The 57,671-nt window shown below is 46.8% G+C and carries 54 protein-coding genes, 1 riboswitch and 2 other annotated features (2 of these 57 cut by a window edge); of the genes, 48 read left to right on the top strand and 6 right to left on the bottom strand.

What is annotated here, in order from left to right:
* Positions 1 to 958: the 3' portion of a pyruvate kinase gene (pyk, locus tag ABU165_RS00870; RefSeq protein WP_009791352.1), read on the top strand. The gene continues 803 nt to the left of window position 1, outside the view; 958 of the gene's 1,761 nt are visible here — the last part of the coding sequence; its start codon lies beyond the left edge, outside the window; its stop codon occupies positions 956 to 958.
* Here the strand turns inward: pyk and ABU165_RS00875 are convergent.
* A complete protein-coding gene (locus ABU165_RS00875) occupies positions 931 to 1,107 on the bottom strand; it encodes a hypothetical protein (RefSeq protein ID WP_318059601.1) in 177 nt (58 codons plus the stop codon). The genes pyk and ABU165_RS00875 overlap by 28 nt on opposite strands.
* A gap of 36 nt (positions 1,108 to 1,143) precedes the next feature.
* Between ABU165_RS00875 and ABU165_RS00880 the strand changes: the two genes are divergently transcribed.
* A complete protein-coding gene (locus ABU165_RS00880) occupies positions 1,144 to 1,530 on the top strand; it encodes an FxsA family protein (RefSeq protein ID WP_022544267.1) in 387 nt (128 codons plus the stop codon).
* A gap of 80 nt (positions 1,531 to 1,610) precedes the next feature.
* Here the strand turns inward: ABU165_RS00880 and ytvI are convergent, their stop codons facing one another.
* Complete coding sequence (ytvI, locus tag ABU165_RS00885; protein ID WP_009791355.1) at positions 1,611 to 2,738, bottom strand: sporulation integral membrane protein YtvI; 1,128 nt, start codon at positions 2,736 to 2,738, stop codon at positions 1,611 to 1,613.
* A 384-nt stretch (positions 2,739 to 3,122) separates the two neighbouring features.
* Between ytvI and ABU165_RS00890 the strand changes: the two genes are divergently transcribed.
* The 26 genes from ABU165_RS00890 (at position 3,123) to ABU165_RS01015 (ending at position 30,385) form a co-directional block, all read left to right on the top strand.
* Positions 3,123 to 3,581 (top strand): DUF441 domain-containing protein, encoded by a 459-nt coding sequence (locus ABU165_RS00890; protein WP_009791357.1) that lies wholly within the window; start codon positions 3,123 to 3,125, stop codon positions 3,579 to 3,581.
* A 369-nt stretch (positions 3,582 to 3,950) separates the two neighbouring features.
* Positions 3,951 to 5,069: a citrate synthase gene (citZ, locus tag ABU165_RS00895; RefSeq protein WP_009791359.1), complete on the top strand. Its 1,119-nt coding sequence runs from the start codon at positions 3,951 to 3,953 to the stop codon at positions 5,067 to 5,069.
* A 240-nt stretch (positions 5,070 to 5,309) separates the two neighbouring features.
* Positions 5,310 to 6,578 (top strand): NADP-dependent isocitrate dehydrogenase, encoded by a 1,269-nt coding sequence (icd, locus tag ABU165_RS00900; RefSeq protein ID WP_224951650.1) that lies wholly within the window; start codon positions 5,310 to 5,312, stop codon positions 6,576 to 6,578.
* Between the two features lie 129 nt (positions 6,579 to 6,707).
* Positions 6,708 to 7,646 (top strand): malate dehydrogenase, encoded by a 939-nt coding sequence (mdh, locus tag ABU165_RS00905; protein ID WP_318059600.1) that lies wholly within the window; start codon positions 6,708 to 6,710, stop codon positions 7,644 to 7,646.
* Positions 7,647 to 7,752: 106 nt separating this feature from the next.
* Entirely contained in the window at positions 7,753 to 8,229 is a 477-nt protein-coding gene (locus ABU165_RS00910; protein WP_094766914.1) for a MaoC family dehydratase, read from the top strand.
* A gap of 221 nt (positions 8,230 to 8,450) precedes the next feature.
* Positions 8,451 to 9,164 carry a response regulator transcription factor gene (locus ABU165_RS00915; protein ID WP_009791363.1) on the top strand — a complete coding sequence of 238 codons (714 nt, stop codon included), beginning with the start codon at positions 8,451 to 8,453 and terminating at the stop codon, positions 9,162 to 9,164.
* On the top strand, positions 9,164 to 10,927 hold the full coding sequence (gene pnpS, locus ABU165_RS00920; RefSeq protein ID WP_009791364.1) for a two-component system histidine kinase PnpS: 1,764 nt from the start codon (positions 9,164 to 9,166) through the stop codon (positions 10,925 to 10,927). Before ABU165_RS00915 ends, pnpS begins: the two co-directional genes overlap by 1 nt.
* Before the next feature lie 242 nt (positions 10,928 to 11,169).
* Positions 11,170 to 12,138 (top strand): FtsH protease activity modulator HflK, encoded by a 969-nt coding sequence (gene hflK / locus ABU165_RS00925; protein ID WP_022544265.1) that lies wholly within the window; start codon positions 11,170 to 11,172, stop codon positions 12,136 to 12,138.
* Entirely contained in the window at positions 12,131 to 13,066 is a 936-nt protein-coding gene (hflC, locus tag ABU165_RS00930; RefSeq protein ID WP_009791366.1) for a protease modulator HflC, read from the top strand. The genes hflK and hflC overlap by 8 nt, the downstream gene beginning before the upstream one ends.
* Before the next feature lie 197 nt (positions 13,067 to 13,263).
* Positions 13,264 to 15,897: a DNA polymerase I gene (polA, locus tag ABU165_RS00935; protein WP_129613941.1), complete on the top strand. Its 2,634-nt coding sequence runs from the start codon at positions 13,264 to 13,266 to the stop codon at positions 15,895 to 15,897.
* Positions 15,898 to 15,984: 87 nt separating this feature from the next.
* Positions 15,985 to 16,812, top strand: a complete 828-nt coding sequence (gene mutM, locus ABU165_RS00940) for a DNA-formamidopyrimidine glycosylase (RefSeq protein WP_101550504.1) — start codon at positions 15,985 to 15,987, stop codon at positions 16,810 to 16,812.
* 336 nt (positions 16,813 to 17,148) lie between these two features.
* Positions 17,149 to 17,784 carry a sporulation membrane protein YtaF gene (ytaF, locus tag ABU165_RS00945; RefSeq protein WP_022544264.1) on the top strand — a complete coding sequence of 212 codons (636 nt, stop codon included), beginning with the start codon at positions 17,149 to 17,151 and terminating at the stop codon, positions 17,782 to 17,784.
* A 21-nt stretch (positions 17,785 to 17,805) separates the two neighbouring features.
* Positions 17,806 to 18,420: a dephospho-CoA kinase gene (gene coaE / locus ABU165_RS00950; protein ID WP_094766917.1), complete on the top strand. Its 615-nt coding sequence runs from the start codon at positions 17,806 to 17,808 to the stop codon at positions 18,418 to 18,420.
* Positions 18,421 to 18,655: 235 nt separating this feature from the next.
* Positions 18,656 to 19,687, top strand: coding sequence for a glyceraldehyde-3-phosphate dehydrogenase (locus ABU165_RS00955; RefSeq protein ID WP_009791373.1), 1,032 nt, complete (start codon positions 18,656 to 18,658; stop codon positions 19,685 to 19,687).
* Positions 19,688 to 20,256: 569 nt separating this feature from the next.
* Positions 20,257 to 20,637, top strand: a complete 381-nt coding sequence (speD, locus tag ABU165_RS00960; protein WP_009791374.1) for an adenosylmethionine decarboxylase — start codon at positions 20,257 to 20,259, stop codon at positions 20,635 to 20,637.
* 259 nt (positions 20,638 to 20,896) lie between these two features.
* Complete coding sequence (locus tag ABU165_RS00965; RefSeq protein WP_009791375.1) at positions 20,897 to 21,298, top strand: hypothetical protein; 402 nt, start codon at positions 20,897 to 20,899, stop codon at positions 21,296 to 21,298.
* A gap of 105 nt (positions 21,299 to 21,403) precedes the next feature.
* Entirely contained in the window at positions 21,404 to 21,862 is a 459-nt protein-coding gene (gene nrdR / locus ABU165_RS00970; RefSeq protein WP_009791377.1) for a transcriptional regulator NrdR, read from the top strand.
* Between the two features lie 107 nt (positions 21,863 to 21,969).
* Positions 21,970 to 23,367 carry a replication initiation and membrane attachment family protein gene (locus ABU165_RS00975; RefSeq protein WP_035401185.1) on the top strand — a complete coding sequence of 466 codons (1,398 nt, stop codon included), beginning with the start codon at positions 21,970 to 21,972 and terminating at the stop codon, positions 23,365 to 23,367.
* Positions 23,368 to 23,379: 12 nt separating this feature from the next.
* Positions 23,380 to 24,306, top strand: coding sequence for a primosomal protein DnaI (gene dnaI / locus ABU165_RS00980; RefSeq protein ID WP_009791379.1), 927 nt, complete (start codon positions 23,380 to 23,382; stop codon positions 24,304 to 24,306).
* Between the two features lie 240 nt (positions 24,307 to 24,546).
* Positions 24,547 to 25,413 carry a putative sporulation protein YtxC gene (gene ytxC, locus ABU165_RS00985; RefSeq protein WP_009791381.1) on the top strand — a complete coding sequence of 289 codons (867 nt, stop codon included), beginning with the start codon at positions 24,547 to 24,549 and terminating at the stop codon, positions 25,411 to 25,413.
* Between the two features lie 410 nt (positions 25,414 to 25,823).
* Entirely contained in the window at positions 25,824 to 27,755 is a 1,932-nt protein-coding gene (gene thrS, locus ABU165_RS00990) for a threonine--tRNA ligase (protein ID WP_148948946.1), read from the top strand.
* A gap of 258 nt (positions 27,756 to 28,013) precedes the next feature.
* Positions 28,014 to 28,140 (top strand) — a sequence feature (ribosomal protein L20 leader region).
* Positions 28,141 to 28,287: 147 nt separating this feature from the next.
* Positions 28,288 to 28,791, top strand: coding sequence for a translation initiation factor IF-3 (gene infC, locus ABU165_RS00995; protein WP_022544261.1), 504 nt, complete (start codon positions 28,288 to 28,290; stop codon positions 28,789 to 28,791).
* Positions 28,792 to 28,807: 16 nt separating this feature from the next.
* Positions 28,808 to 29,008, top strand: coding sequence for a 50S ribosomal protein L35 (gene rpmI / locus ABU165_RS01000; RefSeq protein ID WP_009796129.1), 201 nt, complete (start codon positions 28,808 to 28,810; stop codon positions 29,006 to 29,008).
* Positions 29,009 to 29,033: 25 nt separating this feature from the next.
* A complete protein-coding gene (gene rplT, locus ABU165_RS01005; protein WP_009796130.1) occupies positions 29,034 to 29,393 on the top strand; it encodes a 50S ribosomal protein L20 in 360 nt (119 codons plus the stop codon).
* An 86-nt stretch (positions 29,394 to 29,479) separates the two neighbouring features.
* Entirely contained in the window at positions 29,480 to 29,749 is a 270-nt protein-coding gene (locus tag ABU165_RS01010; protein ID WP_009796131.1) for a DUF1294 domain-containing protein, read from the top strand.
* Between the two features lie 63 nt (positions 29,750 to 29,812).
* Positions 29,813 to 30,385: a TVP38/TMEM64 family protein gene (locus ABU165_RS01015; RefSeq protein ID WP_009796132.1), complete on the top strand. Its 573-nt coding sequence runs from the start codon at positions 29,813 to 29,815 to the stop codon at positions 30,383 to 30,385.
* A 113-nt stretch (positions 30,386 to 30,498) separates the two neighbouring features.
* Here the strand turns inward: ABU165_RS01015 and ABU165_RS01020 are convergent, their stop codons facing one another.
* Positions 30,499 to 30,894: a hypothetical protein gene (locus ABU165_RS01020; RefSeq protein WP_009796133.1), complete on the bottom strand. Its 396-nt coding sequence runs from the start codon at positions 30,892 to 30,894 to the stop codon at positions 30,499 to 30,501.
* Between the two features lie 172 nt (positions 30,895 to 31,066).
* Between ABU165_RS01020 and ABU165_RS01025 the strand changes: the two genes are divergently transcribed.
* Together ABU165_RS01025 and ABU165_RS01030 are read left to right on the top strand one after the other, a co-directional pair.
* Positions 31,067 to 31,555 (top strand): dUTP diphosphatase, encoded by a 489-nt coding sequence (locus ABU165_RS01025; RefSeq protein WP_022544260.1) that lies wholly within the window; start codon positions 31,067 to 31,069, stop codon positions 31,553 to 31,555.
* Positions 31,556 to 31,669: 114 nt separating this feature from the next.
* Positions 31,670 to 32,755: a M42 family metallopeptidase gene (locus ABU165_RS01030; protein WP_009796003.1), complete on the top strand. Its 1,086-nt coding sequence runs from the start codon at positions 31,670 to 31,672 to the stop codon at positions 32,753 to 32,755.
* 114 nt (positions 32,756 to 32,869) lie between these two features.
* Here the strand turns inward: ABU165_RS01030 and sspI are convergent, their stop codons facing one another.
* Entirely contained in the window at positions 32,870 to 33,076 is a 207-nt protein-coding gene (gene sspI, locus ABU165_RS01035; protein ID WP_009796004.1) for a small acid-soluble spore protein SspI, read from the bottom strand.
* A 119-nt stretch (positions 33,077 to 33,195) separates the two neighbouring features.
* Between sspI and ABU165_RS01040 the strand changes: the two genes are divergently transcribed.
* The 3 genes from ABU165_RS01040 to pheT all read left to right on the top strand — a co-directional run bounded on the left by ABU165_RS01040 (position 33,196) and on the right by pheT (position 37,798).
* Positions 33,196 to 33,945, top strand: a complete 750-nt coding sequence (locus tag ABU165_RS01040; protein ID WP_318059599.1) for a TrmH family RNA methyltransferase — start codon at positions 33,196 to 33,198, stop codon at positions 33,943 to 33,945.
* Between the two features lie 79 nt (positions 33,946 to 34,024).
* Positions 34,025 to 34,272: a binding site (T-box leader), on the top strand.
* Between the two features lie 61 nt (positions 34,273 to 34,333).
* Positions 34,334 to 35,371 carry a phenylalanine--tRNA ligase subunit alpha gene (gene pheS / locus ABU165_RS01045; protein WP_009796006.1) on the top strand — a complete coding sequence of 346 codons (1,038 nt, stop codon included), beginning with the start codon at positions 34,334 to 34,336 and terminating at the stop codon, positions 35,369 to 35,371.
* A 12-nt stretch (positions 35,372 to 35,383) separates the two neighbouring features.
* Positions 35,384 to 37,798 (top strand): phenylalanine--tRNA ligase subunit beta, encoded by a 2,415-nt coding sequence (gene pheT / locus ABU165_RS01050; protein ID WP_253618105.1) that lies wholly within the window; start codon positions 35,384 to 35,386, stop codon positions 37,796 to 37,798.
* Positions 37,799 to 38,533: 735 nt separating this feature from the next.
* Here pheT and rnhC read toward each other — a convergent pair.
* Complete coding sequence (gene rnhC / locus ABU165_RS01055) at positions 38,534 to 39,460, bottom strand: ribonuclease HIII (protein WP_022544259.1); 927 nt, start codon at positions 39,458 to 39,460, stop codon at positions 38,534 to 38,536.
* A gap of 220 nt (positions 39,461 to 39,680) precedes the next feature.
* Between rnhC and zapA the strand changes: the two genes are divergently transcribed.
* The 13 genes from zapA (at position 39,681) to ABU165_RS01120 (ending at position 55,232) form a co-directional block, all read left to right on the top strand.
* Complete coding sequence (zapA, locus tag ABU165_RS01060) at positions 39,681 to 39,941, top strand: cell division protein ZapA (protein ID WP_101550488.1); 261 nt, start codon at positions 39,681 to 39,683, stop codon at positions 39,939 to 39,941.
* Between the two features lie 8 nt (positions 39,942 to 39,949).
* Positions 39,950 to 40,492, top strand: a complete 543-nt coding sequence (locus ABU165_RS01065) for a CvpA family protein (RefSeq protein WP_009796010.1) — start codon at positions 39,950 to 39,952, stop codon at positions 40,490 to 40,492.
* A 275-nt stretch (positions 40,493 to 40,767) separates the two neighbouring features.
* A complete protein-coding gene (polX, locus tag ABU165_RS01070) occupies positions 40,768 to 42,486 on the top strand; it encodes a DNA polymerase/3'-5' exonuclease PolX (protein WP_094766924.1) in 1,719 nt (572 codons plus the stop codon).
* A gap of 88 nt (positions 42,487 to 42,574) precedes the next feature.
* Entirely contained in the window at positions 42,575 to 44,929 is a 2,355-nt protein-coding gene (locus ABU165_RS01075; protein ID WP_009796013.1) for an endonuclease MutS2, read from the top strand.
* Between the two features lie 14 nt (positions 44,930 to 44,943).
* Entirely contained in the window at positions 44,944 to 45,348 is a 405-nt protein-coding gene (locus ABU165_RS01080) for a DUF350 domain-containing protein (protein WP_009796014.1), read from the top strand.
* A gap of 299 nt (positions 45,349 to 45,647) precedes the next feature.
* On the top strand, positions 45,648 to 47,351 hold the full coding sequence (locus ABU165_RS01085; RefSeq protein WP_318059598.1) for a long-chain-fatty-acid--CoA ligase: 1,704 nt from the start codon (positions 45,648 to 45,650) through the stop codon (positions 47,349 to 47,351).
* Positions 47,352 to 47,634: 283 nt separating this feature from the next.
* Entirely contained in the window at positions 47,635 to 48,219 is a 585-nt protein-coding gene (locus ABU165_RS01090; protein WP_009796016.1) for a fatty acid metabolism transcriptional regulator FadR, read from the top strand.
* A 52-nt stretch (positions 48,220 to 48,271) separates the two neighbouring features.
* Positions 48,272 to 49,045, top strand: coding sequence for an enoyl-CoA hydratase (locus tag ABU165_RS01095; protein ID WP_022544255.1), 774 nt, complete (start codon positions 48,272 to 48,274; stop codon positions 49,043 to 49,045).
* 151 nt (positions 49,046 to 49,196) lie between these two features.
* Entirely contained in the window at positions 49,197 to 49,970 is a 774-nt protein-coding gene (locus tag ABU165_RS01100; protein WP_009796018.1) for an electron transfer flavoprotein subunit beta/FixA family protein, read from the top strand.
* 38 nt (positions 49,971 to 50,008) lie between these two features.
* Complete coding sequence (locus tag ABU165_RS01105) at positions 50,009 to 50,986, top strand: electron transfer flavoprotein subunit alpha/FixB family protein (protein WP_306009005.1); 978 nt, start codon at positions 50,009 to 50,011, stop codon at positions 50,984 to 50,986.
* 271 nt (positions 50,987 to 51,257) lie between these two features.
* A complete protein-coding gene (trxA, locus tag ABU165_RS01110) occupies positions 51,258 to 51,572 on the top strand; it encodes a thioredoxin (RefSeq protein WP_009796020.1) in 315 nt (104 codons plus the stop codon).
* Positions 51,573 to 51,831: 259 nt separating this feature from the next.
* Positions 51,832 to 53,604, top strand: coding sequence for an excinuclease ABC subunit UvrC (uvrC, locus tag ABU165_RS01115; RefSeq protein ID WP_101550484.1), 1,773 nt, complete (start codon positions 51,832 to 51,834; stop codon positions 53,602 to 53,604).
* A 69-nt stretch (positions 53,605 to 53,673) separates the two neighbouring features.
* A riboswitch (Lysine riboswitch) is annotated at positions 53,674 to 53,853 on the top strand.
* 146 nt (positions 53,854 to 53,999) lie between these two features.
* A complete protein-coding gene (locus ABU165_RS01120; RefSeq protein WP_101550609.1) occupies positions 54,000 to 55,232 on the top strand; it encodes an aspartate kinase in 1,233 nt (410 codons plus the stop codon).
* 112 nt (positions 55,233 to 55,344) lie between these two features.
* Here ABU165_RS01120 and ABU165_RS01125 read toward each other — a convergent pair whose 3' ends face one another.
* The gene (locus ABU165_RS01125; RefSeq protein ID WP_009796026.1) at positions 55,345 to 55,794 is read right to left on the bottom strand and encodes a YslB family protein; all 450 of its coding nucleotides are present in this window, start codon (positions 55,792 to 55,794) and stop codon (positions 55,345 to 55,347) included.
* 393 nt (positions 55,795 to 56,187) lie between these two features.
* On the opposite strand from ABU165_RS01125, the gene ABU165_RS01130 reads away from it, so the two are divergent.
* Positions 56,188 to 56,796 (top strand): succinate dehydrogenase cytochrome b558 subunit, encoded by a 609-nt coding sequence (locus ABU165_RS01130; RefSeq protein ID WP_009796028.1) that lies wholly within the window; start codon positions 56,188 to 56,190, stop codon positions 56,794 to 56,796.
* 107 nt (positions 56,797 to 56,903) lie between these two features.
* Positions 56,904 to 57,671: the start of a succinate dehydrogenase flavoprotein subunit gene (gene sdhA / locus ABU165_RS01135; RefSeq protein WP_009796029.1), read on the top strand. 993 nt of this gene lie beyond the right edge of the window; the window shows 768 of its 1,761 coding nt (coding positions 1–768); the start codon lies at positions 56,904 to 56,906; its stop codon lies beyond the right edge, outside the window.

Consider the following 57,671-nt stretch of genomic DNA (forward strand, 5'->3'; position numbering starts at 1 on the left):
TATTCAAGGCAAGCCTGTTATTACCGCTACACAGATGCTTGATTCCATGCAGCGCAATCCGCGCCCGACGCGTGCAGAAGCAAGCGATGTGGCCAATGCGATCTTTGACGGCACAGATGCCATCATGCTATCCGGCGAAACAGCAGCAGGCACATACCCGGTAGAAGCAGTGCAGACGATGCATAACATCGCTTCCCGTGCAGAATCAGCGCTTGATCATAAAGAAATCCTTTCTAACCGCAGCAAGGATAACGAACATAATATCACAGATGCGATCGGCCAGTCTGTGGCACATACTGCTTTGAATCTCGATGTTAATGCAATCATCACTCCAACGGAAAGCGGCCATACAGCAAGGATGATTTCAAAATATCGTCCAAAGGCACCGATTGTTGCGGTAACTTCCCAAGAATCTGTTACACGCCGCCTTTCATTGGTTTGGGGTGTATATCCTCAGGTCGGACAGGAAGCTTCAACGACGGATGATATGCTCGATTCAGCTGTACAGGAAAGCATGAACAGCGGACTAGTCGGTTCAGGCGACCTGGTTGTCATCACTGCAGGCGTCCCTGTTGGCGAGGCAGGAACAACGAATCTGATGAAGATTCACGTGATTGGCGATGCAGCACTGAGAGCACAGGGCATCGGCCGCAAATCAGCGTTCGGGAAAGTGGTTGTCGCAAAGGATGCAAAGGAAGCGATTGAAAAGGTCACGCAAGGTTCCATTCTTGTCACAGTCGGCTCTGACCGTGATATGGTTCCTGCCATTGAAAAATGCAGTGCCTTGATCACGGAAGAGGGCGGATTAACAAGCCATGCAGCTGTTGTCGGCCTTAATCTTGGAATTCCTGTTATCGTGGGTGCGGAAAACGCTACTTCCATTTTCAAGGATGGCCAGGAAATCACAGTCGATTCGCGCAGAGGCATCATCTATAATGGACATGCAAGCGTCCTGTAATTAAGAAAAGAAGAAGGGTTTTTTCTCCCTTCTTCTTTTTTGTCAAAAATTAATTTTATGATGTGCTGTTCCTGCATAATTGGTCTTTTAAGCCATACAGTTTTATAATAGGGACAGGCAGGTATTTTAGAAAAAATGTCTTCTGGCATGTAATCCATCACCTGTTCAAGACTGGAGGAAAAGAAATGCGCTATATTCTTCTGCTGTTGATCGTCATCCCGGCAGCTGAAATAGGAGTTCTTCTGCTGTCAGGAAAGGTCATCGGTGTATGGCTGACCATCCTGCTCATCATTTGTACAGGCCTGCTGGGTGCTTACCTGGCAAAGAAGCAGGGGCTTGAGACAATCCGCAGGGTACAGGAACAGCTCGGCCGCGGCCAGCTTCCGGGAGATGCTGTCCTGGATGGCATCTGCATCCTAGTCGGCGGCACGCTGCTCTTGACGCCCGGGTTTATTACAGATATAACTGGATTCCTTCTGCTGCTGCCCCCTTCAAGGATATTCTTCAAAAATATCCTGATGAAAATTTTCAGGAGCAGGATTCAAAGAGGAAACATTAAGATTATCAGATAGAAAGAAAGTCTGCCCTGGAGCAGCGGGTTCCTTATTCCCCCGCTTCCTGCATGGCAGACTTTCTTCTTTTCATTGCCTGTTCATACAGGCTTTCTTCTGTCATTACCTTTAATGTAAAGCCATAAATCCCTGAACACGCCTGCCTTATGGAGGGTCGTGATAATGACAAGGACTACAGGGCCGGCAATGAGGCCAAGAAAACCGATTGTCTTAAAGCCGACAAACAAAGCAACCAGGGTAGCGAGCGGATCCATGCCTATGCTGGAGGAAAGCACCTTCGGCTCCATGATCTGCCTTTGTACAAGGACGATGACATATAGGACTCCCAGTCCGACTGCGGTGCTCATTTCTCCTGCAATGGCCTCGTAAATAATCCAAGGGACAAAGATCAGGCCTGTGCCCAGGTAAGGGATGATGTCAACGATCCCTGTAACGAGGGCAATCGTGATGGCATAATCTACACGAAGGATGAGCAGCCCGATTAATATGATGATAGCAGTGATAGAGACCAGGGTAGCCTGTGCTTTGACAAACCCGAATAAGGCCTTTTTCAGATCGGTGAAAACTGTTGCGCTGCTGGCTTTTGCTTTTTCAGGGAGCAGCCTGTTCCCCAGGATGGAAAGCCTGTACCAGTCTTTGCTGATGAAAAAAGTGGCCAGAAGGGAAAAAATCACGACGGTTGCAGCATTAGGGAACCAGGAAAGGATATTTGGGATTTTTTCAAAAAACGATTGTATAAAAGATCCTGCGGTCGCTCCGAATCTGGAGCCTACATTTTGGATATTGGCGAGGATGGTATCCTTTTGTCCCGTATCCAGGCTGTTGAACATACTGGTGAGCTGATTGTAAAGCGGGATCAGCTGTCCTGCAAAAAAGTCTTCGGCATATGTAATCAGCGTTTCAAGATGATTCGGGACCACCTGTGCCAGGTAGTCTGCACCAGAGACGATCTCGGCAATCAGCAGAGTAATAAGACCGGCAAAAAAGGCAAAAATAAGAATCAGGCTGATAAGAACGGCGAGAGCCCTTGGCATCCTCCCTTTCCTGACGAGGAAATTGACAAGCGGATTCATCAGAAACGCAATGGCGAATCCGATTATAAACGGATAGGTTACCTTTGAAACATAAAATAAACCAGCCAGGAGCAGGAGGACTGCTCCAATAACTACAATAAATCTCAGGGATCGATTCAGATAAACAGTATTCAAAACCGTTTTTCCTCCTTGGGATATTCAAATTTGCGCCGGGTGCTGCCCTCTGCCGTACTGCACTGCTCAGCAGGCATCACTTCATATTTACGTTCCCCGCTGGAATAAGATTCGGCACTGCCGGAAAAAAGATGATTTTTTGGTGCAGGCGCTAAAGCAGCCAGGACCAGCATATAGTGACATATTCGTTGAAGACGGTCCATTGTCCTGCTGCATATGTTTCAAAAGAAAAAAGCGATTAAGCAGCTCCAATAGCATCAGAATCAGGAGGAAGACCAGACTGAAAAGCAATGTGGCAGCATGTGCGCATTGTCAGGCAAATCAATAAAAAACCTTAATTATATTATGTTAAAATAATGAAAGTATGAAGGAAGGAAGAATAATATGTCTCAGTCGCTTATTTTTTTGATCCTGCTGCTGGCCATCGGGCTGGCTGCGAAAAATAACTCTCTTGTCCTCGCTGTCATGGTGCTGGTGGCTATAAAAGCCATTGGTGCTGATTCAAAGATATTTTCCGTGCTGCAGTCAAAAGGAGTCAATTGGGGAGTCACGGTCATTACCATCGCAGTGCTGGCCCCGATTGCAAGCGGAGATATCGGTTTCAAGGAACTGACAGCAGCTTTTAAATCGCCGTACGCCTGGATCGCCCTGATTTCGGGAATGGCAGTCGCGCTGATTGCAAAAGGCGGATTGACACTGCTGACCGAGGATCCGCATATTACGGCAGCGCTTGTTCTTGGGACCATTCTGGCCGTATCCCTGTTTAAGGGGGTTGCAGTCGGGCCATTGATCGGAGCTGGAATCGCTTACATGGCAATGAGACTATTTGAATTTCTAAAATAGTTTTCTCCAAAAATAATAATTTTTTCACATTTCGAGTGCCTTTTCATTCACAAATATCAGATAATTGTTTATAATAGGACTTGTAAGCGTAACCTTTTTACAATTTCCTGCCGCCAGAATCAGTAAAAGGCGGCAACGAAAAAATGAAAGCATTTTCTTTTTTTTAATACTGGTTCCGAGCAAGCGCTCGATATATCAGGCTTGCGGAGCTTTGTTCAAAAACCTGCAGCATCAGCTCTGCAGTCTATTACACAACAGGCTCGGTCGGGCTGAACAGAATGATCTTTTACCGGTGCTATTTTTGGACATGCCGGCATGTTTACAGGCATACCGGCAAGGGGAAAATCAATTTGTAAAGGAGAGGTTCATATGACAGCAACACGAGGACTTGAAGGGGTAGTGGCGACTACTTCCTCTATCAGCTCGATCATCGATGATACGCTCACTTATGTGGGATATAATATCGATGATCTGGCGGAAAATGCAAGTTTTGAAGAGGTAATCTATTTATTGTGGCACAGGAAGCTTCCGACTGCCAAACAATTGGAAGAGCTTAAGAACCAGCTGGCAGAAGATATGGAACTTCCTCAGGAAGTGCTTGAACATTTCAAAATGTATCCGATTGATAAGGTGCATCCTATGGCTGCGCTGAGGTCAGCTGTGTCCCTGCTTGGCTTATATGATGAGGAAGCAGATGAAATGAATGAAGAGGCCAATTACCGCAAAGCAGTCCGCCTGCAGGCCAAAATGCCTGCGATCGTTACGGCATTTGCACGTGTGCGCAAAGGGCTTGATCCGATCGCCCCTAGAAAGGATCTCACTTTTGCTGCCAACTTCCTTTATATGCTTACTGGCAACGAGCCGGAAGATATCGCAGTTGAAGCTTTCAACAAGGCGCTTGTCCTGCATGCCGACCATGAGCTGAATGCATCCACTTTCACTGCCCGTGTCTGTGTAGCGACATTATCTGACGTTTATTCCGGTGTCACTGCAGCCATCGGCGCTCTTAAAGGGCCTCTCCATGGAGGAGCAAACGAAGCCGTCATGAAGATGCTTACAGAAATCGGCGAATTGAATAATGTAGATTCATATATTCGCGAGAAGCTGGACAATAAAGAAAAAATCATGGGCTTTGGCCACCGCGTATACCGTAAAGGCGATCCGCGCGCCAAACACCTGAGGGAAATGTCTGAAAAGCTGACTCATCTGACTGGTGAGCCGCACTGGTATCAGATGTCAACACAGATTGAGGACATTGTGACAGGAGAGAAAGACCTCCCGCCGAATGTTGATTTTTATTCTGCATCTGTTTATCACAGCCTGGGAATCGACCATGACCTGTTTACGCCGATCTTTGCCGTAAGCCGCGTATCCGGATGGCTTGCCCATATTCTGGAGCAATACGAAAACAACCGCCTCATCCGTCCGCGCGCCGACTATACAGGACCGGGTATGCAGACATATGTTCCGGTTGCTGAACGCGGATAATATAGTAAACAATTTTACTTTTCAGTAAAAAATTGATGTAATAGAAGAAGGGAATTCGGATGCCTCTTTTTAAAGAGGATAGGATGGCAGCATGATAGAATGATAGGCTGCACTTTTAAACTTCCGTTTCCTGGAGAAAACCGCGCACCGATCGGCATTTCCGGCCAGCTTTTTCCCGCTGGTCTCTGCTGCCGGGGTGATGTGTGCCGGCCTATGCTTAAGAATTTGGAGGGAGAAACCATGCAAGGTGAAAAAATTACTGTAACGAACGGCGCTTTAAACGTGCCTAACAATCCTATCGTCCCATTTATCGAGGGAGATGGAACTGGACCGGATATTTGGGCTTCAGCATCAAGAGTATTGGATGCTGCAGTTGAGAAAGCTTATAATGGCGAGCGCAAAATCGTCTGGAAAGAGGTTCTTGCAGGTGAAAAGGCATTCAACCAGACGGGCGAATGGCTTCCATCTGAAACGCTTGAACAGATCAACGAATACCTGATTGCGATTAAAGGTCCGCTGACAACTCCAATCGGAGGCGGGATCCGTTCATTGAACGTTGCCCTTCGCCAGGAGCTTGACCTGTATGTCTGCCTGCGCCCTGTACGCTGGTTCGAAGGTGTCCCATCTCCAGTCAAGCGTCCTCAGGATACTGATATGGTTATTTTCCGCGAAAATACGGAAGATATCTATGCAGGGATTGAATATGCAAAAGGCTCTGATGAAGTGAAGAAGCTGATCACTTTCCTTCAAAACGAAATGGGCGTCAATAAAATCCGTTTCCCTGAGACATCAGGAATCGGCATCAAGCCAGTGTCTGAAGAAGGCACAAGCCGTTTAGTCCGTGCAGCTATTGATTATGCCATCAAGGAAGGCCGCAAATCAGTAACGCTTGTACATAAAGGCAATATCATGAAGTTCACAGAAGGCGCATTCAAAAACTGGGGCTATGAGTTGGCTGAGAAGGAATACGGCGACAAAGTATTCACTTGGGCCCAGTATGACCGCATCAAAGAAGAGCAGGGGACAGAAGCTGCCAATAATGCACAGGCTGATGCAGAAGCTGCAGGCAAAATCATCGTCAAGGATGCCATTGCCGATATCTTCCTTCAGCAGATCCTTACACGTCCGCGCGAGTTTGATGTAGTGGCTACAATGAACCTGAACGGAGATTATATCTCTGATGCACTGGCTGCACAGGTAGGCGGCATCGGAATCGCTCCTGGAGCAAACATCAACTATGTAACAGGACATGCAATCTTTGAAGCAACCCACGGCACTGCACCTAAGTATGCCGGTCTTGATAAAGTTAATCCATCTTCAGTTATCCTGTCAGGCGTATTGCTGCTTGAGCATCTTGGCTGGACTGAAGCTGCGAACTTAATCGTCAAATCCATGGAAAATACAATTGCATCAAAAGTTGTGACTTATGACTTTGCGCGTCTGATGGACGGTGCGACAGAAGTGAAATGTTCTGAGTTCGGCGATGAGCTGATCAAGAACATGAAGTAAAACCAGCAGGAACTTTTCAGGAGGCCGGTTCTCATCCGAGGACGGCCTCTTACATAATCGGAGATATCCGGCCGCTGCCCTGCCAGCTGCAGGCTGCGTACCAAACCATTCCTTAAGGGGGAACATGTCATGACATTGAAACGCAAAAAGATTTCTGTAATCGGCGGAGGATTTACCGGAGCAACGACAGCTTTCCTGCTTGCCCAAAAGGAGCTTGGGGATGTAGTCCTTGTGGATATTCCTCAAATGGAAAACCCTACAAAAGGAAAAGCGCTTGATATGCTTGAAGCAAGTCCTGTACAGGGGTTTGATGCCAATATAACAGGCACATCCAGCTATGAAGATACGAAGGATTCCGATATCGTGGTGATTACAGCCGGAATTGCACGCAAGCCTGGCATGAGTCGCGACGACCTTGTTCAGACCAACCAAAAAATCATGAAAAGCGTCGCGCAGGAAATTGTAAAAAATTCTCCTGAAAGCTATATCATTGTCCTGACAAACCCGGTTGATGCCATGACCTATACGGTCTTCACAGAGTCAGGCTTCCCGAAAAACCGGGTAATAGGCCAGTCAGGCATCCTTGATACGGCGCGTTTCCGCACCTTTGTCGCCCAGGAGCTTAACCTTTCTGTTAAGGATATTACAGGCTTCGTCCTTGGCGGACATGGAGATGACATGGTGCCGCTTGTCCGTTATTCTTATGCAGGGGGCATTCCGCTGGAAACATTGATTCCGAAGGACCGCCTGGATGCAATCGTTGAGCGGACACGCAAAGGCGGAGGAGAAATCGTTAACCTTCTTGGAAACGGAAGCGCTTATTATGCTCCGGCTGCTTCTTTGGTGGAGATGTGTGAAGCAATCCTTAAAGACCAGCGGCGGGTGCTGCCTTCCATTGCTTATCTTGAAGGGGAATATGGTTATGAAGGCATTTATCTTGGCGTTCCAACCATTCTTGGGGCGAACGGGATCGAAAAAATCATTGAACTGGAACTGACAGACGAAGAAAAAGCTGCGCTGGATAAATCGGCGGAAGCTGTCCGAAATGTGATGGATGTGCTTGCTTGATAAACAATCAGATCGGGGGGGAATACCCCCGATTTTTTTAAAAATAAATAACTGAATTATCAAACTTATAAATGAAAACGATTACAATAATTGGAGGTGCTCTTCCTTGCTTCTAGGAAAAAAGCGCAAACTGGGCAGGAGAATTGAAGAAATAACAGCAGGGGAAAAGCTGACATTAACAGAAAAAATAGAGGATAAGGATCTGCTGCTTTATCTTGGCTTGACCAATGATGCAAATCCTCTTTATATCCAGCATGACTATGCTTCCCAGACGCCTTATAAAAAACCGATAGTACCCAATATCATGCTGAATGGCATCATATCTTCGGCGGTTTCCAAGTATTTGCCTGGTCCGGGTTCTCATATTCTTAAACAGGAGATTGAGTATCATAAACCTGTGTTCCATTATTCTGTCATCGAATTTTTATTTTTGGTGGATGACGTAAATCAAAGCAGCCATACAGTAACAATCAAAGTGGAGGCCATCACGGAAGAAGGCGAACTCGCATTAAGCGGTTCTCTCCTTGTATGCCCTCCACACCGCCTGGAAGGAATGGAAGGCAGCGCATTGGATAACTTTTAAATAGACAATATTTAGACCCGGAATGGAAGCATTCCGGGTCTTTTTAATCTTTTTTAGCTTAAATCTCATGCTCCGACTGTCCACCGGTTGTGAGACATCCTGTAAATCATATTTCTTATCCCGGAATATTCCTTATTGCTTTTCCTCCGGCCCCATATATTATAATAGAGCTGTGGTACTTGGGGTTTTTACAGGGGTAATATAGATTATTGGAGGCCTTTATGGATAAAAAAGTGCTAGTAGTTGATGATGAACAATCCATTGTCACCCTTTTGGAGTATAACCTGAAACAGGCAGGATATGAGGTAATCACTGCAATGGATGGAGAGTCCGGCAAGGATTTCGCCCTGCAGGAAAGGCCGGATCTGATCGTGCTGGATCTAATGCTGCCAAAGCTCAATGGCATAGAGGTCTGCAAGCAGCTTCGCCAGGAAAAAATACATACACCCATCCTCATGCTGACTGCAAAGGATGATGAATTTGATAAGGTGCTTGGCCTGGAGCTTGGCGCTGATGATTATATGACAAAACCTTTTAGCCCGAGAGAGGTTGTTGCCCGGGTAAAAGCAATCCTGCGCAGGACTCAGCTGACGGCCGGGCAGCAGGAGCAGGCTGAAGAGGATTCTGATTCTATCCGGATAGGCGGGCTGAAGATCTTCCCGGAGCATTATGAGGCATTTTTCTCGGAAGAACTGCTGGAACTGACACCGAAGGAATTTGAACTCCTGCTTTACCTTGCCCAAAATAAAGGCAGGGTGCTGACGAGGGACCAGCTGCTGAGTGCTGTATGGAATTATGATTTCGCAGGCGATACAAGAATCGTGGATGTACATGTCAGCCATCTGCGGGAAAAGATTGAGGAGAATACGAAAAAGCCGGCTTATATAAAAACAATCAGGGGGCTGGGCTATAAACTGGAGGAGCCGAAGGGCTGATGACCAAATTCCGCACAAGGCTTCTTTTTGCCCTGATCACGCTTATCATTGCTGTTTTGGTAGGTTTGGGCCTCCTGCTGGGCCAGCTGTTTAAAAGCTATTATCTTAAGTCATTCGATGAAAGGCTCATCAAGGAAAGTGAGATGCTTTCTACATATATTGAAGACAGCGGGGGGATTGATGCGCTGAGCCAAAAAACCATCCTCGATTTTGGGGAAATGCTGGGTGTCCGTGTCACCATTGTCAATGATGACGGCACCATCCGTTATGACAGCAAAGGTGAAAGAGAAAGCATTGATAGCAGGCATGAAGGGATTATACAGGGAATCCTAAGCAAAACAGGCAGAGATGAGGAGGTCTTCGAGGTTGAAGGCGGCTTTGATCTGCATTATTATTGGAAGCCGATTATCCAGGATGGAGCAAATGAAGGCTATATATTTCTCAGCTCACAGATGACAGAGCTGAAAAAAGCCTACAGGCAGATTTGGTGGATATTGACTGTCAGCCTTGGGCTTGCACTTGCAGTCATCATCCTCCTGGGCTCAAAGATTGCTGCGAGATATACGAAGCCAATTGAATCAGCTACTAACGTCGCCATTGAACTTGCAAAAGGAAATTACCGTGCAAGGACGTATGAGGATAATATAGATGAAACCGGTATGCTCAGCTCCTCGATCAATGTCCTTGCCAGAAATCTGCAGGATATGGTTAAGGCCCAGGAAATGCAGCAGGACCGGCTGGGAACCCTGATTGAAAACATGGGGAGCGGCCTTATTTTAATTGACAGCAGGGGCTATATCAGCCTTGTGAATAAGCCATACTATGAAATCTTCGGCCTGGAGCCTCACGGCTATGTCGGCAATCTTTATTATGAAGTGATTGAACAAAAAGAAATAACCGACCTGGTTGAAGATATCTTCATGACAGAACAGAAAACAAGAAAGCAAATGGTGATCCCGGTTGCAATTGAGCGCAAGCATTTTGAGGTGTATGGAGTCCCGATCATCGGAACGAATGATGTATGGAAAGGTATCCTGCTTGTTTTCCATGATATAACGGAATTAAAAAAGCTCGAACAGATGAGAAAGGACTTTGTCGCTAATGTTTCTCATGAGCTGAAGACACCGATCACCTCTATTAAAGGTTTTTCAGAAACACTGCTTGACGGTGCTATGCATGATCAAGCAGCGTTATCGGCTTTCCTGGACATAATATTGAAAGAAAGCGACCGCCTCCAGTCGCTCATCCAGGATCTGCTGGATCTCTCCAAAACAGAACAGCAGGGGTTCAGGCTTTCTGTCCAGGAGATGGATCTTTCCAGCCTGCTTGGCGAATGCCTGGCGATACTGAATGGAAAAGCAAAGGATAAGGCTATTGATATAGAGTATTCAGATCAATCGGGAAATGGGTGGATCAAGGGAGATCCTCACCGTCTGAAGCAGGTGTTCATCAACCTGCTGACCAATGCCATTACTTATACTCCGCAGGGCGGAAAAATATCCGTATCGCTGGAGGAAAAGGAAGATAAGGTCCAGGTTGAGGTTAAGGATACAGGCATGGGAATTGACCAGGATGAAATTCCCCGGATCTTTGAACGGTTCTACAGGATCGACAAAGCAAGGAGCAGGAATTCCGGAGGCACTGGCCTTGGCCTTGCAATCGTTAAGCATCTCGTTGAGGCCCACAAAGGCAGCATTACGGTTGAAAGTGAAGTGGGGAAGGGGACAACTTTTAAAGTGCAGCTGCACAGGGAAATTTCATAAAATGCGTACATATGGATTTAAGTTTACACATTCTTTACATGGTGTTTATTGTGCCTTAATATTCCATTGATACAATCATTTATGAAAAACCCCTTCATCCAAGGAGCCAAACCAGAAAGACGAAAGCAGACCCCGCTTTCGTCTTTCGCCATTTATTCAGCTTTTTTGTAATCATATTGAAACCTTTCTGTTATACAGCCGTATTAAGAGGCAGAGATAAAAACAGAAAGGGGAGCAGGGGAATGGTCAGTTTAAAAAGGATTTATACGATATTAGGCCTCGCGGTCCTGATTATCATACTGAGCATTGCAGCATTCACGACCTGGTATACAGTCGACGAATCTGAACAGGCTGTCATATTGACATTCGGTGAAGTGGAACAGGGCATCAATGAGCCTGGACTGCATTTTAAAATGCCATGGCCAATTCAATCAGTAGAAAAGCTATCGAAAGAAACCTTCAGCCTTCAATTCGGTTATGAAGAAAAAGATGGGAAGGTAAAGGAACATCCTCAAGATACAAAGATGATTACAGGGGATGAGAACATAGTCCATGCAGACCTTGTGGTGCAATGGAAAATTACAAATCCTGAAAAATTCCTTTTTAATGCTGATAATCCTGAGGAAGTCATGTATGATGCAACTTCTGCCTCATTAAGAAGCATCATAGGCAATTCCAAGATCGATGACGCCTTAACCTCAGGCAAGGCGCAAATCGAAGGGGATGTCAGAGAGATGCTGACTTCTTTGATTGAAAAATATGATATTGGCATATCGATACTGGCAGTCAAACTTCAGGATGTCGAACTTCCCAATGATGAAGTCCGCAAGGCATTCACCAATGTAACAGATGCCCGTGAGACGATGAATACTAAAATAAATGAAGCCAAGAAATATAAGAATAAGAGAATGAATGAGGCAGCCGGTGAAGAGGATGCCATGATTTCCAAGGCAAAAGGAGATAAAACTGCAAGGATCCAGGGAGCGACTGGTGATGTAGCCGTATTCAATAAGCTGTACGCGGAATATAAGAACAGCCCTGATATCACAAGGGAGAGGCTGGTGCTCGAAACGCTTGAGCAGGTTCTTCCCGGTGCTGAAATCTATATCATGAATGATGACGGGAATACCATGAAATATTTCCCGATCAGGCCTCTTGAGAAGGAGCAGCCTAAGGCACCGGCAGAGGAAGGAAGTGAAAGCAATGGATGATCAGAATGTAGTGAATATAAATGAGCGCGGAAACGGGTTTCAATGGCGAAACTATATTAAAGCAGGAATTTTTCTTGTAGTTGTCATCGCAGCACTGATTCTGGTCTTTGCCAACCTCTTTATCGTGAAGGAAGGCGAGTACAGGGTTATCCGCCAGTTTGGAGAAGTAGTCAGGATTGAGAAGGATCCCGGACTCAGCTATAAACTTCCTTTCATCCAGAGTGTCACTTCCCTGCCTAAGTATCAGATGACCTATGATGTCAATGAAGCGGAAATTAATACGAAAGATAAGAAAAGGATCATTATTGATAATTATGCCGTTTGGAGAATCGAGGATCCCAAGAAGCTGATTGCAAATGCCCAGACGATGGAAAAAGCAGAGTCAAGGATGGAAGAATTCATCTACTCGGTGGTAAGGGCAGAGCTTGGAAATTTGGAATATGAGGACATCATCACTGATGAAGAAGCCTCTTCCCGCGGTTCAATCAATGACAGGATCACTGAACAGGTGAATGAGATGCTGTCCAGGGACCAGTATGGGGTCGTTGTGACGGATGTCAGGATGAAAAGGACCGATCTGCCAAGCGAAAATGAGCAGTCTGTATACACAAGGATGATTTCCGAGCGGGATACAAAGGCACAGGAATATCTTTCACAGGGTGATGCGCAAAATAACAGGATTGTAGCAGAAACAGACATGAACGTTAAAGAGATGCTTTCAAAGGCACAGGCTGAAGCAGAAACGATCCGGGCGGAGGGTGAGGCAGAAGCTGCCCGCATCTACAATCAGTCGTTTTCAAAAGATCCTGATTTCTACTCTCTATACAGAACACTTCAATCTTATAAAAAGACGATCAATGGGGAGTCTGTTATTGTGCTTCCTTCCGATTCGCCGTATGCCCGCCTGTTGATGGGGTATACAAACTAGCAGGCAAATAGCTGCGCGCCGTTATTTTTCTTTCTTTATCCAGTCGTGATAAAATGAAAGAAGAATAACGGTTTTTTTTTGTTAAGCTACTTTTCTGCCAGGGTGAGGGTTATTTTGACTGGCTGAAGATGCGGCAGCGCTGAACAAGAGTGCGCTTCCGGGCTTTCAAAGAACTACGCTGCAAGGAGGATGGACCAATGGCTAAAAAGCTTGTATTGATTGATGGAAACAGTATTGCATACAGGGCCTTTTTCGCGCTTCCGCTGCTGAATAATGACAAAGGCATACATACAAATGCAGTTTACGGTTTTACGATGATGCTCATGCGCATCTTGGAGGATGAGGATCCTTCTCATATTCTGGTTGCTTTTGATGCAGGAAAAACAACATTCCGCCATAAAACATTCACTGAATATAAGGGAGGCAGGCAAAAAACTCCGCCGGAGCTGTCTGAACAATTCCCCTTCATCCGTGATCTGCTTGATGCTTATCAAATTCCGCGCTATGAGCTTGAAAATTATGAGGCGGATGATATCATCGGCACACTTTCCCTCCAGGCAGAGCAGGAGGGCTTCGAGGTAAAAGTCATTTCCGGGGATAAGGATTTGACCCAGTTAAGCTCTGAACATACTACCGTCGGAATCACCCGCAAGGGAATAACGGATATAGAAGAATATACTCCGGAACATATCCGGGAAAAATATGGCCTATCGCCTGGCCAGATCATTGATATGAAAGGCCTGATGGGGGACAGCTCAGACAATATCCCAGGGGTGCCCGGTGTAGGAGAGAAAACAGCCATCAAGCTGCTGAAGGAATTTGAAACGCTTGAGAACCTGCTTGGATCCATCGATCGTGTGAGCGGCCAGAAGCTGAAGGAAAAGCTTGAGGAGCACAAAGATCTGGCAGTGATGAGCAAGGAGCTTGCCACCATCACAAGGGAAGCGCCTGTTGAAGTGAAGGTAGAAGATGTGGGCTATTCAGGCTACGACCAGGCCAAAGTCGTTTCCCTTTTCAAAGATCTCGGATTCAACTCGCTTCTTGAAAAGATTGGCGGGGAATTACCAGAAGAAACTGCTGCGCCCCTTGAAGATATCCAGTTTGAAACAGCAGAAAACATCCTGGACGATTTATTTGCAGACGAAACTGCTTTTTATGTCGAGATGCTTGAAGAGAATTATCATACCGCCGAAATAGCCGGCTTCTCGGCTGCAAGCGGAAATGGGGTCTATTTTATTCCCGCTGAGCTTGCACTAAGCTCTGAGACCTTTAAGAAATGGGCCGAGGACGAATCTAAAAAGAAGATTGTCTATGATGCCAAGCGAACGGAGGTTTCCCTGCGCCATCACGGCATCCACTTAAAAGGAGTGGAGTTTGACCTTCTTATCGCTTCCTATATCATCAATCCGTCAGAATCAATCGAAGACTTTGCTTCAGTTGCCAAACGCCATGGGTACAATGGTGTACAGACGGATGATGCTGTCTACGGGAAAGGTGCGAAAAGAAAGATTCCGGCACAGGAAGAGCTGGCAGGGCATCTTGCCAGAAAAGCTGCAGCCCTGGAAGCCCTTAGGGACAGGCTTGAAGATGAGTTAAAGGAAAACAGGCAGTATGAGCTTTTTTATGATCTGGAAATGCCGCTTTCGCTTATTCTGGCTGATATGGAGTCGCAGGGCGTCAAAGTCGACCTTGAAAGGCTTCAGGCGATGGGAGAACAGATCAATCAGAAGCTGGGCAATATTGAAGAGCGCATCCACGAGCTCGCGGGTGAGGCTTTCAACATTAATTCTCCTAAACAGCTTGGGGTCATCCTCTTTGAAAAGCTCGGCCTGCCTCCTGTCAAAAAGACAAAGACAGGATATTCTACTTCTGCTGATGTTCTGGAAAAGCTGGAAGATAAGCATGAGATCATCAGGGAAATCCTGCAGTACAGGCAGCTCGGCAAACTGCAGTCGACTTATATTGAAGGGCTGCTGAAGGTGACGGACAAGAAAACAGGGAAGGTTCATACCCGCTTTAATCAGGCACTCACACAAACGGGGCGCCTCAGCTCTACGGATCCGAACCTGCAGAATATCCCGATCCGGCTGGAAGAGGGCAGAAAGATCAGGCAGGCATTTGTACCTTCTGAAAAAGGCTGGGTCATTTTTGCAGCCGACTATTCCCAGATCGAGCTAAGGGTCCTTGCGCATATTGCTGGCGATGAAAAGCTGATCGAGGCTTTCCGTGAAGATCAGGATGTCCATACAAAGACAGCTATGGAGGTATTCCATGTTTCAGAAGGTGAAGTGACTTCGAACATGAGGCGCCACGCTAAAGCAGTCAACTTTGGAATTGTATATGGAATAAGCGATTATGGATTGTCGCAAAGCCTGGGGATTACGAGGAAGGAAGCCGGGCAGTTCATCGACCGCTATCTGGAAAGCTATCCCGGAGTCCGCGAGTATATGGACGATATCATCCAGGAGGCGAAACAGAAGGGATATGTTTCGACACTTCTTCACAGAAGAAGATATCTTCCCGAGATTACGAGCCGGAATTTCAATCTAAGGAGCTTTGCAGAGCGGACAGCCATGAATACGCCCATTCAGGGCAGTGCTGCCGATGTTATTAAGAAAGCCATGATTGACATGGCCGATCGGCTTCGGGAAGAAGGACTGCAGTCCCGCCTTCTTTTATCGGTGCACGATGAATTGATCTTTGAGGCGCCTGAGGAAGAAATTGAGATACTAAAGAGAATTGTGCCCGACGTGATGGAAAATACAGTAGATCTGGATGTCCCGCTAAAGGTCGACTTCTCATACGGCCCGACATGGTTTGATGCAAAATAGAAGGAAGAAGCAAGCGCTTGGGTACAGCCGGGCGCTTTCTTCCTTCCCGACAGCCCGGGCTGAAGAAAGAAGAAAGGAGAATGAATCATGCCTGAATTGCCTGAAGTAGAAACAGTCAGGAAAACATTGAAAGAGCTTGTCACCGGCAAAGAAATCGGGCAAGTGTCCATCCATTGGCCGAAGATGATCAAGCAGCCTGGTGAAGCTGAGCAGTTTGCCGATGCGCTTGCCGGACAGACTATCCTGGATGTCGGAAGGCGCGGAAAGTTCTTGATCATTTATACAGACGATTATGCTTTGGTTTCCCATCTCCGCATGGAAGGCAAGTATGCTCTCTATTCAAAAGAAGAGGACAAGGATAAGCATACCCATGTTATCTTCCATTTCACAGACGGTTCTGAACTCCGCTACAGGGATGTAAGGAAGTTCGGGACAATGCACCTGTTTGCCAAGGGAGAGGAGTTTGCGAGTCTGCCCCTTTCCCAGCTGGGGCCTGAGCCGTTTTCGGAAGAATTTACTCCCCAGTTTCTGCAGCAGCGGCTGGCCGGCACCAATCGAGCGGTCAAAACTGCCCTTTTAGATCAGAAAGCAGTCGTCGGACTTGGGAATATCTACGTGGATGAGGCGCTTTTCAGAGCAGGCATCCACCCTGAAAGGCTGGCCAGTTCTCTTTCTGATGATGAAATCGGCAGGCTGCATAAGGAGATTGTCGCCACACTTTCTGAAGCAGTTGAGAAGGGGGGCAGCACCATCAGGTCTTATGTGAATTCACAGGGCCAGATCGGCATGTTCCAGCTCGAGCTTTTCGTCTACGGGCGAAAAGGAGAGGAATGCAAAACATGCGGCAGCACACTCGAAAGAATCATCGTCGGCGGGCGGGGCACAGTCTTCTGCCCTGTGTGCCAGGTGAAGTAGAGGGACTTTCGCCCTCCGCATTTCGATTGTCCAGCTGCAGCGGCTAGGGACTCGAGTCATAAGTCACCCAGGAATTAAAGGCAAAGAACGCCTTTTATTCCTGGGCGCCTTATGCTTGTCGTCCCTGGGCAAGCCGCTTCCGCATTTCGATTCAGCTGCGGCTCCTAGGTGCTCGAGTCATAAGCCGCGCAAGAATTAAAGGCAAAGAACGCCTTTTATTCTTGCGCGTCCTATGCTTGTCGGCTCTGGGCAAGCCGCTTCCGCTTTTCTAATAACATTGGATTGGCTTCTTCCATATACTATCCTAGCGATTTACAGGAGGAAGGAGCATGATCCATGGTACACACACTCTCACTTCTTATGCTTGCATTTGCTGTCAGTCTTGACAGTTTCAGTGTTGGCTTGACATATGGGTTAAGGAAAATGAGCATACCCTTAAAGTCGATTTTAATTATTGCCTGCTGTTCGGCTATAACGCTTATAACAGCAATGACCATCGGCCATGTGATCGAGAGTTTTCTGTCACCTCAAGCTGCCGAGAGTCTTGGCGGAATTCTTTTGATTCTCCTTGGAGCCTGGGTCTTGTACCAGTTTTTCCGTCCGGAAAAATCAAAAGATGTTCTTCCCCATGAGAAAACGATTGTCAATTTTGAAATTAAATCATTAGGCCTTGTTATAAACATCCTGCAAAAGCCCATGGCTGCCGATTTTGATAAATCAGGCACGATTACAGGGATTGAAGCATTTATGCTGGGCCTTGCTTTATCTTTGGATGCGTTTGGAGCAGGGATAGGAGCCGCCATGCTGGGATATTCTCCCGGCTATCTGGCCGCTGCGGTGGCTGCGATGAGCTCGCTATTTGTTTTTGCCGGAATGAAAATCGGCACCATTTTCAGCCACAGCAGCTGGGTGCAGCGCTTTTCTTTTATTCCTGGGCTTTTGCTGATTGTCATCGGAATCTGGAAAATATAACGAGTCCGGAAAGGACAGAATATGCCGTTAGTAATAGGATTGACTGGAGGCATCGCCAGCGGGAAAAGCACCGTATCCTCCATGCTGATAGAAAAAGGGGTTACGGTCATTGATGCAGATTTGGAAGCACGGCTTGCAGTGGAAAAGGGAGAAGAAGCATATAACGGTATTGTCAGCCGCTTTGGAACCGGGATTCTGCAGCCTGATGGAGAAATTGACCGGGCAAAGCTCGGGGCCATCATTTTTCATAATGAAGAGGAACGGCTGGCTCTTAATGCGATTGTCCATCCTGCAGTCCGCAAGAGAATGCTGGAAAAAAAAGAGCAGGCCATCCAAAAAGGGGAGCAGCTAGTAGTGCTGGATATACCGCTGCTGTTCGAAAGCAAGCTGGAACATTTGGCAGATAAGACATTGCTTGTTTATACAGATGGGGAAACTCAGCTGAGGCGCCTGATGAACCGTAATTCATTAAGTGAAAAAGAAGCGGAGGCCCGCATCAATTCTCAAATGCCTCTTACTGAAAAAGTCAGGCTGGCAGATGCGGTTATTAATAATAATGGCACCATTGAGGAGACGAAGGAGCAGTTATCCGGGCTGCTTGATCTATGGCTGCCGGAGGAAAAGGGGAAGAGCTGATGCCTTCCTCTTTTTTATGTTTAAAAAACAAAACATTTATAGTTTGTGCTTTGTTATTTCCGTTCATAAAAGGCTTAAAGCTGACTATATTGAACTGAGGTCTAAAAGTGTTATTCTGAATAATTAGACTTTTTGAAAATGTGCACAATCAGGAGCACAAAAGGTTTTATATATGTTATACTAATAGCAAAGGTAAACAACATAAGTATAACACTTATTCGGAAGGGGCCGTATAATGATGGCGAGAATAGCGATTAATGGTTTTGGAAGGATCGGAAGAATGGTGTTCAGAAAGGCAATTATGGAGGAAAACCTTGAAATTGCAGCAATCAACGCCAGCTATCCTGCTGAAACTCTGGCTCATTTAATTAAATATGATACGAATCACGGGATGTTTGAAGGCGAAGTGATTCCTGAAAATAATGCAATTGTCGTAAATGGGAAGCGCATCAGGCTGCTGGCAAGCAGAGATCCCCTTGAACTCCCATGGAGGGACCTGGAGATTGATATTGTTATAGAAGCAACAGGCAAATTCAATTCCCGCGAAAAAGCAGCGCTCCATTTAGAGGCAGGAGCTAAAAAGGTTATACTGACTGCTCCGGGTAAAAATGAGGATGTCACCATTGTGATGGGAGTAAATGAAAGCGCATTAAATATTTATGAGCATGACATCATTTCTAACGCATCATGCACAACAAATTGCCTTGCGCCCGTCGCAAAGGTGCTTGATGAAAAATTCGGGATCGAAAATGGACTGATGACGACTGTCCATGCTTACACAAACGATCAGAAAAATATCGACAATCCGCATAAGGACCTGCGCCGTGCACGGGCATGCGGACAATCGATCATTCCGACATCGACAGGCGCCGCCAAAGCCCTTTCCCTAGTGCTGCCCCAGCTGAAGGGCAAGCTTCACGGAATGGCCCTCCGTGTCCCGACGCCAAATGTATCGCTGGTTGACCTTGTGGTGGACCTGAATAAAGAAGTGACTGCCGAGGAAATCAACGATGCCTTTGAAGCTGCAGCCAGAGGAAGCATGAGGGGCGTCCTGGATATTACAGAAGAGCCGCTCGTATCTGTCGACTTTAATACCAATGAACACTCTGCCATCATAGACGGCCTCTCAACCATGGTCATCGGCCCCAACAAAGTAAAAGTGCTCGCCTGGTATGACAACGAATGGGGCTACTCCTGCCGAGTCGTCGACCTCGTCAACTTCGTTGCCGGAAAAATGGCAAAACTAACAGAAGTAAAAGCAGGCTGACACACCGGAAAATTGTAAGCCAATGCTTGCTTATTAAAGCACGCTGAATTTAGACATAAGGGGTACGGAAGAATTCTTCCGTACCCTGTTTTTATTTTTTATTTTTTTGTATTATGATTTTGCCTTTTAAAATTTCTAAAACCAGTTGATTGCAGTGGAAGGCACGAAGACTCCTGCGGGATTGCAGCGGCAAAGCTGAGACCCCGCAAGAGCTTGCTCTGAGGAGGCTCAGCGCCGCCCCGCGGAAAGCGAAGTGCCTGGAACGGAAATCAACACTCCATTATTAGAGGATAGTCCTTTAAGTAAACCAGTTTTGTCCTGATTTATTTCAATGGTTGACCATCTAATGATGAGGAAAATAGCCATCTAAAAAAATCAAAAACTCCTGTTGCAAAAAAAATATAAACAAAGTATACTATTCCTCGTGAACTTCTTGAATTTTGGCAGTGATGGCTACTTAAAGGGTTAGGACCTCTCTGGACTAACTTTCCCCCGTGGTAGTTGTTGGCCAGTAAAAATGAAGAAGCTCATTAATTCGTTTGTATTTTTAAAAAGGGGGAAATTTGAATATGGAAACAATGGGCCGTCATGTTATTTCAGAGCTATGGGGCTGCGATTTTGAAAAGTTGAATGATATGGAATTTATTGAGCAGACATTTGTAGGGGCTGCATTAAAGTCTGGTGCAGAAATCCGCGAAGTCGCATTCCACAAGTTTGCGCCGCAGGGTGTAAGCGGAGTGGTAATCATTTCCGAGTCTCATTTAACTATCCACAGCTTCCCGGAGCATGGCTATGCAAGCATTGATGTATACACATGCGGAGATCTTGATCCTAACATTGCTGCAGACTATATTGCGGAAGAGTTAGGCGCTCAAACGCGTGAGAATATCGAAATTCCTCGCGGCATGGGTCCTGTTCAAGTTAAGCAAGCTCAAGCAAACGCACTATAAAAATGACAAACTGATAAACTGACAAATCAAAGGGGTGTATCCATACACCTCTTTTTATATTGGCCGGAAGAAAGGGCAGGCAGCATGATCTTCTATAAAGATTAGATACTTTTTTCAGCTATGGCAGCTGTACAGCCCCAGCTCCTGCCCCTCAAGATCACAAGACGCTGCCGCAGGACGCAGCGTCCCGTTTTTGACAAGGCGCTGGCGCTTTTCTTGTGTTAAAATAGAGAAAAGTGATAACTCGGAGGATGAATGAATGTCAATTTTTCGGACAGTTTTCGGCCGCTTTCAAAAACAGTGTGAAACAAGCGAAAGCCATCGGGATGAGAATCTGCGCACAAGATACTATAAGGCCAGCTTTAATAAGGCTTTTGAAACCGCGGAAAACGTTCTGCGGAAGGACCCCAGCGTGAAAATGATCAGCTCTGCCAAAGAGCATGGAGAAATGGCTGCGGAAATTACCCGCGGCAAAAAGTACTTTGCCATTATCACCATTGTGTCTGTAAGAGGAATGGAGTCTGCCATTGATGTAAATATATCGACTGAGCAATTTTCTCCTGCGGGAGCATTACCTTCCCTGAAAAAGGAAATCACAGGTTTCTACAGCAGACTGGATAAAGAACTTACATATCTTGGTTCCGGCAGGAATGCTGAATAGCGGAAGCTTGTACAGCTGATGTGTTTTTTATATGATAGAAACAGAATGGCCTTCGTGCAGAGAAACGGCCAGCAAGTACATGAATGAGGATACGGAGCTGATTGTATGAAATGCCCTTCATGCCAGAATAACAATACACGCGTCCTTGATTCCCGTCCGGTCGATGACGGCCGTTCCATTCGCAGAAGGCGGGAGTGCGAGAAATGCGGCTATCGCTTCACCACATTCGAGAAGGTGGAGGAAATTCCGCTCATTGTCGTAAAGAAGGAAGGCACACGCGAGGAGTTCAGCCGCGATAAGATGCTGAGGGGCCTGATCAAGGCCTGCGAAAAACGTCCTGTTGCCCTTAAGGAGCTTGAAGAAGTGACATCTGAAGTGGAGAAGGAGCTTCGCAGCCAGGGGGTTTCTGAAATAAAAAGCGAATTTATCGGTGAAATGGTCATGGACAGACTGGCCAAAATCGATGAGGTTGCTTATGTCAGGTTTGCCTCTGTTTACCGGCAATTCAAGGATATCAATGTATTTATCGATGAGTTGAAAGAATTAATCAAAAAAGAACAATGATCTTTTGGAAGTGATGCATTGAGGTGCCTCCAGCCAGAGCCGAGCTAAAGACTGTCTTTGGCTCTTTTTTGGCTGGTTTCCTGAAGATCGTAGAAAGGTTGGCAGCTATGGCCCAGCATTGGCAAGAAATGCTTCCGATTGACCGCTATGCAGTGGCCGCGAGCGGTCTTTTGCATGATTATGACAGAAAAGTTCTGACTTTGTTGTACCAGCCCTTAATCGGGGCGGCCTGCCTCAGTCTATATATGACGTTATGGGCTGAACTGGAGGAAAACAGGCTCTGGTCTCAATCTAACAGCCATCACAGCTTGATGAATTTCATGGGGATGAACTTAAAGGAAATTTATGAAGCAAGACTGAAGCTTGAAGGAATTGGTCTTTTGAAGGCTTTTGTGAAAAATGAGGAGGGCAGCCGCTCTTTTATATACGAACTGCAGCCGCCGCTGAGTCCGGAGCAGTTTTTCCTGGATGGGATGCTTAACATTTATCTATACCGCAAAATCGGAAAAAATCAGTTTCTGAGGCTCAAGCGCTTTTTCTGTGACCATGATTCCGGCGTGATGCAGGGTTATGATGAAGTGACTAAAGCCTTTCAGGATGTATATGAGTCAGGCCATCCTGCAGCTTTCTCCCCTGACCAGGATACAGGAAGGGATCTGTCTCTTGAAGAGGGATTTACCTTCATAGGGAGAACAAGCCCTGAAGAGATAAAAATCGGAGGTTCATCCTTTGATTTTGAGCTGCTGGCAGCGGGGTTGAATGAATCTCTTCTCCCCAAGTCGGCCCTGACCCCGAAGGTCCGGGAAGCCATCAGCAACCTGTCCTTCCTTTATGGGATTGATGCCCTGCAGATGAAAAACATCCTGATTAGTGCAATGACGGAAGATAATGATATCAATATTGAAGAACTGCGGAAATCGGCACGTGACTGGTATCAATTTGAGCATCAGGACCAGCTGCCTTCCCTGATAGACCGGATCCAGCCAGGCATCCATCAGGTTCAAGCCGCTGAGCCGAAAACACAGGAAGAAGAATTGATCAGATATATGGAGATCACTTCCCCGCGCCAGCTGTTAAAGGATATTTCCGGCGGGGCAGATCCCTCTAAAGGTGATCTGCAAATTATTGAGGACGTTATGTTTCAGCAGAAACTGCATCCAGGCGTTGCTAATGTTCTCATTCAGTATGTTATGCTAAAAACAGATATGAAGCTGACGAAAGCATATGTAGAGAAGATTGCCGGGCATTGGGCAAGAAAACAGATTAAAACGGTTAAAGAAGCTATGATGCTGGCCAAGAATGAACACCGCCAGTATCTGGAGTGGGCAGAAGGCAAAAAGGCGAAGCCTGCTTCAGCGAAAAAGCCGATCAGAAAAGAAGCATTGCCTGACTGGTTTGATGAGCAGCAGGAAGAGCAGCCGCAAAAAGCAGCTGCCGCCAATGACTCAGAATATGAGGCAAAAAGGCGGGCCTTAGAGGAAAGGCTTAAAAAGTATCGGAAATAAGGAGGTGGCAGCATGGAAAGAATCAATGAGACATTGAAAAAACTTGCAGGTAATGAAAGCTTTCAAAAGAGGTACGAGCAGCAAAAGAAGGAAGTTTTCTCCCATCCTGATGTAAAAGCTTTTTTGCAGGAGCACCGCGCAGAAATTACAGCTGAAATGGCAGAAAGGAGCATGATCAAGCTTTCGGAGTATGCCCAGCAGAGCAAGGAATGCAGAGAGTGCCCAAGCCTTGGGGAATGCAAGAATATGATGCAGGGATATCATCCTGAACTGGTCATCAGGCGGGGGATCATTGATGTCCAATACAACCGCTGCCCGCGCAAGGTGATTCATGATGAACGGAAGAAAAATGAGAAGCTGATCCGGAGCCTGTATATCCCAAAAGAGATTGTCAACGCCTCCTTCGCTGATGTTTACCTGGATACAAGACTGGATGCGGTGGATAAAGCGGAAAGCTTCGTCGAAAATTACCAGCCCGGGACAAGGCAGAAGGGGCTGTATTTCTATGGGAAGTTCGGAGTCGGCAAATCATTTCTGCTTGGTGCAATTGCCAATGAGCTTGCCAAGAAGAAGATTTCGTCCATGATCGTCTATGTCCCGGAGCTTTTAAGGGAAATGAAAAGCAGCATCGGAGATTCGACCTTAAATGAAAAGCTTGAGGCCATCAAGCGCGAGCCGATCCTGATGCTCGATGATATTGGCGCCGAAACGATGTCCAGCTGGACAAGGGATGAGGTATTAGGACCGATCCTGCAGTTCAGGATGCTGGAGAACCTGCCAACCTTCTTTACGTCCAATTTTGATATGCAGGGGCTGGAGCATCATCTGACCTACAGTCAGCGCGGTGAAGAAGAAAAAATGAAAGCGCGCCGGATCATGGAGCGCATCCGCTACCTGTCTGAGCCTGTCCTGGTTGACGGTCCGAACCGCCGTGTATAAGGAATGAATCTGAAAACTGCCTTGGGAAAGGCAGTTTTTATTTTTTCTCCAAATTCTATTCCTTCAATATGTCCCCTTTTTTATCCCTGTTATGCTCCGCATCTGCTTCTAAATTGTACAAGTTTCCCATATACATGGAATCAGGGATATTAACGAAGGAAGCCGTATAGGTAAGGAGAGGATATCTCCCGGCGCTTGCTGCAGCTTCGAATATTGTTTAAAAAACAAGGGGGGATATGATTGATTGAAATCATTTTCCAGAATCAGCAGGATGCGAGGAAACTGCAGGGTCTCCTGGAGCTTGGACTGTCATCCTCTAATATATCATCACTTCAGCTTAAAGACGGGTATGCTGTTCAGATTAAAACGGGCGGATTGCAGGAGACGGCAGACCTGGTAAAAAGGGCGATGACACATTTTATTATAGAAACGAAGCAGGATGACTGGTTCCGCAGGATTCTTTCGGAGCAGTATTTTTATGAAGACGAGGAAGAGCAGCAGCAGATATTGGATATCATCCATTCTATCCTGGAGGGAAACAGGGATGATTTGTCTGCTTTTCTGGACGGTCCTGGACCGGAGGAAAGCCTTAGCCTCGCAATTGAAGAATTAATGACAGGGGACATCTCTTCGTTTTCGTTCGACTCTTTTGTAAAATTCCGTCTCCGCCCGATGATGGACCAGCTTGAACGATATGCAGCACTTTCCATAGATGAATATAAAATGGAGCAGGAATACCAAATGTTCATCCACATGCTGAGGGACTTCCTGAAGGGCAGGGCCCCTAAGCGCAGTGCTGTCCATCTGGTGATGGGGGAGGAGACTGCTTTTTATGATGGAGGACTTATTGAAATCAAGCGGGCTGAGCTCTTGAAGATGGTTGACCGCCGGCTGCTTTTTAACCATCCAGTATACGTCGACTCCGTTACGATCGCCCCGCTCCTTTCAATGGCACCGTCAGCCATTTATCTTTATTCTAATGAACCAGACTGTCCGCTCGCCAGGACCGTCCGCAATATTTTTGAGGAAAGAGTGATCATCCAGCCTCTTGAGGCCTTTATAGAACTGAAGAAAATCCTCTCTGCAGCAGGAAGGGAGAAAATCTGAAATCCCTTGATTTTTCCAAGATAAACTACTATAATAACGTACATAATAATTCAAACACCACAAATGTAGCGACGAGGACAAGGGTATTCATTACGGTTCAAAGAGAGGGAAGCCAAGGCTGAAAACTTCCCAGCACGGATGAAATGCTTACCGCCTCCGAACAACAGCCAGGAAAAGGACGATGATTTTGCGCCCGTAACAATAGCCGGGTGCAGCAGACGGCGAAAAGATTTGCTGTTATCATTGGCCAAAGTATCGGCTGGCGGGCATGGGACCGTTATATCCCTCACTAAGCCGGACTGCGTGTTTTTTTGCGTCTGGGAATTTGGGTGGAACCACGTGTTAAATACAACTCGTCCCTTCTTTAGGGACGGGTTTTTTGTTTTTTAAGCACATAAGGAGGAATTTTCATGTCAGAATTAATTAAATTGACTTTTCCGGATGGAGCTGTAAAGGAATTTTCGAAAGGAACATCTACAGAGGATGTGGCTGCATCCATCAGCCCGGGATTGAAGAAAAAAGCACTGGCCGGAAAGCTGAACGGCATAATGTACGATCTTCGCAGGCCGATTGAAGAAGATGGTTCCATTGAAATTGTCACACAGGGCAGTGATGAAGCGCTCGAGGTTCTTCGCCACAGTACAGCCCACTTAATGGCACAGGCCATCAAACGCCTGCACAAGGGCGCCAAATTCGGTGTTGGCCCTGTCATTGAAGGCGGATTCTATTATGATGTGGATCTTGAAGAATCACTGACTCCGGAAGACCTGCCGCTGATTGAAAAAGAAATGGCCAAAATCGTCAATGAAAACATTGATGTGCACCGCAAAGCAGTTAGCCGTGAAGAAGCGGTCGAGTTCTTCAAGGAAATCGGCGATGAGTACAAGCTTGAACTGATTGAAGCGATTCCGGAGGGGGAAACTGTCACTCTTTATGAGCAGGGTGATTTCACAGACCTTTGCCGCGGTGTCCATGTGCCTTCCACAGGCAAGATCAAGGAATTCAAGCTTCTCAGCATTGCCGGCGCATACTGGCGCGGAGACAGCGACAATAAGATGCTGCAGCGCATTTACGGTACAGCATTCTTTAAGAAAGAAGATCTGGCTGAGCATCTGCGCCTGCTCGAGGAAGCGAAAGAGCGCGACCACAGGAAGATCGGCAAAGAGCTTGATCTGTTCATGACTTCCCAGAAGGTCGGTCAGGGGCTGCCAATGTGGCTGCCGAAGGGTGCAACCATCCGCCGCATCGTTGAGCGCTATATCGTTGATAAGGAACAGCGGCTCGGCTATGAGCATGTATATACGCCAGTTATGGCAAATGTTGAGCTATATAAAACATCCGGCCACTGGGACCACTACCAGGAAGATATGTTCCCTGTCATGGAAATGGATAATGAGGAGCTTGTCCTCCGCCCGATGAACTGCCCGCACCATATGATGATTTATAAAAACAGCATTCACAGCTACCGTGAGCTGCCGATCAGGATTGCCGAGCTTGGCACCATGCACCGCTATGAAATGTCTGGTGCGCTGTCCGGACTGCAGCGTGTGCGCGGAATGACTTTGAATGATGCTCATATTTTTGTGCGCCCGGATCAGATCAAGGAAGAGTTCAAGCGCGTTGTTCACCTGATTCTCGAGGTATATAAAGACTTCAATATTGAAGATTATTCATTCCGCCTCTCTTACCGCGATCCTCAGGATACTGAGAAGTACTTCAATGACGATGAGATGTGGGAAAAAGCACAATCCATGCTGAAGGAAGCGATGGACGAGCTTGGCCTTGACTACTATGAAGCAGAAGGCGAGGCAGCATTCTACGGCCCTAAGCTGGACGTGATGGTAAAAACAGCGCTTGGCAAAGAAGAGACCCTTTCCACTGCCCAGCTTGATTTCCTTCTGCCTGAGCGCTTTGATCTCTCTTATGTCGGCGAAGACGGGAAGCAGCATCGCCCTGTCGTCATCCACCGGGGTGTCGTCTCCACGATGGAACGCTTTGTAGCTTTCCTTATCGAAGAATATAAGGGGGCGTTCCCGACATGGCTGGCACCAGTACAGGTACAAGTGATCCCGGTTTCCCCTGACGCCCATTTCGACTACGCGAAAAAGGTTCAGGAAGAGCTCCAGGCTCAAGGCTACAGGGTGGAATTGGATGCCCGCAATGAGAAAATCGGCTACAAAATCCGCGAAGCACAGATGCAGAAAATCCCGTATATGCTTGTTCTTGGGGACAAAGAAGTTTCAGATAATGCGGTAAATGTCCGCAAATACGGCGAGCAGAAGTCTGAGACCATGTCATTTGATGTATTCAAGGATGCACTGAAGGAAGATACAGTGAGATAACAATTTTTACAGGGAGGCTGCGGCCTCTCTTTTTATTAGTTAAACTTTGTTATTAATGGTTGATTTTGGACTCATTTGCGTAAAACTCTGTATAACACAGCCAATCATTATAATGATTAAGAAAAAAAATCCGCGAAAACTATTGCAAGAAATCAATTTCTTTGATAGAATTCAAATCGTTGTGATAAAAACATCTATTCGTTTGACACGAAATTATCATTTGTGATATAGTTACTTAGGTAAATTGAATACGGCTTTGAGGAAAAGAAGAAGCACCCGCTTCTCACCTGGCTGACGCAAAGAGCAGTTGGCAGGTTTTACTGAAACAGCTTTTAACTTGTCGTTTCGTAAGTGTGGGTGATTTCATCCGCACTTTTTTATATGTCTATAAAGCTTTATGATGTAATATTGTCAGTGTCATGCTGGATGCAGCGTGGGATTCGGTGCAGGTTCTGCAGCTTGCGGCTGCTCTTGACTCAGACGTTGTATTCGCACAAAACCTTGGAGGTGGCTAACTATTAGCAAACAAGATATGTTGTTAAACGAGGGCATCCGCGCCCGTGAAGTTCGTCTAATTGACCAAAATGGCGAGCAATTGGGAATCAAGTCCAAGAATGAAGCGCTGGAAATTGCTACACGCGTAAATCTTGACGTTGTTCTTGTTGCGCCAAATGCTAAACCTCCTGTAGCCCGTATCATGGACTATGGAAAGTTTAAGTTTGAGCAGCAGAAGAAGGAAAAAGAAGCTCGCAAAAACCAAAAGATTATCAATATCAAAGAAGTTCGCTTAAGTCCGACTATTGATGAGCATGACTTTAATACAAAGCTGCGAAATGCAATTAAGTTCCTGGAAAAGGGCGATAAAGTAAAAGCTTCGATCCGATTCAAAGGTCGTGCGATTACACATAAGGAAATTGGTCAGCGTGTTTTAGTCCGTTTTGCGGAAGCCTGCAAGGAAGTTGCAGCTGTGGAATCACATCCGAAAATGGACGGACGCAGCATGTTCATGGTCTTAGCACCTAAAATTGACAAGTAAAGAGGGGGAATTCCACATGCCAAAAATGAAAACTCACCGCGGTACAGCTAAGCGCTTCAAGAAGACTGGTTCAGGCAAACTGAAACGTTCTCACGCTTACACTAGCCACTTATTTGCTAACAAATCAACTAAACAAAAGCGTAAGCTTCGTAAAGCTGCGATTGTTTCCAAAGGCGATTTCAGACGCATTCGCCATATGCTAGACAACATTAAGTAATTTCCGAATATAGGAGGGAAAAGATATGCCACGTGTAAAAGGCGGTACAGTTACTCGCAAACGTCGTAAAAAAGTTCTTAAATTAGCCAAAGGTTATTTCGGTTCAAAACATACATTATATAAAGTTGCTAACCAGCAGGTTATGAAATCATTAATGTATGCATACCGTGACCGTCGCCAGAAAAAGCGCGACTTCCGTAAACTATGGATCACTCGTATCAATGCGGCTGCCCGCATGAACGGTCTTTCTTACAGCCGTTTGATGCATGGCCTTAAGGTTGCAGGCATCGAAGTGAACCGCAAAATGCTTGCTGAACTTGCAGTTGCTGACGAAAAAGCATTTGCAGAATTAGCTTCTGTTGCAAAGCAGAACCTGAGCAAGTAATAAGGCTGAGGCCTTTAGAAAGCCATTCTCGCTATGAGGATGGCTTTTTTCAATAATATGACTATACATAAAGGGGCTGGCTGTTAATGCAATGGGCTGCTTTGTATTTGCTGCTGATCAATGCAGCAGGCTATTTTATTATGAGGGCAGATAAACAAAAAGCACAGAAAAATCAATATCGGATAAGCGAAAGAACACTTTGGACCATAGCTTTTGTTTTCGGGGCTCCGGGAATGTACGCCGGCATGAATAAATTCAGGCATAAAACAAAGCATGATGCTTTTAAATACGGGCTGCCGGCGCTGAGCATAATTGAAGCGGCAGTCTGTATATATTTGCTTGCCGTTTGGTCATAAGCTGCCTTCATTTGCTATATGTTAAAGTAACATCAAGATTTAACAGCAAAGAAGGTGGCAACCATGAATGAAATGCTGTCTCTCGTATTGGCCGCCGTCCATACGGGCGGCTGGCTGTCTCCGGTCTTATTCATTCTGCTTCATACAATAAGGCTGTTTCTTTTCGTGCCTGCGGCTGCTGTTTGCATAGCGGGAGGGGCGGCATTCGGAATGGTTCCGGGCACCGCCTATTCTGCTGCAGGGCTTCTCCTTGGGAATATGCTCTTTTATTGGCTGCTGGAAAAAATGCCCGCTGCCCGCAGTAAGCTGACTTCTTTGAAGAAACGCTGGTTCGGCGAATACAGGAATCTTACTGCAGGCCAGGTGGCTGTTCTCCGGCTGATCCCTTTCGTTCATTATCATCTGCTCACCTTTTGTCTGCTTGAGCGGTATAAACGGTTTGGGGAGTTTGTGAAGGGAAGCTGGCTGACCAATCTGCCTATGGCGGTATGCTATACCATGTTTGGCGGGTTCATCAGCCGGTTTTCGCTTCCGGCCGCATTGGCAATTCTGCTGGTACTTGGAGTTTTAGTGTATATACTAAGAGAGAAGATGAGCGTTATTCAATGGCGGGATTTTTTCAAGGAAACAGCATAAGAAGAACATCGCTCCGGCCGCTGGGTATAAGTCGATTTTTTTGCATGATAAAAAGGCGCCAGCCGGATGATTGGCGCCTTTTCCTTTTTCTAAAGTTCAGCTTTCAAACTCCCTTAAATAGAGTCTGTGCCTTTGCTCATGAATTCCTTGATGGGGCTCTTCCAGTCAAGCTTTGCATTGGGATATTGCTCCGAAATTTTTCTTTCAATGAATTGAAAGTCTTCCCTTACCATCCCTTTGAGAGAGGACGGATTATGAGGCCAAATAAAAATGGAAACAACCTCAAAAGCATTGTCAGTGGTCCCTAAATATTTCTCCCCCTCAAGCAGGACGCCCTTGTACGTAATCAGGAAATTTTTGCGGACATTATTCTGGTCATCCAGGAAATAATAGCGCTTTTGTTCATGGGCAAGCTCGAGCTTCCGCTTTGGATTGATTATATATTTCACGCATGTGTAGATGAGAAATAAAATGAGTGCAAACAAAAGCAAGCGTATCGCCCACATCATAAAATACCTCCACTGGTCACAGTTTTATCTTTACTTACGGATATATCTCAAAAAAGTTTCGTTCTTTTTTTAATTTGTTATAATTTTTTCTGACGGATGATTTTTTTGCCATGGCCCATCACCGTCAGCTGCCAATCCAGGGGGCCGGTTTGAAAGGAGAAGTTTGATTGCTATGAATATTAACAGGCTTTTTGATATGCAGAGAGCGCTTGACCTTCATATTGAGACAGAGCACCAATTAACAGAAGAAAATCTTTTTGACAGAAAAATCCTTGCCCTTTTGGTAGAACTGGGTGAGCTGGCCAATGAAACGAGGTGCTTTAAATTCTGGAGCCAGAAGCCGGCTTCTGAGCCTGCAGTCATTCTTGAGGAATTCGTCGACGGCGTCCATTTCATCCTGTCACTCGGAATTGAATGCGGATTTGGGGAAAGTGCCGCCATTGAGCCGCAGGAAAAAGGCGAATCATTGTCCCATCAGTTTCTGAATCTCTATCATTTAATAGATACATTCAAAGCTTCCAGGACCCTTGAGGATTTTAATGTGCTTTTGGGCGCTTATATAAGTCTGGCAGAAATGCTTGGCTTTTCTGAAGAACAAATTGAAAGGGCTTATGTGGAGAAAAATGAAGTGAATTATGAAAGGCAGCGGCAAGGATACTAACAGATTAATTTTGTCCGTTCGGGAGGAATCCGCAAGATTCGGATTTTTCTTTTTACACCATGGGACAGTAAGGTATAATGGAAAAGAAAATAAATATTAAGGGAGTCGAAACAAATGGCAAAATTAGATGAAACGCTGACGATGCTGAAAGAATTGACTGATGCAAAAGGCATTCCGGGCAATGAGCGCGAAGTTCGCGAAGTCATGAAGAAATACATAACAGAATTTGCAGACGAAGTGACAACTGACGGCCTTGGCAGCCTTGTGGCCAAGAAAACAGGAAAAGAGGGCGGACCGAAAATCATGGTTGCCGGACACCTGGACGAAGTAGGATTCATGATCACAAGCATTGATGACAAAGGCTTCCTCCGCTTCCAGACGGTCGGTGGCTGGTGGTCACAGGTTATGCTTGCCCAGCGTGTCACCATTGTAACTAGCAAAGGGGACGTTACAGGCATCATCGGATCCAAGCCGCCGCATATCCTTCCTCCTGAAGCCCGCAAAAAGCCGGTCGACATCAAGGATATGTTCATTGATATCGGTGCTTCCAGCCGCGAAGAAGCGATGGAATGGGGAGTCAAGCCAGGTGATATGGCAGTCCCTTATTTTGAATTTACTGTGATGAATAACGAAAAAATGCTGCTTGCCAAAGCATGGGACAACCGCATTGGCTGCGCCATCGCCATCGATGTGCTGAAGCAGCTTAAAGATGCCGAGCATCCAAACGTGGTATACGGTGTCGGTACTGTGCAGGAAGAAGTAGGGCTGAGAGGAGCAAAGACAGCTGCCAACCTCATTGAACCGGATATCGGATTTGGCGTGGATGTAGGAATCGCAGGGGATACACCGGGTATTTCTGAGAAGGAAGCATTGAGCAAGATGGGCAAAGGACCGCAGATCATCCTTTATGATGCATCCCTTGTTTCCCACAAAGGCTTGCGCGACCTTGTCACAGATACAGCGGACGAAATGAATATCCCATATCAGTTCGACAGCATTGCCGGCGGAGGTGCAGACTCAGGCGCCATCCATCTGTCACATAATGGGGTGCCGTCCCTGGCCATCACGATTGCCACACGGTATATCCATTCACACGCTGCCATGCTTCATCGCGACGACTATGAAAATGCAGTTAAGCTCATCGTTGAAGTGATTAAACGTTTGGATAAGGAAACTGTTGACAGGATTACTTTCGATTGAAAAAACGAACAGCCCCTCTTTGCGGGGCTGTTCGTTTTTTGGTTTTCAGCGGGTGACAGGCACCTATACCACTTTCGGAATTGGTATAGGTGCCTGTCACCATCCCTGCAGCTCCTATTTCAAACTGCTCTCCAAGGTCTGGAGCATTTCTTTTTTGTCTTCTTCTGATGAGTTCTGCCAGATGACTTCGAAGAGGACGCCAAGGCCAGGCAGCATTTTTTCTTCGCCGTTCTGGATTGCGTCGACTATGGTCTCCTTCAGCTCGTCCTGAGAGTTGCCGGAAACATTGTGGATAATGGCATTGCGCAAGTTCAGATTCATCTGCACGCACCCCTTTCATATTCAATTCTTTAATATGTTTTCTATTTTTGGATTTATTATGTACAGAGGGTAAGCTATAATAAGAAAATTGAAAGCTGAAAGATAAAGGAGAGACCGTGTTGAAGCATATTCAATCTGCCAATAATCCGCAGATCAAACAATGGAGGAAGCTGCTGGCCAAGAAAGAGCGCGATAAAACGGGCATATTCCTTGCTGAAGGATATCACCTGGCGGAAGAAGCCCTAAAGGGAGAAAAAGCCATCGAGCTGATCATCAGTGAAAATGCAGAGCTGCCTGTCCGCTGGGATTACGGCGAGCTGCCGGTAACAATGGTAACCGATGAAATCATCAAATCACTCTCAGACACCGAAACTCCCCAGGGGGTCATCGCGGTATGCAAAGAAGAAAAAACGCCGGCTTCTGTAAAGGGAAGCACCTTCCTGCTGATTGATGCTGTCCAGGATCCAGGCAATCTGGGAACCATGATCAGGACAGCTGATGCTGCTGGAATTGATGCAGTGATAGTCGGGAAAGGCAGTGCAGATATTTATAATCCTAAGGTTCTCCGGTCCGCCCAGGGCAGCCACTTCCATCTTCCGATTATAAGAGGCAGTCTCAATGAGTGGATGGACAGGCTTGAGGAAGAGGAAATACCGGTCTACGGGACTGCGCTTGAAAATGGATCACCATACAAGGAGACCCATCCGGCCGGCCGTTTTGCGCTTCTGGTCGGAAATGAAGGCAGCGGGGTCAGCCCTGAACTGCTTGCGCGGGCAGATAAGAATCTTTATATCCCGATATACGGAAAAAGCGAGTCGCTCAATGTTGCGGTCGCAGCAGGCATCCTACTGTATTATCTGAAGAATTGAATTGGGCCAGCAAAAACTTGAAAAGAGTTTGAAACAAAGGGAAGAATATACTATAATAAACAGCAAAACTGCATTACATAAAAAAGCGATGATGGAGAAAAGTAGCTTATAAAAGCTCACCAGGGATAAAATGCCGTGACTGGAAGCATTTTAGAGTATTTTTTAAGTGAAGTTCACCTCCTGAGCTGGCATCGGGAACATTTGCAGACACTGCAAATCGAAAGATGCCCCCGGCACAGCCGTTATCTGAATGAAGCGAACAGCACCTTCTTTGAAAGGCGGCTGTTAATAAGGGTGGTACCGCGAATCCAAAACCTCGTCCCTTAACAGGGAGGGGTTTTTTATTTTGCCTAAAAATATCGCTGTTACGTAAAAAGGAGGAAAAAAGATGCAAGATCGTTTAAAAGAATTGCAGCAGGAAGCTTTAACTTCAGTTGAAAAAGCTGAGAACCTGAAAGAGCTCAATGATATCCGTGTATCTTATCTTGGCAAAAAAGGCCCGATTACTGAAGTCCTGAAAGGGATGGGCAAATTATCGGCGGAAGAGCGTCCGAAAATGGGGGCGCTGGCAAATGAAGTGCGCGACAGCATTTCTTCAGCCATCGAAGAAAAGCAGGAAAAGCTTGAGAGGGCAGCAGTTGAACAAAAGCTGGCCGAAGAGACCATCGATGTGACCCTTCCGGGAAGCCCAGTCAGAACCGGGACTCATCATGCGCTGACGAAAATCGTGGAAGAGATTGAAGACCTGTTCATTGGGATGGGCTATTCAGTAGCGGAAGGCTATGAAGTCGAAAGCGACTATTATAACTTTGAAGCGCTGAACCTGCCGAAAGGGCATCCTGCCAGGGATATGCAGGATTCATTCTATATTACGGAAGAAACGCTTCTCCGTACCCATACCTCTCCTGTGCAGGCGCGCACAATGGAGGCAAATGAAGGGAAAGGGCCTGTCAAAATCATCTGTCCAGGCAAGGTATACCGCCGCGATAACGATGATGCGACTCACTCCCATCAGTTCATGCAGATAGAAGGATTGGTTGTGGCCGAAGGGATCAGCATGGCAGATCTAAAAGGCACGCTTGAGGTCTTTGCTAAAAAGATGTTTGGCGAGGAACGGGAAATCCGCCTCCGCCCGAGCTTCTTCCCGTTCACAGAACCTTCTGTTGAAGTGGATATTTCCTGCAAGATCTGCGGCGGGAAAGGCTGCAGTGTCTGCAAAGGCACCGGCTGGATCGAAGTGCTTGGTGCAGGCATGGTCCACCCGCATGTGCTTGAGATGGCAGGCTATGATCCGAAGAAATATACCGGCTTTGCATTCGGCATGGGCGTAGAGCGGATTGCGATGCTGAAATATGGCATAGATGATATCCGCCATTTTTATACAAACGACATTCGTTTCTTGAAACAATTTTCAGTACAGGAATAGGAGGACTGCTTTATGTTGGTTTCATATAAATGGCTGCAGGAGTATGTAGATTTATCCGGCATCTCCGCAGCACAATTGGCAGAAAAGATTACTAAGAGCGGAATAGAAGTAGAAGGAATCGAAACATTGAACGAAGGCATCAAAGGTGTAGTTGTCGGCCACGTGCTGGAACGCGAGCAGCACCCGAATGCCGACAAGCTGAATAAATGCCTGGTTGATACAGGAGGAGAAGCGCCTGTGCAGATTATCTGCGGCGCGCCTAATGTGGATAAAGGGCAGAAGGTTGCCGTTGCAACAGTCGGCGCTGTCCTGCCGGGCAACTTCAAAATCAAACGTGCAAAGCTGCGCGGCGAAGAATCCAACGGCATGATCTGCTCTCTTCAGGAGCTTGGAATTGAGAGCAAGCTTGTGGCCAAGGAATTCTCTGAAGGCATCTTTGTTTTCCCGAATGACGTGGAAGTGGGCGAGGATGCGCTTGAAATGCTCAACAGGGATGATCATATCCTGGAACTTGGACTCACCCCGAACCGTGCAGATTGCCTGAGCATGCTCGGTGTAGCTTATGAGGTTGCAGCCATTCTGGGAAGAGAAGTGAAGCTTCCATCCCCGCAGGCAGCCGAATCAGCTGAAAAAGCTTCAGACTATATCACTGTGAATGTAGAAGCCAAGGAAGACAACCCGCTTTATGTGGCAAAGGTAATCAAAAACGTGAAAGTCGGCCCTTCGCCTCTATGGATGCAGACGAGGCTGATGGCTGAGGGCATTAGGCCGCATAATAATGTGGTTGATATCACGAACTATGTCCTGCTTGAATACGGTCAGCCGCTCCATGCTTTTGACTATGGGCGCCTTGGCTCCAAAGAAATCCTTGTACGCCGTGCGAATGAAGGTGAAACCATTGTCACGCTGGATGATGCAGAAAGGAAGCTTTCAGCAGAGCATCTTGTCATTACGAATGGAAGTGAGCCTGTAGCGCTTGCAGGTGTAATGGGCGGCGCTACTTCCGAGGTGCAGTCAGATACAACGACAGTCCTTCTTGAATCTGCGTATTTCACAGCGGGAACGATCCGCAAAGCGTCGAAAGACCACGGCCTGAGAAGCGAAGCCAGCACCCGCTACGAGAAGGGTGTAGACCCTAACCGTGTCCGTGCTGCTGCAGAAAGAGCAGCTGAACTGATGGAGAAGTATGCTTCAGGTGAAGTTCTTGAAGGATCAGTTGAAGCTGATTCGCTCACAATCGAGCCTGCAGTCATCTCCATTTCCCTGGAAAAGATCAACAGGGTCCTCGGAACTGAACTGGCGATGGCAGAGGTAGAAGATATCTTCGCCCGCCTTCAGTTTGAGGCATCTGCAGACAATGGTTCCATTACCGTAACAGTCCCAAGCCGCCGCGGTGATATCACGATCGAGGAAGACCTGATTGAAGAAGTGGCAAGATTGTATGGGTATGATAACCTTCCTGTTACATTGCCTTCCGGGGAATCGACTCCAGGAAGCCTGACGGAGTATCAAAAGAAACGCCGCATCGTCCGCCGCTATCTTGAAGGTGCCGGGTTATACCAGGCAGTGACCTATGCTTTGACCAGCGAAAAGAAAGCAGGTCAATATGCCCTTGAAAGCCGCGAACCGATCAAGCTGGCGATGCCCATGAGCGAAGACCGCAGCATCCTTCGCCAAAGCATTGTTCCGCAGCTGCTCGAGGTATTGAAATACAACACAGCCCGCCAGAATGACAGCCTTGCCGTATATGAGACAGGTTCCGTATTCCTGTCCAATGGCAGCGAGAGCCTCCCGGAGGAGCGCGAGCATCTTGCAGCGGCAGTCACAGGCCTTTGGCACTCCCACCCATGGCAGGGAGAGAAAAAGCCGGTCGATTTCTTTGTGTTAAAAGGAATCGTGGAAGGCTTATTTGCCCGCCTTGGCCTTGAAGGAAAAGTTGAATACCAGCGTGCCTCAGTTGACGGCATGCACCCGGGAAGAACAGCTGAAATTATTCTTTCCGGCAAAAAAATCGGTTTTATCGGGGGAGTCCATCCAACAGTCGAGAAGGATCTTGACCTGAAGGAAACCTATGTATTTGAGCTTTCCCTCAAGGATGTGCTTGAAGAGGAAACCGCTCCGCTTCAATATCAAGCCATTCCGCGCTATCCGTCAATCACAAGGGATATCGCCCTTGTGATTGATTCTGGAAAAGAAGCAGGAGAGCTGGAGCGCATCATCAAGGAAGCTGGCGGAAGCCTTCTGAAGGAAGTCGCAGTGTTCGATCTATATGAAGGAGACAGGATGGAGGCTGGCAAAAAATCGCTTGCATTCTCCCTGAAATATTTTGATCCGGAGAAAACACTGACAGATGAAGATATCGCCAAAGCTCATGATAAAGTGCTTGAAGCAGTAAAAGAAAAAGCCGGAGCAGTATTGCGAGGTTAATATTAATATAAAAGGCAGCCGACAGGCTGCCTTTTGTAAATAAAAAAATTGAGTTTGAAGGAAGTTGCTATTGTAAATGGGGCTGTTGATTTCCGTTCCAGGCACTTCGCTTTCCGCGGGGCGACGCTGAGCCTCCTCACGCTGCGCGCTGCGGGGTCTCAGCATTGCCGCTGCAATCCCGCAGGAGTCTGCGTGCCTTGCACTCCAATCAACAGGGTTCTTAAAATTAGTTGGGCAAGTTTGCAGGCTCAGCTAATGGGGCTGTTGATTTCCGTTCCAGACACTTCGCTTTCCGCGGGGCGACGCTGAGCCTCCTCCCTCTGCGCGCTGTGGGGTCTCAGCATTGCCGCTGCAAACCCGCAGGAGTCTGCGTGCCTTGCACTCCAATCAACAGGGTTCTTAAAAATTAGTTGGGTAAGTTTGCAGGGCCAATTATAGAGGCTGCAGATGTCTGATTAAAGTCCGTCGCTCCTTAGGATAAGTTGGGCCTTCTCCCGCTGCGCCCGGATTGTGTGAAAATTGCCCGTGCAGTCCCGCCGGAGCCTACGTGCCTTCCAATCCGATTAACAGGGTTACGAAAGTTATGATTTCAGCTCTGCACCCAGGATAATTTAATTAATACAGGAGACACGTTGTTGAATAAAGGTGCATAAGCGTAAAAAGGGGTACGGAAGATTCCGTACCCCTTTTTTCTGCAGAATCAATTAGCTGCAGGCTTCCTTTTTAAGTCTCAGGCTAAATGCCTGCAATCCGCGAAGCTTTCTCTGTATTAGCGAAATGCAATTTCACAAAATCAGGCAGAACCTGCCTTCCTTTAGCCTTGATCAGCCGTGCCGCAGCTTTATCCACCTGAGCCCCGGCACCTTTTGGCAGGGTAAATCCGGCTTCTTCACTGAGCTTGTCGAAATACCGCAGGAAGGCGTAGCGGGCCAGAATGGAGGCGGCGGCGACCGAGAGGTGGATGCCTTCAGCCTTTGTGCTGAAAAAGACATTTTCCCTTTGGATTACTGACTGTCCTTGAAGATGTCTATAATAGACATCTTCTTTTGCAAACTGGTCAATCAGGATTGCTTCAGGCTTTTCTGGTGCCATCTTTTTCAGCACATTGCCGATTGCCTGGTTGTGAAGCAGCGCTTTGATCTTCCCCTGGGACATGCCTGACTGCTGAAGCTGGTTATATTTGCTGTTTTTAAGCGTCAGCAGGCTGTACGGAACAACCTCTTTTATTTCCTTGGCAATCCTGATAATCTGGTCATCCTTCAGATGTTTTGAATCTTTTACGCCAAGTTCCTTCAGCAGCGGGAGGCTTTCTTTTTTTGCATATGCCGCAACAACAGTGATTGGACCGAAATAATCGCCTGTCCCGACCTCATCTGATCCGATGACAGAAAGGCTTTCAAAAGAAGGCGGAAGGTGTGAGCCTTGGGGGCTTTTGGGTGATGCCGCCTTTTTTTCGGCAGGGCTTCCCCATTTTGCCGCTTCTGATGCAGAGCCGGCCCCTTGGAAAAGCACCTTCCCGGATTTATATGCAGTTATGCTGCAATTTGCCGTTTTGGCGGCAAAAATGCCTCCCTGTGGTGTTTTTCCGGACAGGTTCGGCTTATAGTAAGCTTTCATTTCCTCGATTTCCGAGGGATGTTTCTGAAGTACAACATGGCTCATATCTACCACTCCTAGAAAAGAAATATATATGTATAAACAAAACTTTACAGGCCAAAATTGAATCCGCCGATCAACTCCAGCATCAGTCTTCATGTAAACGATCCATAAAAACAGCAGCATTCCCCTTGATACGGCTTAATTTGACAGGCTTTGACTTCCCACTCTTTTACGTTCATGTTATCATATAGATTAGGATTTGGAAGGAATGGGGGCATTAGCGTTGTCAGATACGCAGAAAAACCGCACAAGTGTTGATATTTATGGGCAGCAGTATGTCATCGTCGGCCAGGAAAGCTCAGGCCATATCCGGCTTGTCGCTTCTATGGTTGATGAAAAGATGCGCGAAATAAGCTCCTTGAATCCTTCACTTGACAGCAGCAAGCTTGCCGTCCTGACGGCAGTCAATGCCGTTAATGATTATATTAAGATATTAGACCGCCTTGAACGGCTTGAAGATGAATTAAAAAGAGTAAAGGACTGAACAGGGTCATGTTGGATCTCGCCATTTTAATATTACTGGTTTTTGGATTTTTTATGGGATTAAAAAGGGGGTTTATCCTTCAGCTCATCCATTTAGCAGGCTTCATCGTTGCTTTTATTGCAGCAAATATGTACTATGATGACCTCGCTCCCAAGCTGAACCTTTGGGTGCCCTATCCGAATTTTGGAAGCGATTCTTCCCTTCAGCTGTTTTTCGACAATGCCAATATGGAGGATGCCTATTATCGCGCCATTGCTTTTGTCGTGATTTTTTTTGCTGTAAGGATCATTCTGCAGATCATCGGCAGCATGCTGGATTTTGTATCTTCACTGCCTGTGCTGAAGCAGCTCAATGTTTGGGCAGGCGGACTGCTCGGTTTTGCTGAAGTCTATCTTATCATTTTTATCTTGTTATACATAGGAGCACTGCTCCCTGTGGAAGCAGTCCAGCAGCCGATCGATGATTCAGGCACCGCAAAGTTCATCATAAACCATACACCTGCACTTTCGCAGCAGCTAAAGGAAATGTGGATTGAATATAAGGCTGCATAACTTCTCTTTGAGCAGAGAAGTTTTCTTTTTATAATGCTTTGTTAGTGGTAGATGCTGTTTTGGGGCTCATTCGTGTCAAACTCTGTTTCACTCGCCACTCAGCTGTGCTGATTCCCCAAAATCAACAGCGTGTTTAGCACAGTTTATTTAAAAAATCGTGATAGTAGGCTATGTTTGCTATTATACTTATATGCTCTCCTGGATGGAATGGGAGAATAATCGCTGTTTCAGGGTAAGGATAAGGAGAGAGAATGTTCTAAAGGCAGGTGCAGAAAATGAACCCAAATAAAAAAGATGTGGTAAGACTATTGGAGACAATAGCAGTATATATGGAATTGAAAGGTGAAAATCCGTTCAAGGTCGCGGCCTTCCGGAAGGCTGCAGGAGCCCTGGAAGCAAATGATGACAAGTTTTCAGAAATAAAGGATTTCACGAAGCTTTCCGGTATCGGTAAAGGGACGGCTGCGGTCATCGAGGAATATATCGAAGAAGGAACATCAACCGTGCTGAAGGAGCTGCAGGAAGAAGTGCCTGCAGGCCTTATCCCGCTGCTCCAGCTGCCGGGACTTGGCGGCAAGAAGATAGCGAAGCTCTATAAGGAGCTTGGGGTCGAGGACGCTGAAGACCTTGAGCAGGCATGCAGGGACGGCAGGGTTCAGGCGCTTGCAGGCTTCGGAAAGAAAACAGAGGAAAAGATCCTTGAAGCGCTTGCCAATGCAGGTAAAAGGCCGGACCGTCTCCCGGCTGCCTTTATGCTTCCGATTGCAGAGGATATTGAAGCAAGGCTTGCAGGGGTGGATTCGATCATCAGGTTCTCCAGGGCAGGCAGCCTGCGCAGGATGCGGGAAACAGTCAAGGACCTGGATTTTATCATTGCTTCGGATGATCCTTCATCAGTGAAAGAAGCCCTGCTAAGCCTTCCAGGCATTAAGGATGTCATTGCTGCAGGCGACACAAAGGTCTCGCTGACATTTGATCATCAGTATGATGTGTCTGCTGATTTCCGGATCGTATCACAGGATGAATTTGCGACAGCGCTTCATCATTTTACCGGCTCTAAGGACCATAATGTGCGGATGCGCCAGCTGGCAAAGGAACGCGGGGAAAAAATAAGTGAGTATGGTGTTGAGAATGCTGAAACGGGCGAAGTCCTTACTTTCAAGGATGAAGAAGCCTTTTATGCGCATTTCGGCCTCCCTTTCATCCCTCCGGAAATCCGCGAGGACGGCCGTGAGGTAGAAGATTTTAAGGCAGGCATGGAGCTCATTTCCCTGGAAGATATAAAGGGAGATCTTCATATGCACTCCACCTGGAGCGACGGTGCCCACACTATTGAAGAAATGGCAGAGGCATGCCGCAAAAGAGGCTATCAATATTTGGCCATCACTGATCATTCCCAGTACCTGAAGGTAGCAAATGGACTGACGCCGGAAAGACTGAGAAAGCAAATGGAAGAGATCAGGAGCTTGAATGAAAAATATGACGACATCAAAATCCTGACAGGGATCGAGATGGATATCCTTCCGGATGGGACGCTCGATTTTGAAGATGACTTGCTGGCAGAAGTTGATGTGGTCATCGCCTCGATCCATTCCTCCTTCAGCCAGCCAAAGGATAAAATAATGGAACGTCTGAAGACGGCCCTGATGAACGGCCATGTGGATATCATCGCCCACCCGACCGGCAGGCTGATCGGCCGGAGGGAAGGCTATCAGGTGGATATGGAGATGCTGATCGAGCTTGCCAGGGAGACAAATACTGCCCTGGAGCTGAATGCCAACCCGAACCGGCTTGATTTGGCAGCAGAACATTTAAGGAAGGCACAGGAGGCGGGAGTGAAGCTTGTCATCAATACAGATGCGCATAAGCTTGACACCCTCATCCATATGGAAATCGGTGCTGCAGCAGGGAGAAAGGCATGGCTGAGGAAGGAAAATGTGATAAATGCTTACAGCATGGAAGAACTTCTTTCCTTCCTTAAACGGAATGATTGATGATCCCTTTGTCAAAGGCGGAGAATTACAGCCGGACTTGAGGGCTTATATAGAGAAGGACTAGAAAGAAAAAGGGAGGAATTACTCCATGGATTCACGGGTGCTTAAGGTGCTTGAATTTAATAAAGTCAGGGAGCAGCTGCTTGAGCATGTGTCATCTTCGCTTGGACGCAGCAAAGCAGAAGTGCTCCTTCCTTCTGCCGATTACGAAGAAGTGGTGCGGCTGCAGGAGGAAACAGATGAAGCGGTTAAAGTGCTGCGGATAAAAGGCAATATTCCGCTTGGGGGCATTTTTGATATCCGTCCCCATGTAAAAAGATCAGTGATTGGAGGCATGCTGAGCCCCCAGGAACTGGTGCAGATTGCAAGCACAGTCCATGCAAGCAGACAGCTGAAGCGCTTTGTTGATGATTTTTCAAACGAAGAATCAGAACTGCCGATACTGACTGAGTATATGGATAGGGTAATCGTGCTGGCTGAGCTTGAAGAGGCCATCCGCATGGCAATCGATGAAAACGGCGAAATGCTGGATAGTGCGAGCGATGCCCTCCGGTCCATCAGAACACAGCTTCGCACAAGGGAGTCACGTGTGCGTGAGCGGCTGGAGAGCATGATCCGTTCTTCCAATGCGGCGAAAATGCTGTCAGATGCCATTATCACCATCCGGAATGACCGTTTTGTCATCCCGGTCAAACAGGAATACCGCGGCCATTACGGGGGAATCATCCATGATCAAAGTTCATCAGGGCAGACGCTGTTCATTGAACCGCAGGCAATCGTGCAGCTGAACAACGAGCTGCAGAGCATCAGGGTGAAGGAACAGCAGGAAATTGAGCGCATACTAGTTGAACTTTCCGGACGGGCGGCGGCCTATCAGCCTGAGCTCGATATGATCGTCGAGGTCCTGGCCGAGGTTGACTTTATGTTTGCAAAGGGAAGGTACAGCAGGAGGCTTAAAGCATCCAAGCCGGAAGTGAATAATGAGCGAAGGATCAATCTATTCAAGGCAAGGCATCCGCTGTTGCAGATAGATGAAGCGGTGGCTAACGATATTTCCTTAGGCAGGGACTACACAACCATTGTGATTACGGGACCGAATACCGGAGGAAAGACTGTAACGCTTAAGACTGTGGGGTTGTGTACGCTGATGGCCCAGGCAGGCCTGCAGATTCCTGCTCTGGATGGATCAGAGGTGTCTGTATTTGGGGCTGTCTATGCGGATATCGGGGATGAGCAGTCTATTGAACAAAGCTTGAGTACATTTTCTTCACATATGGTCAATATTGTTGATATTTTAGCCAAGGCTGATTTTGAAAGCCTTGTCCTTTTCGATGAGCTTGGAGCCGGGACAGATCCGCAGGAAGGGGCAGCCCTTGCTATTTCCATCCTTGATGAGGTATACAAAAGGGGCAGCCGCGTTATTGCGACGACCCATTATCCTGAACTGAAGGCTTACGGGTATAACAGGGAAGGAGTTATCAATGCCAGTGTCGAATTCGATATTGAGACGCTCAGCCCCACTTATAAACTCCTGATCGGGGTACCGGGCCGGAGCAATGCCTTTGAAATCTCCAGGCGCCTTGGCCTCGATAATTCTGTAATCGAATCTGCACGCTCCCATGTGAGCGAGGACAGCAGCCAGATCGAGAACATGATCGCGTCTCTTGAAGACAGCAGGCGCCAGGCGGAAAAAGAGCTGGAAGAGGCTCACGAGCTGCTGCGGGGCGCTGATATGCTCCATAAGGATATGCAGAAGCAGATGATGGAGTATTATGAGCAAAAGGACGAGATGCAGGAAAAGGCTGCCGCCAAAGCCGCTGACATTGTCGAGAAGGCGAAGGCGGAAGCAGAAGAGATCATCCGTGATCTCAGAAAGATGCGCATCGAAAAGCATGCTGAAGTGAAGGAGCATGAGCTGATCGACGCCCGGAAGAAGCTGGAGGATGCTGCACCGAAAGTCAGCAAAAGCAAAAAAGAGGCAAGAAAGTCTGACAAGCATGATTTTGCAGCCGGGGATGAAGTAAAGGTACTGACCTTTGGCCAAAAAGGGCATCTTCTGGAAAGAGCTTCAGAAGACGAGTGGCAGGTTCAGATCGGCATCCTGAAAATGAAGGTAAAAGAACGGGACCTGGAGTTTATTAAAAGTCCAAAGCCGAAGGAAACAAAGGCGATGGCCATCGTAAAAGGCAGGGACTCCCATGTAGGCCTTGAACTGGACCTGCGCGGTGAGCGGTATGAGGATGCGCTGATCAGAGTCGAGAAATATATTGATGATGCGCTATTGTCCAATTATCCCCGGGTCTCGATCATTCATGGAAAAGGGACAGGGGCTCTGCGCCAGGGAGTGCAGGAATACTTGAAGAACCACCGGTCTGTAAAGCGGATCCGTTTCGGGGAAGCGGGTGAAGGCGGATCAGGCGTAACCGTGGTGGAGTTCAAATGATGGGGAGAGTCTGAATGAACGGTTTTTGGGAAAATGAGTATATCCAGACAGCGGCATATTACAGCGTCGTCATTTTGTGCATGATTGTGTTTTTGGCCATTTTTGAACTTGTCACTAAATATAAAAACTGGGAAGAAATCAAAAAAGGCAATATTGCTGTAGCCATGGCAACAGGGGGGAAGATATTCGGGATCGCCAACATCTTCAGGCATTCCATTTCTCAGCATGATTCACTTTTCACCATGATCGGCTGGGGGGTCTTCGGGTTTTTCCTTTTGCTGGCAGGCTATTTCATTTATGAATTCCTGACCCCGAAGTTCAGGATCGATGAGGAAATCGAAAATAATAACAAGGCGGTCGGATTCATATCCATGGTCATTTCAATCGGATTGTCATATGTCATCGGGGCAGGCATCTAACAGGGAGCGGGAGAACTGTGGAAAAATTGGCGAAAATTCTTCTGGTGCTTTGCGGGCTATTTATAGTCATCGGAGCCGTGTATATATTTTTCATCGCATAAAGTTAGAGCCGCCGGCATATGGCGGCAAAAACTGCAGGCAAACCCTTAATGCGGGGCATGCCTGCAGTTTTTTTATTTTTCAGGAACCAAACAGCAGGTCCTTTGGCTCATACAGATTGTCATGATTATTTCCTTATACTATAATGAATGGGAACAGTTAGAATGTTCTAACAAATCATTTTTGAAGGAGGGAAAAAAATGACAGAAGAAAGGCCTTGGCTTCAAAGCTATCCGGAAGATATCCCCCCGACTTTGACATACACAGACGAACCGGTACAGCAGTATTTAAAAAGAGCAGCAGAGGAGTTTCCAACCAAAAGCGCCATTCACTTTATGGGCAGGGAATTTACGTTTAAGGAGGTGTATGAGCAGGCGCTCAAGCTTGCCTCCTATCTTCAGGGGCTGGGCATCGAAAAAGGGGACAGAGTGGCCATCATGCTTCCCAATACCCCGCAGTCAGTCATCAGCTACTATGGCATCCTGATAGCGGGCGGGGTGGTAGTCCAGACCAATCCGCTCTATATGGAAAGAGAAATTGAGTACCAGATGAAAGACTCCGGGGCAAAAGCCATCATTACACTTGATATTCTGTTTCCGCGTGTTTCAAAGGCTGTCCCAAAAACAGAGATCAAGCATATTATTGTAACCGCTGTCAAAGATGCTCTCCCTTTCCCGAAGAATCTTGTCTACCCGTATATCCAGAAAAAGCAATATGGCATTGTAGTTAATGTGAAGCATGAAGGAAATAACCACTTGCTGAAGGAAATATTGAAGCGTCCCATCGGCAGCCTGAAGGAGCATAGCTTCGACTATGAAGAAGATATCGCCCTTCTGCAATATACAGGCGGGACCACAGGATTCCCCAAAGGGGTCATGCTTACCCACAGGAATCTTGTCAGCAATGCTTCCATGTGCCAGGCATGGCTGTACAAATGCCGCCGCGGGGAAGAAATTGTACTTGGCCTGCTGCCGTTTTTTCATGTGTACGGCATGACCACCGTGATGATCCTTTCCATTATGCAGGCATATAAGATGGTCCTGCTGCCGAAATTTGATGCCGAGACAACTTTGAAAACCATCCAAAAGCAAAGGCCAACCCTGTTTCCTGGAGCGCCAACCATCTATATAGGGCTTCTCAACCATCCGGATCTTCAGAAATATGACCTGTCATCGATCGATTCCTGCATCAGCGGCTCAGCTCCCCTGCCGGTTGAAGTACAGCAGCGTTTTGAGGAAGTGACGGGAGGAAAGCTCGTTGAAGGCTACGGGCTGACAGAATCTTCGCCGGTCACCCATTCAAACTATCTATGGGACCGTCCGAGGGTTAAAGGAAGCATTGGTGTGCCATGGCCAGATACAGATGCTGCGGTGTTCTCAATGGAAAATGGCGAAAAGCTGCCTCCCGGGGAAGTCGGGGAAATAGCAGTAAAGGGCCCTCAAGTCATGAAAGGCTACTGGAACCGTCCGGAAGATACGGCCCAGACTTTAAGGGATGGCTGGCTCCTCACAGGTGATCTTGGGTATATGGACGAATCAGGCTATTTCTATGTTGTGGACCGCAAAAAAGATATGATCATTGCCGGCGGCTTCAATATTTACCCGCGTGAAATAGAAGAAGTCATCTATGAACATCCGGGCGTACAGGAAGTTGTGGCTGCAGGGATCCCTGACCCATACAGGGGGGAAACGGTCAAAGCCTATATAGTCATGAAAGAAGGGCATGAGGCATCCGAAGAAGAATTGAATGAATTTACGAGGAAACATCTTGCTGCCTACAAGGTTCCAAGGATTTATGAATTCAGGAGTGAGCTCCCGAAAACAGCCGTCGGAAAAATACTGCGCCGGGCTCTTGTAGAAGAAGAGAAAAAGAAATTGGAAGAAGAACAGAAAAAGCAAGCCTGATCATTTTTAAAATAGGGGATAATAGAGTAAAGTATAAACAAACAGATTCAGATCCTTCCTGAGGCCGGATCTCCATTCGGACTCTTTATTTTGAAAAATAGAGCTTGTCCGCCTCAGCGCCGGTAAGAAAATTTTATTATGACAAATTCTTGACAACTTTTGCTTGTAATACTATTATAAAAATATGAATGATGATTCATTCATTTTAGCACAAAGGAACAATCTGCATGACAGCATTATCCCTTTCTTTGCGCTTTTTGATAAATGGAACGGGGGAAAAATGTTGAAGAAGAATAAACCAAAATATATGCAAATTATTGAAGCTGCTGTAGTGGTTATAGCAGAAAACGGCTACCACCAGGCCCAGGTTTCGAAAATTGCGAGGCAGGCCGGGGTGGCTGACGGGACGATATACTTATATTTTAAGAATAAGGAAGATATCCTGATTTCACTTTTTGAAGAGAAAATGGGATCTTTTGTTGAAAAAATCGAACAGAATATTGCAGGAAATGACTCAGCCACAGAGAAATTATTAATGATGGTCGAAAATCATTTCAAGCTTTTATCTGAAGATCACCATCTGGCCATTGTCACCCAGCTTGAATTAAGGCAGTCCAATAAGGATTTGCGCTTAAAAATCAATGACGTGCTGAAAGGCTATTTGAAGGCGATCGATCAGATACTTGCATCAGGAATTGAAACCGGGGAATTTTCACCCTCGCTTGATATCAGGCTGGCCAGACAGATGATTTTTGGCACAATAGACGAAACTGTAACGACCTGGGTCATGAACGACCAAAAGTACAGCCTGACTGATCTGGCCCCTGCTGTCCATAAACTGCTTGTGCACGGCTGTTCCAGCCGTTAGGGCAGGCAGACTCTGATAATAAGAGTAAACCGACGATTATAGGAGGGTAAACATGGAGTATTTAACTTGGTCGCATCAGGATATGGTTGCCGAGATTGCAATCAGCCGGCCTCCTGCAAATGCACTTTCTTCCGGCGTGCTTAAAGAGCTTTCCGGTGTATTGGATGAAATTGAAGAAACTGACGAGGTCAGGGTGGTCCTCATCCATGGGGAAGGCCGTTTCTTCTCAGCGGGCGCTGACATCAAAGAATTTACAGAGGTAGAGTCCAGCGGCGACTTTTCTAAACTGGGCAAGTTCGGCCAGGATCTGTTCGAAAGGATGGAATCATTTCCGAAGCCGATTATTGCCGCCATTCACGGAGCTGCGCTTGGAGGGGGCCTCGAGCTTGCCATGGGCTGCCATTTCAGGCTTGTTTCCGAAACAGCCAAGCTGGGCCTTCCAGAGCTTCAGCTGGGTCTTGTCCCGGGCTTTGCCGGCACACAGCGGCTGCCAAGGCTGGTAGGATCTGCACGGGCAGCGGAAATGCTGTTCACAAGTGATCCGATCACAGGCATCCAGGCAGTCCAGTATGGCTTGGCCAACCATGCATTCCCTGAAGAAGAGCTGCTGGAGAATGCGTTTAATATGGCAAAGAAAATTGCCAGGAAGAGCCCGATCGCGCTGAAAGCGGCAATTGAGCTTCTCAGCCATTCCAAGCATGCTGAGTTTTATAATGGGGTAGAAAAAGAAGCGGAACTCTTTGGAAAAGTGTTCGCCTCTGAAGATGGGCAGGAAGGGATCTCGGCTTTCATTGAAAAAAGAGAGCCTGCTTTTAAAGGAAAATAACTGCTGCAAAGAGAGTGTTTCCCTCAGCTTCTTGGCTGGGGATTTACTCCGCCCTGAATTTTCCCAATCTTTTAAACTGATATTTTTTTCTAAAATGTAAACGCAAACAATTATTCGATTCATCTAACCTATCAATTTGGGAGGGAACATAATGAACATTTATGTCTTATTAAAAAGAACCTTTGATACCGAGGAGAAAATTTCCATTTCGGGCGGACAGATCAATGAAGATGGCGCAGAATTCATCATTAACCCGTACGATGAATATGCCGTCGAGGAAGCGATCCAGGTGAGGGATGAGCATGGCGGCGAAGTCACGGTCATTTCCGTAGGCACGGAGGAAGCTGAAAAGCAGCTCCGGACCGCACTTGCGATGGGAGCTGACAAAGCGGTACTGATCAACACGGAAGATGATGTGGAAGCTGGAGACCAGTTCACAACAGCCAAGATCCTGTCCGAATACTTAAAGGACAAAGAAGCCGATTTGATCCTGGCAGGAAATGTGGCCATTGACGGCGGCTCAGGCCAGGTTGGCCCCCGTGTCGCAGAGCTGCTGGATATCCCTTATATCACTACTATCACGAAACTGGACATCAGCGGTACAACAGCAACGATCGTCCGGGATGTTGAAGGTGATTCTGAAGTGATTGAAACAAGCCTTCCTCTTCTAGCTACAGCTCAGCAGGGCTTGAATGAACCGAGATATCCTTCTCTGCCGGGAATCATGAAGGCGAAGAAAAAGCCGCTTGAGGAGCTTGAGCTGGATGATCTTGACCTTGAAGAAGATGATGTAGAGGCGAAGACAAAGACGATCGAAATATATCTCCCTCCGAAGAAGGAAGCCGGTAAAGTGCTGGAAGGCGACCTTGAAGACCAGGTCAAAGAGCTTGTCAGCCTTCTTCACACTGAAGCGAAAGTCATTTAATTCATTGATACAGAATAAATACTCAGGAGGTACACAAAATGGCTAGAAAAGTATTGGTATTGGGCGAAGTCAGGGACGGATCATTGCGGAATGTATCGTTCGAAGCGATTGCAGCTGCCAAAATTGCATCTGAAGGAGGCGAGGTTGTCGGCGTTCTGATTGGGGATTCAGTCAGCGCACTGGGAGCAGAGCTGATCCAGTACGGTGCAGACAGGGTTGTTACTGTGGAGGACGAAAAGCTGAAGCAATATAGTTCAGACGGCTTTTCACAGGCACTCCTGGCTGTGGTGGATTCTGAAGGTCCGGAAGGGATCGTGTGCGGACATACAGCGCTTGGGAAAGACCTGTCGCCGAGGATTGCGGCAAAGCTTGAATCCGGCCTCATCTCTGATGCAGTCAGCGTTGAAGAAAGCGGCGGAAATATCGTATTCACACGCCCGATTTATTCAGGCAAAGCTTTTGAAAAGAAGATCATCACAGACGGGCTGATCTTTGCAACGATCAGGCCAAATAATATCGCACCGCTTGAAAAGGATGAGTCACGCACTGGGGATACAGCTTCACTTTCTGTTGAAATCAAAGACCTGCGCACCATCATTAAAGAAGTGGTAAGAAAAGCTTCTGAAGGGGTGGACCTCTCTGAAGCGAAAGTAATTGTAGCAGGAGGCCGCGGCGTCAAGAGTGAAGACGGCTTCGGGCCGCTGAAGGAGCTTGCAGATCTTCTTGGAGGAGCGGTCGGGGCTTCCCGCGGTGCCTGTGATGCAGAGTACTGTGATTATTCACTTCAGATCGGCCAGACTGGAAAAGTTGTTACACCGGATCTTTATATCGCATGCGGCATCTCCGGCGCCATCCAGCATTTAGCCGGGATGTCCAATTCAAAGGTGATTGTAGCCATCAATAAAGATCCTGAAGCAAATATCTTCAAAGTGGCAGACTACGGGATCGTCGGAGACTTGTTTGAAGTGCTCCCGCTGCTGACCGAGGAATTCAGAAAGGTAGTTGTAAACGCATAATGAGGGGAGCGGCACGAGCCGCTCTTTCTCTTTTGGCCCTGGTTTAATTCTGGGTCAAACCATGAATATAACAGTGTTAAAAGGGTATATTACGGACGAAACAGATTATTAGCTTCGTCAGGGAAACGGTGATATACTGTCATTAGAATTCGAGCTGGCGGTTTGATTGGGCAGCCAGGCATAGATATGCTGCCCGGGAAAACTGTATTGTTCAATCTGAATCCAGACGGGACTTCCCGGCAAACTCTATACTTTTTAGGAGGCATATATTATGGCAATTACAAATGCGACTGATCAAACTTTTGCAACAGAAACTGGCTCTGGCCTGGTTCTTGCTGACTTCTGGGCACCATGGTGCGGACCATGCAAAATGATTGCACCTGTGCTTGAAGAGCTTGACAGCGAAATGAGCGACAAAGTGAAAATCGTCAAGATCGATGTAGATGAAAATCAGGAAACAGCAGGCAAGTTCGGTGTCATGAGCATTCCTACACTGCTGGTCCTTAAAGATGGCGAAGTCGTTGACAAAGTGGTCGGCTTCCAGCCAAAAGAAGCTCTTTCAGAACTTCTTTCAAAACACGCGTAAACATTGAAGATGGCCCCGGTTCTAAGAGCCGGGGTTTTGTTATGTATAATATTGCCTTATGTCTCCTGATGCCAGGCTGGAAGTTTTCATAAAAAAAGAAAATATTGACGCAGTCCTGTGGAATTTTTATAATAGTAATCTTGCCCTCCTTTCCTTTATTGCTTTTTTCCTTTTGTAATTTTTATTAAAATGGAAGGGCGGCATCTAAATTGTAACGCAATGCGTGTATATAGATTGATTTTGCACCGGGGGTGAAAATATGAACGAAAGAATCAAGAATAAGCTGATGCTGCTGCCGGACCAGCCAGGCTGCTACCTTATGAAGGACAGGCAGGATACCGTGATTTACGTTGGGAAAGCAAAGGTACTGAAGAACCGAGTCCGCTCTTACTTTACCGGTTCACATGACGGCAAAACGCTCCGCCTTGTAAATGAAATTGAGGATTTCGAATATATTGTCACATCATCAGATATGGAAGCCCTCATTCTTGAAATGAACCTGATCAAAAAGTATGATCCAAAATACAATGTCATGCTGAAGGACGACAAAAGCTACCCGTTCATCAAGCTGACAGCTGAACGCCATCCAAGGCTGATCACAACCCGGAATGTCAAAAAAGACAAAGGGAAGTACTTTGGGCCATATCCGAATGTCCAGGCGGCGAATGAAACAAAAAAGCTGCTTGACCGGATCTATCCGCTCAGGAAGTGCTCGACCCTGCCTGACAGGGTCTGCCTGTACTATCATATGGGCCAGTGCCTGGCGCCCTGCGTCAAGCCGGTCAGCGAAAAGCAGTATAAAGATATTGTCGATGAGATTGCACGATTTTTGAACGGCGGCTACAAAGACATCAAGAAAGAGCTTACAGTCAAAATGACGGCAGCAGCAGAGGAACTGGATTTTGAAAGGGCGAAGGAACTGAGGGACCAGATCGCCCATATTGAAGCGACGATGGAAAAACAGAAAATGACATCGACCGATTTTACTGACCGCGATGTATTCGGCTTTGCCGTCGATAAGGGCTGGATGTGCGTCCAGGTCTTTTTTATCAGACAGGGGAAGCTGATTGAAAGAGATGTTTCGCTGTTCCCGGTTTACGGGGAGCCTGAGGAAGAAATGCTTACCTTCATGGGCCAGTTCTATACAAAGGCAAACCATTTTAAACCGCGTGAAATTCTGGTGCCGGATACGGTCAATGAAGAAATGGCAGAAAAGCTCCTGGAAGTAAAGGTGCTCAAACCGCAGCGCGGCCAGAAGAAAGATCTGGTCAAGCTGGCGGGGAAAAATGCCAGGATTGCCCTCCAGGAGAAGTTCTCCCTTATAGAACGGGATGAGGAACGGACGATCAAAGCGGTTGAAAATCTTGGCAGGCAGCTGGGCATTTATACGCCGCACCGCATTGAAGCTTTTGATAACTCGAATATCCAGGGCACTGACCCGGTTTCTGCCATGATTGTATTCATAGACGGCAAACCGGAAAAGCGCGAATACAGGAAATATAAGATCAAGACAGTCAAGGGACCGGATGATTATGAATCCATGCGCGAGGCTGTCCGGAGGCGGTACACCAGGGTGCTTAAAGAAGGTCTGCCCATTCCGGATCTTATTATTGTCGACGGCGGGAAAGGCCATATTGAATCGGTCAGGGATGTACTTGAAAATGAGCTCGGGCTTGATATCCCGATATCCGGCCTTGCCAAGGATGAGAAGCACAGGACTTCCCAGCTCTTGTATGGGAATCCGCTGGAAATCATACCGCTTGAGCGGAACAGCCAGGAGTTTTATCTGCTTCAGCGCATCCAGGATGAAGTCCACCGCTTCGCCATCACCTTCCACCGGCAGCTCCGCGGAAAAAGCGCCTTCCAGTCATTGTTGGATGACATTCCCGGAATTGGCGAGAAGAGAAAGAAGCTGCTTTTGAAAACCTTCGGATCCGTAAAGAAAATGAAAGAAGCCGGCTTGGATGAATTTACAGCTATCGGAATTCCGGCTAATGTCGCACAGGAATTAAAAAATAAATTATCTGAATAGCATTGATATAAAAAAAACGCTATGATATAATGATTTCAACTTTATAGCAATATCACTTTATAGCATTAAAGTGAAGGTAGAGGTGCAAACTTCATCAGTAAAAGCTTGGAGAAAGATGAGTTTCCGTGAAAAGCTTTGAAAGGGAATGTTTGCCGAAGAAAAGGAAGTCTCATTTCTTTCTTTTCTGGTCCTGTATTGAATAAATACTGGATTGTCAAGACAGCGCCGTCTTGGAGAGCTATCTCACTGTGTGGGCATATTTTATATGTATTTAAAACACAGCAATGGGATGGTTATTCTCATTGCTTTTTTGTGTTCAAATCAGCAATGGATAACCTCTCTTTTACATGTCAGGCGGCCGGAAAAACGATATCCAGATGAAAGAAGGAGAAACGATGGGATTAATTGTCCAGAAATTCGGAGGGACTTCTGTTGGCAGCACAGAAAGAATCATGAATGCAGCAGAGCGCGCAATTGAAGAAAAAGAGAGAGGCAATGACGTAGTCGTTGTTGTATCTGCAATGGGGAAAACGACTGACCAGCTTGTAGGCCTGGCCAGGGAAATTTCTGCTTCGCCCAGCAAGCGTGAAATGGATATGCTCCTTACAACAGGTGAACAGGTGACAATCAGCCTTTTGAGCATGGCTTTGAACGAAAAAGGCTATGAAAGCATCTCCTTCACTGGATGGCAGGCAGGAATAGAAACTGAGGCTGTGCATGGGAACGCAAGGATTGTACATATAGATCCGGAGAAAATCCAAAATCAGCTTAATCAAGGAAAGATCGTCGTGGTTGCCGGATTCCAGGGAGTAACAGAAGATGGGAGCATTTCCACCCTTGGACGCGGCGGCTCAGATACAACGGCAGTGGCGCTGGCAGCAGTGCTGAAAGCGGATAAGTGCGATATTTATACAGATGTGACAGGCGTCTATACGACTGACCCGCGCTATGTAAAAGGAGCAAGGAAGCTGCAGTCCCTGTCATATGACGAAATGCTAGAGCTTGCGAATCTCGGCGCAGGTGTGCTTCATCCGAGGGCAGTGGAATTTGCCAAGAATTATGAAGTGCCGCTTGAAGTCAGATCAAGCACTGAAAGGGAAAGAGGAACGATCATTGAGGAGGAGCCAACGATGGAAGAAAATTTAGTTGTACGGGGAGTAGCTTTTGAAAATGCGATCACCAAGGTAGCAATCCTTGGGCTGGAGGACAGCCTGAAGGGCCTGTCCACTGTCTTCACGACACTTGCTGCGCATCACATCAATGTTGACATCATTATTCAGAGTGTTGCTGAAGGACAAACAGGAAGCCTGTCTTTTTCAATTAAAAATGATGATCTGGAAGAAACGCTTAAGGTTCTGGAGAACAATCGGGATACACTGAAATATGACCGGATTGAATCAGAATCAGGACTTGCAAAAGTGTCTATTGTCGGTTCGGGAATGGTGTCGAATCCTGGGGTGGCAGCGGAGATGTTCGAAGTGCTTTCTTCAAATGGGATCCAGGTCAAGATGGTCAGCACTTCAGAGATCAAGGTGTCAACGGTCATCAGTGACAGCTCTATGGTCAAAGCGGTGGAAGCCCTCCACGAAGCGTTCGAACTGTCAGGCACTCCGGCAAAGAGCGTGTAAATCAAAAAAGATGGCAGAGGCGCCGGGCTGGATGCATCGGGGAAGGATCTCCTCCCGGATGCGCGCCGCGCTTCGTGCCATCCCTTCTTTTATGCTTACAGCAGCTTATCCATTATAGCGGGCTGATGCGGTCTTTTTTATCCCACTTCACTGTGAAAAGGACAAGGCCGCCCCTTTTTTTGGGATGCTCAAAGGCTTCAGAGAGCAGTTCTTTCTGGGATTCCAGCTGCTGTGCAAGAAAACCAGCTTCGAGCTGAAAAGTGCAATCTGGATTTTCCTTAAAGCGCCTGGCGAACAATGGGCTTGAAAGCTGGAGCTCCATTTCGCTCCTTTTTTCTTCTTTTACAGCAAGATTTCCCCATCCGGCGTTTTCAAAAAACTCAATGACTGCTTCCATCGATTCAAGCGGGTATTTCCTTGCCAGCCTTTTGCCGGCCCAATAAAGTATTTCGGCTGCATCCTTGCCGAGCATATCGGTAAGAATCTCTTCCCGGATCAATTCATAGCCGAAAGCAGGGACGGTTTCCGGCCCGTGCTCAGCCTTTGTTTCTGCAGATGTCATATTGCTCAATCGTCTCCCCTCTTTCTATGATTCTATTATATACAATCCAGATAAAAATAAAGCACTGATTCAAGAAAAAACAGCTTCAGTCCTATAAGAAAAAAATGCTATTTCAATATATTCTCCTATACATAAGGAATCATAGCCAAATAGAGGATTTTCGTTCTTTATATAATATCAATATATTTTAAAAATTTTATTTATATCATATATTTTATGTATCCGTTTTCTTGACGCTCTATTCCGATGGGAGTAAAATGGACATGTCACTTAATTGTAAGAAAATGAATAATTAACATTTTCTCGATGATGGAAAGGACCTGTTTTCCAGAAATAATATTTTCATAGAAAAGGCCTTTCATCATTTCTTCAAAATTCAGGGGGGGTAAATCAATGGCAGGTAATCGGGAGTTTTTCAATCGCAGACTGCATTCATTACTTGGGGTCATTCCAGTTGGGCTGTTTCTTGTTCAGCACCTTGTAGTGAACCATTTTGCAACAGGAGGAGAAGAGTCGTTTAACAAGGCAGCACACTTTATGGAGCAGCTTCCATTCAGATATGTCTTAGAAACGGTAGTCATCTTCCTGCCTTTGCTGTTCCACGCGATCTATGGCCTTTATATTGCTTTTACTGCTAAGAATAATGCTGGCAGATTCGGATTTTTCCGCAACTGGATGTTCCTTCTCCAGCGTGTTTCCGGTGTAGTGACGCTTATTTTCATTACCTGGCATGTGTGGGAGACAAGGGTTGCTGCCGCTTTTGGCGCAGATGTCAACTTCCAGATGATGGAGAATATTTTGTCGAATCCGTTTATGTTCTGGTTCTACATTGTCGGCGTTATTTCTACAATATTCCACTTTGCAAACGGTTTGTGGTCTTTCGCAGTAAGCTGGGGAATCACCGTTACTCCTCGTTCACAGCTGATTTCCACTTATGTTACAATCGCAATTTTCATTGCCCTTTCCATCGTTGGGATCCGCGCAATCACGGCATTTGTTTAAGAGTTTCAGAGTGCTTAAATCTTGTAATTTTCAGCATAGCGCAGGGGAAAATGCGCTTAGGCTTAGTTTGAAATAGAGCTGTACTAGTATTGAGGGAGTGAGCCATGATGAGTAAAGGAAAAGTAATCGTTGTCGGCGGCGGACTGGCCGGCTTGATGGCAACAATTAAAGTAGCAGAATCAGGGACTCCGGTTGAATTATTTTCTCTTGTCCCGGTTAAACGTTCTCACTCTGTTTGTGCCCAGGGCGGTATTAATGGAGCGGTCAACACAAAGGGTGAAGGGGATTCACCTTGGGAGCATTTCGATGATACGGTTTACGGGGGAGATTTCCTTGCCAATCAGCCGCCTGTAAAGGCCATGACTGAAGCAGCGCCGGGAATCATCCATTTATTGGACCGCATGGGCGTCATGTTCAACCGTACACCGGAAGGACTGCTGGACTTCAGGCGCTTCGGCGGAACCCAGCATCACCGTACAGCATTTGCAGGCGCCACGACCGGCCAGCAGCTTTTGTACGCATTGGATGAGCAGGTGCGCCGCCATGAGGTGGCTGGCCTTGTAACAAAATATGAAGGCTGGGAGTTCCTTGGCTCTGTCGTCGATGATGAAGGCATTTGCCGCGGGGTAATTGCTCAAAATCTCACATCCATGGAGATTAAATCGTTCTCAGGGGATGCCGTGATCATGGCAACCGGAGGCCCGGGCATCATCTTCGGAAAATCAACCAACTCTGTCATCAACACAGGGTCTGCTGCATCGATCGTATATCAGCAGGGAGCATATTATGCAAACGGCGAATTCATCCAGATCCACCCGACAGCCATCCCGGGGGATGACAAACTGCGCCTGATGAGTGAATCAGCACGCGGTGAG

It is taken from the genome of Cytobacillus sp. T106, assembly GCF_040492155.1.
Classification (GTDB): domain Bacteria; phylum Bacillota; class Bacilli; order Bacillales; family Cytobacillaceae; genus Bacillus_AB; species Bacillus_AB infantis.

Coding starts and splice junctions, on each gene's coding strand:
- ABU165_RS00875 (WP_318059601.1), bottom strand. CDS start 1,107: ATGCCAGAAGACATTTTTTCTAAAATACCTGCCTGTCCCTATTATAAA.
- ABU165_RS00880 (WP_022544267.1), top strand. CDS start 1,144: ATGCGCTATATTCTTCTGCTGTTGATCGTCATCCCGGCAGCTGAAATA.
- ABU165_RS00890 (WP_009791357.1), top strand. CDS start 3,123: ATGTCTCAGTCGCTTATTTTTTTGATCCTGCTGCTGGCCATCGGGCTG.
- citZ (WP_009791359.1), top strand. CDS start 3,951: ATGACAGCAACACGAGGACTTGAAGGGGTAGTGGCGACTACTTCCTCT.
- icd (WP_224951650.1), top strand. CDS start 5,310: ATGCAAGGTGAAAAAATTACTGTAACGAACGGCGCTTTAAACGTGCCT.
- mdh (WP_318059600.1), top strand. CDS start 6,708: ATGACATTGAAACGCAAAAAGATTTCTGTAATCGGCGGAGGATTTACC.
- ABU165_RS00915 (WP_009791363.1), top strand. CDS start 8,451: ATGGATAAAAAAGTGCTAGTAGTTGATGATGAACAATCCATTGTCACC.
- pnpS (WP_009791364.1), top strand. CDS start 9,164: ATGACCAAATTCCGCACAAGGCTTCTTTTTGCCCTGATCACGCTTATC.
- hflK (WP_022544265.1), top strand. CDS start 11,170: ATGGTCAGTTTAAAAAGGATTTATACGATATTAGGCCTCGCGGTCCTG.
- hflC (WP_009791366.1), top strand. CDS start 12,131: ATGGATGATCAGAATGTAGTGAATATAAATGAGCGCGGAAACGGGTTT.
- polA (WP_129613941.1), top strand. CDS start 13,264: ATGGCTAAAAAGCTTGTATTGATTGATGGAAACAGTATTGCATACAGG.
- mutM (WP_101550504.1), top strand. CDS start 15,985: ATGCCTGAATTGCCTGAAGTAGAAACAGTCAGGAAAACATTGAAAGAG.
- ytaF (WP_022544264.1), top strand. CDS start 17,149: ATGGTACACACACTCTCACTTCTTATGCTTGCATTTGCTGTCAGTCTT.
- coaE (WP_094766917.1), top strand. CDS start 17,806: ATGCCGTTAGTAATAGGATTGACTGGAGGCATCGCCAGCGGGAAAAGC.
- ABU165_RS00955 (WP_009791373.1), top strand. CDS start 18,656: ATGATGGCGAGAATAGCGATTAATGGTTTTGGAAGGATCGGAAGAATG.
- speD (WP_009791374.1), top strand. CDS start 20,257: ATGGAAACAATGGGCCGTCATGTTATTTCAGAGCTATGGGGCTGCGAT.
- ABU165_RS00965 (WP_009791375.1), top strand. CDS start 20,897: ATGTCAATTTTTCGGACAGTTTTCGGCCGCTTTCAAAAACAGTGTGAA.
- nrdR (WP_009791377.1), top strand. CDS start 21,404: ATGAAATGCCCTTCATGCCAGAATAACAATACACGCGTCCTTGATTCC.
- ABU165_RS00975 (WP_035401185.1), top strand. CDS start 21,970: ATGGCCCAGCATTGGCAAGAAATGCTTCCGATTGACCGCTATGCAGTG.
- dnaI (WP_009791379.1), top strand. CDS start 23,380: ATGGAAAGAATCAATGAGACATTGAAAAAACTTGCAGGTAATGAAAGC.
- thrS (WP_148948946.1), top strand. CDS start 25,824: ATGTCAGAATTAATTAAATTGACTTTTCCGGATGGAGCTGTAAAGGAA.
- infC (WP_022544261.1), top strand. CDS start 28,288: ATGTTGTTAAACGAGGGCATCCGCGCCCGTGAAGTTCGTCTAATTGAC.
- rpmI (WP_009796129.1), top strand. CDS start 28,808: ATGCCAAAAATGAAAACTCACCGCGGTACAGCTAAGCGCTTCAAGAAG.
- rplT (WP_009796130.1), top strand. CDS start 29,034: ATGCCACGTGTAAAAGGCGGTACAGTTACTCGCAAACGTCGTAAAAAA.
- ABU165_RS01010 (WP_009796131.1), top strand. CDS start 29,480: ATGCAATGGGCTGCTTTGTATTTGCTGCTGATCAATGCAGCAGGCTAT.
- ABU165_RS01015 (WP_009796132.1), top strand. CDS start 29,813: ATGAATGAAATGCTGTCTCTCGTATTGGCCGCCGTCCATACGGGCGGC.
- ABU165_RS01020 (WP_009796133.1), bottom strand. CDS start 30,894: ATGATGTGGGCGATACGCTTGCTTTTGTTTGCACTCATTTTATTTCTC.
- ABU165_RS01025 (WP_022544260.1), top strand. CDS start 31,067: ATGAATATTAACAGGCTTTTTGATATGCAGAGAGCGCTTGACCTTCAT.
- ABU165_RS01030 (WP_009796003.1), top strand. CDS start 31,670: ATGGCAAAATTAGATGAAACGCTGACGATGCTGAAAGAATTGACTGAT.
- sspI (WP_009796004.1), bottom strand. CDS start 33,076: ATGAATCTGAACTTGCGCAATGCCATTATCCACAATGTTTCCGGCAAC.
- pheS (WP_009796006.1), top strand. CDS start 34,334: ATGCAAGATCGTTTAAAAGAATTGCAGCAGGAAGCTTTAACTTCAGTT.
- pheT (WP_253618105.1), top strand. CDS start 35,384: ATGTTGGTTTCATATAAATGGCTGCAGGAGTATGTAGATTTATCCGGC.
- rnhC (WP_022544259.1), bottom strand. CDS start 39,460: ATGAGCCATGTTGTACTTCAGAAACATCCCTCGGAAATCGAGGAAATG.
- ABU165_RS01065 (WP_009796010.1), top strand. CDS start 39,950: ATGTTGGATCTCGCCATTTTAATATTACTGGTTTTTGGATTTTTTATG.
- polX (WP_094766924.1), top strand. CDS start 40,768: ATGAACCCAAATAAAAAAGATGTGGTAAGACTATTGGAGACAATAGCA.
- ABU165_RS01075 (WP_009796013.1), top strand. CDS start 42,575: ATGGATTCACGGGTGCTTAAGGTGCTTGAATTTAATAAAGTCAGGGAG.
- ABU165_RS01080 (WP_009796014.1), top strand. CDS start 44,944: ATGAACGGTTTTTGGGAAAATGAGTATATCCAGACAGCGGCATATTAC.
- ABU165_RS01085 (WP_318059598.1), top strand. CDS start 45,648: ATGACAGAAGAAAGGCCTTGGCTTCAAAGCTATCCGGAAGATATCCCC.
- ABU165_RS01095 (WP_022544255.1), top strand. CDS start 48,272: ATGGAGTATTTAACTTGGTCGCATCAGGATATGGTTGCCGAGATTGCA.
- ABU165_RS01100 (WP_009796018.1), top strand. CDS start 49,197: ATGAACATTTATGTCTTATTAAAAAGAACCTTTGATACCGAGGAGAAA.
- ABU165_RS01105 (WP_306009005.1), top strand. CDS start 50,009: ATGGCTAGAAAAGTATTGGTATTGGGCGAAGTCAGGGACGGATCATTG.
- trxA (WP_009796020.1), top strand. CDS start 51,258: ATGGCAATTACAAATGCGACTGATCAAACTTTTGCAACAGAAACTGGC.
- uvrC (WP_101550484.1), top strand. CDS start 51,832: ATGAACGAAAGAATCAAGAATAAGCTGATGCTGCTGCCGGACCAGCCA.
- ABU165_RS01120 (WP_101550609.1), top strand. CDS start 54,000: ATGGGATTAATTGTCCAGAAATTCGGAGGGACTTCTGTTGGCAGCACA.
- ABU165_RS01125 (WP_009796026.1), bottom strand. CDS start 55,794: ATGACATCTGCAGAAACAAAGGCTGAGCACGGGCCGGAAACCGTCCCT.
- ABU165_RS01130 (WP_009796028.1), top strand. CDS start 56,188: ATGGCAGGTAATCGGGAGTTTTTCAATCGCAGACTGCATTCATTACTT.